Below are 41,723 nucleotides of genomic sequence, written 5' to 3'. Positions count from 1 at the left end.
GAGGCGTTGAACCACCTGATCCCATCCCGAACTCAGAAGTGAAAAGCGCCATCGCCGATGGTAGTGTGGGGGATCCCATGTGAGAGTAGGTCGTCGTCAAGCTTTAAACACGAGAAGCCCTGATAGCTTATGCTGTCAGGGCTTTTTTCGTTTTGTACCCTTCACACCCCTCACTGTAATACTCAATAAGCGCCATAGAAATACGCTACAAAAAAGCCCCGAGTGCTGTAGCAGTCTACATAGTAGGTTGGGGCTTTTTTTGTACTTTTATCTTTTGAGTTATACAGTGTAATTTCTGGAAAGAAGTATTTTTTTGAGGATTCTACTTTAGGCACAATTTTTGATATTGAAAACGTGGTTCTATTACGATCTTAAATCAAAAAGGGAAAATTTTATGGCTTGGTATTACTTGTTCATTGCTGGTGTTCTTGAATGTATGTGGGCAATTGGTTTGAAGTATAGCAACGGATTTACAAAATTATGGCCTTCAGTGTTTAGTGTTACCCTCATTGTTGTCAGTCTTTTCTTGTTGTCTTTGTCGATGAAAACCATTCCTGTTGGTATGGCCTATGCGATATGGACAGGGATAGGGGCTACGTCTCTTGTTATAATTGGAATGGTTTTTATGGGAGAGCCGGCAGGCTTAGCTCGAATAGTATGTTTGTTGATGATCATCGCTGGCATTGTTGGACTACAGCTTATGGGTGAAAGCTAAAATACCCTTTTAAGGTTTAAAGTATGAGAGGTCACTCATATGAAGACCTCTCAGAAGTCTCCCTCTCTCATATTATAAATGCCCTCTAATTGAGCTTTTTGCCAAAATCTTGGCTGATTTTTGTACTAATAGTGCACAAGTGCTCTATCAGTCTTTAATGTATCTATTAAATAGTCATATTTTTTCTCAAAAGTATCGATTTATCATTGGCTTAACCTTTAAGAAATTAAAATTCTTTTTAAGAATGGGCTTGGCAAGCATTTTGCTTTCTTTAAAAGAAATTAATATTCCTTATGGTGTTTTTAATGAATCTTTATGTAAAGAGCCATTTGGAAGCCCTATAAAGAATGTTTTGGTCAAACCATAAATGAAGGTTAATACTTGAGGGAGTAGAGCATGGCAACATCTTGGCGTTATTCAGCACTGGCTGAAAGGCACAGACAATTAGGTTCTAAACTAGAGGATTGGAATGGTTTAGCCACCCCTTGGACTTACAGTAATGACGTTTCTAAATCTTATGAAGCGATTAGAACGAAAGCTGGTCTCATGGATGTCTCCGGTCTCAAAAAAGTACATTACGTTGGTCCTCACGCGGAAAGCTTGCTTGATTACGCAATGACACGAGACATATCAAAACTGTATCCAGGTAAATCTGTATATGCCTCAATGCTGAATGAAAGTGGCAAGTTTGTTGACGACTGTATTGTTTACAGAACAGGCCCTAACGCTTTTATGGTTGTTCACGGTGCCGGCATTGGTCATGAAATGCTGGTGCGCTCAGCGCAGGGTCGTCAAGTTGCTGTGTTATTTGATGATGATTTGCATGATATTTCATTGCAAGGCCCAGAAGCAGTCAAGTTTTTATCTGAACACGTTGAGGGTATTGAAAACCTCCCCTATTTTCATCACATACAGAGCCGTTTATTTGGTTGCCCTGTGATGATTTCTCGCACCGGCTATACAGGAGAGCGAGGCTATGAAATTTTTTGTAAAGCTGCAGATGTTGGCTTGCTTTGGGACACCATTTTAGAGAAGGGAGCGCCTTTTGGTATTATTCCTTGTGCTTTTCTAGCGCTAGATATGCTTCGAGTTGAGAGTTCTTTATTGTTCTTTCCTGATGATAATTCGGAAACCTTTGCTTTTGAAAACGATCCTGCAGGAGATACTCTGTGGGAACTTGGTCTTGACTTCACGGTATCAAAAGATAAAACAGAGTTTCGTGGTGCACCAGATCATTTTCGATTAAAAGGAAAGGAGCGTTTTAAAATATTTGGTGTGCTTTTGGAAGGCAATATCGCGTCAAAGTCGGGCGATACACTTTGGTCAGACGGTAAAGAAATTGGAGTGGTTACCTGTGGTATGTACTCAACGTTGACCGGTAAGTCGATGGCTATTGCTAGAGTAATGGTAGATTTCGCTCAACATGGTAAAGCGGTAGAGATAAAAGGGAGTCTTGAGGTATCTGCTGTAACCCACAATTTGCCATTTGATGATCCAGAGAAGAAAAAACGTACGGTTAAAGGCTGGTAATAAGAAGCCACTAGACTTTAAGTTTAGTGGCTCTCTTTGTTTTTAAGGCATCTACGTTATTTTACTCATCATAAAGTTATGAGAAGGGGAGTCATAATGGAACCTGATGTGTCGTCAAGAGTGGTTAGTCGTCCTATATATGATCAAGTGAAATCGGTTGTTCCGCTTTCGGATAATAACCTCTTTATTTGTGAGGGCAGCGTATCGGAACAGCAACAATCTATGTACCTACATAGTGAGTGTCCAAAAAAAAGCTTGGTATGTATCATTTCTGATCATCAAAATATTCAGACTGAAAGTGCAGCCGATAGTTTAGTAAAGTGCCAAAAAATGGGGGGGTTCATTGATAGTCTACCTCAGAAACTGTCTTTTATGACTTTGTCAAGTCGAGCATACCTTGAAGGAAGCGAAGGTTTTTTGTGGCGTATTTATCGCGTTCTTTTAGAGCTGGGAATGGATCCTCAACAAATTATCATGCAGCCTCCAGTCACAAACAATCGCGACATTTTTTGTCCTCACTGTTTTACGATTACTGAAGGAGTCAACAAGACAGTCTCAGAGTGTCGTCAGTGTGAGCGTCTACTGTATGTGAGCGATCACTTTTCAAAACGACATGGTGCTTACTTTAGCTATCAGGTGAATGCAGAAGATCCTAATGATATCCCTGAAATAAAGGAGTTAAGGAGATGAGCAGTAGTCAATTAAAAGTTAAGGTTGCTGAGATACATCGAGTAGCACCGACCATCCGAGAATTTACTTTTATAGGAATGGGTTGCGCTTTACCTCACTTTTCACCGGGTTCTCACACTATGGTTGTGATGGAAGGAGCAGGCAAAACCTACCGAAATGCTTATTCATTGCTGAGTGATGCTGCGAATGCCCATGAGTATAAAATAGCTGTTCGTCTCCAAGATGATTCCCGTGGAGGTTCAGTTTTCATGCATGAGCAAGTGAAAGAGGGTGATGAATTATATATTACACCGCCTTTAAATTTGTTTGCACCGCATTGGAAAGCAAAAAAACACCTACTTTTAGCCGGTGGTGTTGGAATTACTCCCTTCATGTCTTATTTACCTGAGTTTTTACGCCAAGGAGTGGATGTTGAGTTGCATTATTTATTTCGTGGTAAGCAAACAGGTGCCTATCAAGAAGAACTTCGACACCTACTTGGTGATAAATTGACCACTTACGATGCAGATAAGTCTCAACGTTGTGTATTGATTGAGCTATTAAAGCAGCAACCTCTAGGAACGCATATTTATATCTGCGGGCCTGATAAATTGGTAGAGGGGGTTGAGCAGGCAGCGAAAGAACTTGGTATTCCTAAGTCAGTTATTCACTCTGAAGCTTTTGCATCCCCAAAACCCGGTACACCGTTTCAAGTTGAGGTTAAATCAAGTGGGCAACTAGTGTCTGTGAGTGAGCAAGATACGATGTTGGAAGCGTTGGAAACGGCAGGGATTGCTGTACCAAGTTTATGTCGTGCCGGAGTCTGTGGGCAATGTCTTTGTATGGTGGAGGGCGGTGACATAGAGCATCGTGATAACTACTTGTCTGAAAAAGAGAAGTCATCAGGCAAGGTAATTATGCCTTGTGTATCTCGTATCACCAATGAACGAATTGTCATCGACCTTTAGGAGTAACCATGTCATGCGAGTAGCACCTAAGCCAGTGCAGAGTTTTCGAAATGATTTTACGTATACAAATAGTAGTGAAGCGATAAAACGTTTCCCTTTTCCCTTTGTAGAAGACGAATACCGTTACAGTGTCAATATTGAATCACACACTCCAAAAGGGGGGGAAGGATCAGTTTATGAGCATTTCCTTGATATAGATGAGCATTACTTATCTGAAATGGCAGAAAGAGCCATTGTACTAGAAGAGACGCCCGCTCGTTGTTTGTCTATGGAACACATGACTCTTGCGGGGTGGGATTTTCTAGAAAGAATGATGGTGTCTTTATCAGAAGATTACCCAAGTTACTTTGTTTTGCAAAGAAGTGATAATGAGTGGTGCTGGGAAAATAAATTACTGAATATTACTGATACTTTCACTTTTGGTGATGATAGTACGTTGCCTATGCCGCCTCTCGATTATATAGGGCGCCAAGTTCAAGGAGACTTTGCACTTTTAGATCAACGAGATAATGATTTATTTATGGATGCCGGCATGATTACTTGCCCAGCTGATTGGTCGTTAGCATTTGATGCTGGAATGAGTTTTAGTGAATGGCATGGTCCCGTTCCTTTAGCTCATAATGCAGGTATTTTTGAGCGAGCATTAAAGTATCTAACCGCTATTCCAGTGGGTAGCCCAGCGCGTCGATTAAATTGGACGTTAACGATTAATGCTCGTATGGACACTTCACCGGAAACATACCCAAGTTGGGGACATGAACGAACCAGTGTTACAGCAGAGAATGTAGCACAGAAGGTCTATTTACGAGTGGAGTTACAAGTAATGGATCGTATGCCACGTAGTAATGCTCTTTTGTTTAGTATTCGAACATACCTTATTAGCTTAGAAGATATTTCTACGAATATTGAATGGGCTAAACGTATGCATAGAGCCATGAAAACCTTACCTAAACCACTTATTGACTACAAAGGATTAACTCGCTTCCATCCTCTTGTTGTTGACTATTTGTCTCAATTTGATAAATAGTTTTTTAAAAATCACATCATGCTATCTTTTGAAACCGTCTTTTTAGGCGGTTTTTTTCGACAATATTACCTCATTAAAAAGCACACAATTTGATCAGTTTTTCAAATGCAGTCAAGCTTTTTGTCCATAATCGATCATCAAATAATAAATTCTTCCTTATTTTACGATTATAGTAGGTGTATTAATTTTAACATATTGAAAGATATGAGTTTTATTTAGTTGGCATAAAAAATGCTTTTCTTGATGGGAAATAAAAATTACTAAAGTGAATTTTTATTTAATGCATCACAATGATAGCGAAATAGAAAAGCAACACAAAACCCTATAAACAATTGCTTAAGAGGTATGTGTAATGGAACCAACAGCTCCAACGATCGAACAGTTGCAGTCTCTGATTGAGATGACAACGACAATTAATATGGAAGTCTTTTATTGGTGGTGTACCGCTTTTATGGTCATTATCCATGTTGGCTTTTTAGCTTATGAGATGGGCGCATCGCGTCTAAAAAATACATTGGCGTCTGGTGTTAAGAATATATTAGCCTTTGCTTTTATTATTCCAACGTTCTTTTTCTTTGGGTGGTGGATTTATTTGGCCATGTACAATGGTTTTACACCAGATTTTGAGGCAGGAGCAGGAGGTTTGCCTTGGGCGACCTCAATGGGGCCGAATTTATCAGACAGTGCCAGTGGTATTTTCTGGGGAGCGTTTGTGCTCTTTGCTGCGACCACAGCGTCCGTGTTTTCGGGTGCCGTTATCGAGCGTATTCGCATGAGCTCTTTTTTGATTCTGGCAATCATTTTAGGTTCTGCCGTTTGGATTTTGGCTGCATCATGGGGATGGCATCCTGATGGCTGGTTAACGACTCAGTGGGGTTTCCATGACTTTGGTGCAGCAGGTTGTGTCCATATGGTAGCAGGGTTCTTCGCGCTGGGTGTGACGATTAACTTGGGTGCTCGTCTTGGCCGATTTGCGGAAGATGGTACTCCAGTTGACATCAAAGGTCATAATATGCCGATGACGGTGATTGGTCTAATGCTGATTATTGTTGGCTTTTTTGGCTTCCTTGGCGGCTGTATGATTTATATGGGAAGTGGTCAATGGACGACTATTTTCGGGACGCCAGTCACACTGTCTGCAGTGAGTTTTAACACCTTGATGGCCGCTTCCGGTGGTATTATCGGCGCTTACTTTATTACCCGTCAGCCATTTTGGATGATGTCGGGCGCATTGGTAGGGGTTGTTTCTTGTGCACCGGGCCTAGACTTATACTATCCCCCACTTGCCTTTTTAATTGGTATGTTTGCCAGCATGGTTGCACCATTGACCGATAGATTCTTAACCAAACGATTTAAGCTAGATGATGCTGTTGGTGCGTTTGCTGTCCATGGTATGGGTGGCTTCATTGGTATTGTGGCATTAGGTGTGTTTAGTGGTTTTCCAAATATAGCAGAAGGTACACCAAATATTTCTTTCTCAGGTCAGTTAATGAGTGCCGTCGTGATGGCTTTATTAGGCTTTATCCCAGGGTACGGCTTGTCTTTTGTCATGGCAAAAATGGGTGTGTTGCGTGTGCCACCTAAAGCAGAGGTAGCTGGTCTTGATTTAGTAGAAGTACCATTAGAGGCATATCCAGAATCTAATCCATCGTCTAAAAGTCATACACCAACACCTATTTCTGCACCTGTAGAGCCGATTGCCACAGCGACTGTTTAATTAATTAAAAAACAACAAGGAGAAATACTATGAATGCGAGTCCAATTACTTCATGGGAAGGTGCTACAGCTTACTTTACGTTTGCGAATAATCCAACTATGATGTCTATTATATTAACGTTATCAGTGCTTGTGACTGTCGGAATTATAGTTGCTAGTGTAGTACATGAAAACAAGACATATATTGATTATCAATAAATACTTGTAATATCAAAAGGCCGCAATATTTGCGGCCTTTTTTTTACTCTATTCAGTGATAATAAAGGAGTATTGCTGGAAGTAGATGTAATGATTTTTATGATGTGAGGTGTACTTACAATACGGCTTAAATCTTTATTGGGTGAGTAGTAAAGAATGTTTACATCTTCATGTAATGCTTATAAAGCAAGCTACAGGTTTATTTTTGATATATAAAATATAATTTTATTATTAAGATATAAGAAGATAATTACACTGTGTAGTGATTGAATTTTTATCATGAAATAAAAAATGGCCAATATATGGCCATTTTTTAATTAGCAGGTTTAACTATGAATTTGATAGATAAGATTCTAACGAATCATCTAATGCATCAATCCAAGGTGTATGATGTGGTGGAGACATAGTTCCTGTCATTAATGAACGATAGGAGTAATTACGAAAGTTCATAATGTCTTGCTTCTTATGGTTTTTCCATTCAAGAAATGTCTTATTAACACCCTTAATATCAAAAGTGGGGTAATCTGTTGCCTCAATTAGTTCAAGAATATAATCGCCTTGAAAGGTAAACATCTCTTCATTTGTTTCAAGTGTTAATTCTTTTTCACGCCAAGCCAGACTGTTGTCGGTCATTTCCTGTTTTGTTTCTGGTAGAGCGATTTTCCCCATAATGATGTCACGAACATACCAAGCTTGAGCATCAAACATATTAAATGTGTACCACTGGTCTTGCATGCCAAGGTAGAAAAGTTGTGTGTTATTTTCCCAAACAACGCCTTTATATAGATCCAATGGCCATAGGCGATTGTCTGCTTTGAGGCGTAAAGACTCTTCTAGGAAAGGGAAATGATGCAAATAGCCGGTACAGAGAATGATGGCATCAACTTTTTTAGATGTGCCATCAATAAAGTAGGCGGTATCACCATCAACCTTGGTAAGTAACGGCTTTTCTTCCCAGTTTTCAGGCCACTTGTAACCCATTGGGGCAGAACGATAACACGATGTAATAGAGCGAGCGCCATATTTGTAGCATTGAGAACCGATGTCTTCTGCAGAGTAGCTACTGCCTACGATCAGTAAATCCTTATCTTTAAATTCAAGCGCATCACGGAAATCGTGAGCATGTAGAATGCGTCCACCAAAGGTTTCAAAACCTTCAAAAGAAGGGACTCTTGGTGTAGAGAAATGGCCTGATGCAACAATGACTTGATCAAAAACTTCAGAGTAAACCACATCTTTATTATGGTCATGTACTGTGACAGTAAACTGCTTGCTTGTTTCATCAAACGTGATGTTTTGTACTGCTGTTTGGAAGCGGATGTATTTGCGAACCCCCGCTTTTTCTACTCGCCCCTTGATGTAATCCCACAAGACCTCTCTTGGTGGGTAGGAAGCGATGGCCTTACCAAAATGCTCCTCAAAACTGTAATCTGCAAACTCTAGACATTCTTTAGGTCCGTTTGACCAAAGATAGCGGTACATACTACTGTGAACAGGCTCACCATTTTCATCTAATCCTGTACGCCACGTATAATTCCACTGCCCACCCCAGTCATTTTGTTTTTCGAAACATACTAGTTCAGGGATTACGTCACCTTTTGATTCAGCTGATTGAAAGGCTCGTAATTGAGCGAGACCACTTGGACCTGCGCCAATAATGGCAATGCGTTGTGTCATGCTTTTCTCCGTACTATAAGTTAGTTGCGACTTGATTCTCTTTTTTCATGAATAACATAAGGATAACAATAATTTAAGAACTCTTAAACACCCACGAAAGAATACACAAAAAGAGGTAGTATGAAGGGTTGAGAAAATACGGTAAAAATGATGATAGGTAAAAGTGATCTTTGAGGATTTTTTCCTCTTTACAATGTTTGTACAATGACCCCTTCAATACTTAATATTTCTCCTGTTGTTGAGTAAATACCCTGTCCTTTTTCAATCACATTTAAGTAGTGGCCTTTCCTGTTTTTTAGCCGATAATGCAATTCAAAACGACGATATTCTCGCAAGGAAGACTGGACATTCTGCCAGACTATTTCGGCGTCTTCAGGGTGAATTAAATCCCCAAAACTAAGTTGTGGTTGGTTGATAAGTTGGTTTGGTTGATAGCCAATTAAATCCTCACATCCTTCGCTGATGTACTCCATAGACCAGCTGTGATTGTTTCTGCCGCGATACAATATGGCGGGCATTCGCTCAACCAAGCAAGTGAGGTTTCGGTGCTTTGCGTTGCTGATATTCTCTTCTTGTATGCGTTGAGTGACGTCTCGAATTGTGACGGTAATAAAAGACGTATTGTGCGAGTGAATCTCTTGAATACGAACTTCTCCCCATTTTATGTCCATACCTGGTATCAGCAGTCTTATCAAAAGTTCAATGTATTCCCCATGTTGGTGGGTAAGTCTGACTGCTCTTTGCCACTTCTGATGATCATCAGGGTGTAAATAATGAATAAAATAATCTGATGATGTATTTTTTGAATGGCTGGACAAACGCTGCCAGCGTCGGTTGGCGTACATAACGCAGAGAGAGTGATCGAGTATAACCACCGCATCAGACAGCTGATCCAGTACCTGACGGTATGGTGCGTGTACGTTAGGCGTTTGATTCACAACCAGCAGCTTGCTTATTTGCCTTAACAGTTTATTCCAAAGGGAAGTCAGCATTTGCATGAGCCCAAGCCGCTAAGGCAAGTCGTGAACTAAGATTAAGTTTGCGTAACAAATTTTTGACATACACTTTGACAGTACCGTCACTGATGCCTAATTCCCTAGCAATCAACTTATTGCTCATACCGTAGGTAATAAGTTTTAAGGTCTGTCGCTCCCTTTCTGTCAGATTCAGTGTGCTTGTTGAAGAATTATTCATGACGGCGGTGTTTTTCTCAGACACTGTTTTTTCAATAGTGGTTTGTTCATTCGTGGGTTGATAGGGTGTGCTCATAAGAGTGTCAATGTCTTTTGACATATGCCTTGCCAGTCGCGTAACACCTGTTGGACTAAGTGCAATATTACCCTCAATGACGCTGTGTAATTTGCTGATAATATCATTAGGATCGGAGTCTTTGAGTAGATAACCATCGGCTCCGCCAGCGATGGCACTGAAAAACTCCGAACTATCATCTGAAGCGGTAATGATGACGACTTTTAATGGATCTTTTTTTGTATTATTTGAATCGTTATCAGTTTTTATTGCCTTGAGTAATGCCAAACCAGAGAGCTTCGGCATGTGCAAATCAATCAAGACAAGATCGATTGGTAACAGGTTAGTATGCTGTAGAAATTCATGACCATCATCAAAGTCTGCAGTGACCTGAAAGTCAGGGTGCTCGTTGAGTAAATCCACAACCCCACGACGAAAAAGCGGGTGATCATCAACAACAATGACGTTTATGAGTTTAGTCGCTGTCATGATTTGTTCCCCGTAATCGTTAACTTGACCTGTGTACCGCCTTCTTTGCGAGGTAAAACAGAGAGTGTCGCTGGAATCTTATTGGCGCGCTCTTCCATGATACGTAGACCAAAGTGACCTTGTTTCGAAGGTGTTGCCTGAAGGCCAATGCCATTGTCTTCAACAAGGATGGTGATTTCTTGCTGGGTGGTCGCTAAGATTTTTAATCTAGCATGAGTGGCTTGGGAGTGGCGTATCAGGTTGCTGAGTGCTTCTCTTACAATATATAGAACTTGAATGTCATCTGTTGTCGTTGTTGTACGGCTAACGCGGTTATCTACCTCAAAGACAATACTAGAGCGTTGTTCTGACTCTTCGATGGCTTGCAACAGGGCATCAATTAGGGTGCCCGGCGGCAAGTCCAATCGGGACATCGATATCAGGTCTCTGGACTGGCGGTACGCTAATTTTACCTGTGTGGCAATGTCTTCACTCATGTCTCTCGTTTTTTGGTCATGACATAACTCGGCTAATTGACAGGATTTAAGCCGGAGATACCCTAAGGTTTGAGCGAGCGTGTCATGCAGTTCATTGGCATGGCTAGAATGGGCTGATGCTGTTGCTCTGTGCAACTGAGCCTGATGTTGACGCCAAACGGTCCAACCTTGTGACAGTGAGCGGATCAATGGCTGTAAGCTCGATCTAATGTGTTTTTTATCAGAAACGGCTTGCTCAAAGGTTAACATTAGCCAAACCGCTGACAGAGCGTTATGACTTTCTTCGGTTGATGCCATTTCTTGTTGTGTGTGCCGTGAAATGACGATGGGTGGTACGCAAGCTGAAGCGATAATTTTGCGGAAATACACACGACCATCTGCTGATAAAGTTCCTTGATCACTGGTTGTACTGGGTATTTTTGTTTGCGTCGCCAACTGGTAATGCAGTTGCTGTAATAAATCTGGAGAAGGTGTGAGTTGGTTGGCGTGCAATAAACGCATAGAAGCAGTTGTGCTACTTGGCGACACGATATACAAATCGGCATTAAGCGTTTCTTTTGTGACGATTTGCCATTGTGTTAAAGCCTGCCTAAGAGTCTCATCAATATCGATTGTCACCGCCATATCCATAATCAATGATGCAACATCAAACTCTATGGCTGCCGGATGGCATGTCTTCTGTTTAGTGAAAAGACTAGGAATTCTGTATAACCACGTGGAAAAAGAGTTTGCCATAAATATATATAACCATCTGGCTTATAAAAATAGCTTAAGAAAAAATACAAGCTCAACGCTCATTGTGCTGGTTGAGTTAAGGTGCATTCATCAAGCTTACTAACATCATGCTAGGTGAATAATTTAAAGCAGGTAGTGTGCCAATTCGCTCTTTATTCAAGGCATTTTGGCGGGTTACTCCCTAAGACATACTCCTTTCTGACAATTGTACAAAAAAGCACTGTAGGTAAAATTTTTTCACTGTGAGGAACCTATGTGGTCGTTGCTTTGGCCGTGGTCAATCGCACCAATGGTGTCCTTTTACTGAATGTACTGCACTTGAATTGTCCAATATTTGGGTTCATCAGCCAGTACTCTTTAGCGTACATATTGTTTGGAGTGGCACTATGAATAAGCAACAGGATTCGCTTCTTGAGTCAAAAAACAGCCATCAGTTTTACCGTGTATCAGGGCAAGATGCGTTGCGATTAAGAATACGAAAAGGCGACTATGTCGACATAAGCTCCTTTGATGGCCAGCAAGGCTGCGAACTTTTGGCATTAACAGAAGGGGGCATTATGGAGGGCTTTGGCGGCCTCAGCCCAACGCGAGCGCAGAATACCTTGGCGCAACTCGCAATAAAAAGCGTCAGTGCTAAAGCATTATGGCAAAAACTCGCTGAGTGGGAGGTGACGACAGCTCATCTTGACAAGGCTTTTTGCTTTGAAGCCGACAATTTGCCAAGACTTTCTTTTGATCAAGACGTTACCTTAATTGTTTTATGTACCGGAGAAGACATGACCGTTGATGCACAACAGCCGGTCACAGAGTTACAAGTTTGCCACTCGGTGCTATGCGGTGCATGGAGTGACTTACCTGCGCCACTGACGGTAGTGGATCGAGAGTTTAGAATTCCTCATTCCAGTGCGACCCGTTACCAAGTAAAAGCGGGTGAATGGATACAAGTCATGGATGTGGAAGGCAAGCAATGTTCCGATTTTATTGCATTTGATCAGGAAGCGTTGGAACAAGGTAAAGAAATCATGTTGGATGAAGTTGGAACACGCAGTGCCATGAGTCGAAGCATGCCAACGCCTGGTTTGTATTCAAAATTCTGTGATCCTTATCAGCAAACAATGCTTGAGTTGGTGCAGGATACCGTGGGCCATCATGATAGTTTTTTATACGCTTGTAACGCTAAAGTCTATGAAGACAGTGGCTATTTTGACCATGCCAATTGCACCGACAATATAAACCAAGCACTGCAAGGAACAGGCGTTGCTCCACGCTTTGGCTGGCCAGCCATTAATTTCTTTTTCAATACAGAAGCCAGCGACTGCGGTGATATTGGCTTTGCTGAGCCTTTTTCAAGAGCGGGCGACTACGTATTGTTACGAGCAACCCGAGACCTTCTTTGTGTTTCCACATCCTGCTCAGACGATGTCGATGCGGCTAATGGTTGGCGCCCAACGGATATACACATACGTATTTACAGTGCTGAGTGCGATTTTCCCCGTTCCATAGGATACCGACTGACCCCAGAGGAGTTACCTCGTATGACCAAACAAACTGGCTTTCACCCTCGCACAGCATTACTAACCAAAAAATTCATTGAATATCGTGGTTATTGGGTAGCGTCCGAGTATCAAAATTGGGGAGCAAAAGCCGAGTATTTAGCGTGTCGTGAGCGCGTTGCTATGATTGATTTGTCACCTTTACGAAAGTTAGAAATTATTGGTCCTGATGCAGAAGATTTCCTTCAGCTTGCTCTAACCCGTAATGTTCGACGAGTTGCTGTGGGTGAAATTGTCTATTCGGCAATGTGCCATGAAACAGGCGGTATGATCGACGATGGCACCTTATTTCGTTTAGGTGAACAAGCTTTTCGTTGGATTTGTGGCGATTCTTATAGCGCTATCTGGTTACGAGAATTGGCTCAAAAAACGGGGTTAAACGTGACGGTTCGAGAATCGACGGATCAAATTCACAACCTTGCTGTACAAGGTCCACGTAGCCGAGAATTGTTAGAAAAGCTTATTTGGACCTCTGAACATCAACCTGATTTTGTCGATCTGAAATGGTTTCACTTTCTCGTTGGGCGACTTGGTGGACCAACAGGGCTGCCATTAATGGTGTCTAGAACAGGTTACACAGGGGAGTTGGGGTTTGAGGTATGGTGTCACCCGGATCATGCCCCCAGTATTTGGGACGCTATTTGGCAAGCGGGGGCAGCGTTTGACATCGCCCCATTAGGGTTTGATGCATTGGACATGCTGAGAATAGAGGCAGGACTGATTTTTGCTGATCATGAATTTTGCCCGGAAACCAATCCATTTGAAGCGGGCATTGGTTTTACAACCCCTTTAAAAACACAAGAAGAGGATTTTATCGGCCGGAGTGCGATTGAGCAGCAAACACCTGCTAGTCGCAAACGCCTTATTGGTCTGTGCATTGAAGGCAACGATAGAGTACATCATGGCGATTCTGTTTTTAATGGACGCTTTCCCGTCGGTGTTGTTACCAGCGCCATGATATCGCCTTTATTAAAAGGACAGATTGCTATGTGTAGGTTGGCTCCTAACTTTGCCGAGGTGGGTACAAAGTTGGAGATAGGTCAGTTGGATGGACATAAAAAGCGTATTAAAGCCACGGTCACCAGCTTACCTTTTTACGATCCAGAGCGAACCAAGGTAAGAAGTTAACGCATCCTGCAGTGGCGCTGTATTTTTACTATGGCGCTTTTGGAAGTATTTGTGCCTCTTTCCCCAGCCATCTGTGCAGTCGCATGATGGCGTCTTCGTGACGTCGGCTCTCTTTAAACGCAAGATAGAAATTCACTTTGGTTTTAAAGGCGCTGTTTGGAAACTTAAAAAGGGGAGATTCCTCATTTTTTTCACTCATCATGTAGTCATTAACCAAGGCAATACCTAGAGAGTGTTTTGCTGCTTCGTAGGCCAACATGAGATGACTAAAGCGATGAAACTGGACCTGTGAAGGCATGGCAAGACCCAGGTTATCAAACCAGTTGCGCCAATCTTCTGTGTGCCGTTCATAAATACTGTATGACGTAATCAATGGGAACTGTGCCAATAGCTCAGGACGGTCTGTGAGTAACCGTGTCAGGTCATATTCGGTGTTAACCCCAAGTTTTGCCTTAATCGTTTCTAAATATCGAGCGCTGCATACTGGGAAGAGTTCTTCTCGATAAAAATGCTCGAACACAAAACCTCTTTTTTCCCTTTCAGTTGTAATGAAAAAGTCAGCCGTTCGGTCTGATAAATCCGGTTTACCGTGAGTCATTTCAATACTGAGTTCCAAATCAGGGTGTAAATACTGCAATTCTGGTAAGCGTGGAATCAGCCAATACACCGCAAAAGAGCTGTATACCGCCAGTCGAATTTGTGTTTTTTGCAAGCCTTTCATGCGATTTGTCGCTTCTTCTATCTGAGAGAGCGAATGACTGATGCTGTCCAAATACTGTCGTCCTTCTCGGGTCAACTCAAGTCGACGGCCTTGGCGTTGAAATAAACTCTCACCTAAGTGATTTTCTAAGATACGAATCTGGTGAGAGACAGCACTTTGGCTGACGTTTAACTCATTGGCTGCCAAAGAGAAACTGTTCAGTCGCGCAACGGCTTCAAAAACAGGTAAAGCTTTTAGGGGAGGGAGCATCACTAACTATCCAAATAACTAATACTAAAATTAAATATATCATTTTATCTAATAAAAAGAACGGATTAGACTACGACAAAATGAACACACAAATAGGAGTAATACAATGTCAGGTCGTACCGTCAGCAGTGCTATTTTAGTACTGGTATTAGGCAGCTTTTTTGCCACACTGTGCGATGTTTTTATCAAAATGGCAGGTCCAGACGTCGCGGTTTTTCAGCTCACCTTTTTTCGTGTGGTGTTTATGTGCAGTATCTTGTGCCCCATTGCGATGGTGAAATATCAGCGTATGGATAAAAACACAGCTTTGATTGGTATGAAGTTGCACTTCATTCGAGGCAATCTATGGGTGTTGGCCGGTGTGCTATTGACGATATCTCTGGCTTCTTTGCCGTTGGCGACTGCCAATGCGGTGTTTTATACAGCGCCTATTTTTATTATGTTGCTCGGTGCTTTTTTCTATAAAGAGCGTTTAAGTATTCACGCAATTTCAGCCTCTTTACTGGGCTTTTTGGGTATCTTGATCATTCTAAGGCCGACAGAAATCACATCCGGTATGATCAGTGCTGTGCTTTTTGCTGTGGTATTGGCAGCAAACAGTTTATTGATAAAAAAAATCCCGCAAGAGCAAAGTATGCTCTACGGTTTGTGTATTACCCAGTTGTTTGCACTGCCATCGGCCGGTGCATTAGCATGGTGGGAAGGCGCTGCATTTGATCCAGATCTGCTGATTTTTGCTGCGTTATCATCCGTGTGCTCCATTTCATACAGTTTGGCTTGTTTGGTAGGGTACCGTTATATTGCGTCTAGCCAAGTGACCAGCGCAGAATATTCTGGATTAATTTTTGCCTTTTTAATTGGTTGGTGGTGGTTTGGAGAAACGCCAGACTTCGGTGTATTCATTGGTTCTTTGTTCGTTATTCTACCGCTCTTGCATTTAAGTCATCGAGACATTCGACGTTTGCGCAAGGAGCAATCTATGTCCAATGCGCGTGCCAATTTAAGTGCAGGGTAAGTGAGAAACGCAAAGTTGTCGGATCATTTGCTCTTTCATTTGGGTCAAATCAGACTGATCCAAATAAATACCATCAATAAACAGGCGAGCCAGTCCATGTAGGCTTGCCCATGTGGTTTGGCCAATCCTCAGTGGTGTGTTATCACTGGGGAGAACGCTGTCTTTTTGTAACACTTCTACCCAATCTATCCAGCATTTAAAAGTGTGTTTGGACGCTACTTTTAGAGACGCATTCGGCTTGCCTGTTTTCCACAAAGTTCGGCCATACATAAGGTCGTAAGTTTCTTTATGCTGAATGGCATCGTCTAAATATTGATGAACATAAGCGGCGAAAAGCTGAACGCTCGCACCCTCTTTCTGGGTTCGTAGTGCTAACAATCGTTGAGCCTGCTGTTGGAATCCCTTTTCTGCCAAAGCACATAATAGGGCATTTTTGTCTTTGAAATGATGATAAGGCGCTGTTCGAGAGACGCCAACGGTATCGGCTAGCTTGCGCATACTTAACCCCTCTACCCCCTGTTCTTCGATAATTTGAGAAGCGGCATTGAGTAAGGAGGCGGTTAAATCGCCATGGTGGTAATTTTTCTTTGATGTATTCATCCTACGATTAGAGCGGCTAATCTTGACAATGTCAAAATGAAAACCTATCTTGACACTGTCAACATATCAAAACCGATCCAATATCATAAAAATAATAAAGCGAGTCCTACTATGAACCAGTTTGCTTACCCACATCTTTTTCAGCCGCTCGACTTAGGCTTCACACAGTTAAAAAACCGCATCATCATGGGCTCTATGCATTTAGGGTTAGAAGAAGTAAAGGGCGGCTTTGAGCGTATGGCCGTTTTTTATGCTGAGCGAGCCAGGGGAGGAGTGGGCCTGATTGTGACGGGAGGGATCGGTCCTAATCCCGAAGGGGGAGTCTACGCTGGTGCCGCCTTGATGGTTAGCCAACACGATGTGGATAACCATCAATTGGTCACTCGGGCAGTGCACGCCGAAGGTGGAAAAATCTGTATGCAAATTCTGCACACAGGTCGATATGCTTACAACCCAAAACTGGTTGCCCCTTCCTCTTTAAAAGCGCCGATTAACCCCTTTTCTCCCCATGAATTGACTGAAGATGACATTCATCAGCAAATAGAGGATTTTGTTCAAGCCGCTGTTTTGGCGCAGCAAGCAGGTTACGACGGTGTCGAGGTAATGGGATCGGAAGGCTACTTAATTAACCAATTTGTTACATCACGAACCAACCAACGTGAGGACGAATGGGGCGGAGAATATCAACAGCGTATACGTTTTCCTCTAGAGGTCGTGCGCCGTATTCGTGAAGCGGTTGGCGAGTCTTTTATCCTTATTTACCGTCTATCGATGCTCGATTTGGTTGAGCAAGGCAGTGACCTAGACGAAGTTGTTGAGCTTGGATTAGGCATTGAAAAAGCGGGGGCAACGCTAATTAACACCGGAATCGGTTGGCACGAAGCGCGTGTACCCACCATAGCAACCAAAGTACCGAGGGCCGCGTTTACTTGGGTAACAGCGAAGTTGCGTACGCTACTGAATGTGCCACTCATCACCTCGAACCGTATTAATATGCCAGAGGTAGCCGAATCGGTGTTGGCGAGAGGGGATGCCGATTTGGTCTCCATGGCGCGTCCTTTTCTTGCTGATCCAGAATTTGTTCTAAAAGCGGAGCAAAATCGTGCGGATGAAATTAATACCTGTATTGCCTGCAACCAAGCCTGTTTGGACCATGTGTTCGACCAAAAAATGACGTCTTGTTTGGTCAACCCTAGAGCCTGTCATGAAACAGAGATGATCATGACGCCGACTCAGACACCAAAGCGGATTGGTGTCGTCGGTGCGGGTCCCGCTGGATTGGCCTTTGCAACCACGGCGGCTCAACGTGGTCATGATGTGACCTTATTCGATGCGGCCGACGAAATCGGTGGACAATTTAATATTGCTAAGCGTATTCCTGGAAAAGGCGAGTTTTATGAGACATTGCGCTATTTTACTCGCCAACTTGAACTTACTGGCGTCAATGTGTGTTTAAAGACCTCCGTGGATTCTGCATTACTGGCGAACTTGGCATTTGATGAGGTAGTAATCGCCACAGGAATTATGCCAAGGCCATTGGACATCGAAGGCATAGACCACCCTAAAGTGCTGAGTTATTTGCAAGTAATGAATGGCCATTCCGTAGGGCAGCGAGTGGCCGTGATTGGAGCCGGTGGCATTGGCTTTGATGTGTCAGAATTTCTTGTTCACCCTTCGTCTGATAAAGATCTATCGATTACAGATTTTATGGCTCAGTGGGGCGTGGATATGTCTTTTACGGCCAGAGGTGGTGTTGAGGGTGTTACGCCACAGTTTGCGCCTGCTGAACGCGATATTTATCTTTTACAACGCAAAAAGAAAAAAGTGGGTGCGACGTTAGGCAAAACCACAGGCTGGATTCACCGAACAGAGTTGCAGAAAAAAGGCGTCACCATGTTGTCAGAATGTGACTATCAAAAAATCGATGATCAAGGTCTGCATTTGTTAGTCGCGGGTGAAGCACGCTGTTTAGACGTAGACAACGTGGTGATTTGTGCAGGGCAGTTGCCAAACAAAACCTTGGGAGAAAGTTTGGAAAGTGATCTGATTCATTATATTGGAGGAGCAGATGTAGCGTCTGAGTTGGATGCTAAGCGCGCCATTAAGCAGGGAACTTTATTGGCGATGACCATTTGATGTCAGTTATCGCCATGGTTAGCTGAGCAAGCCATCACACAGATTATTGTGATGGCTTATCATTAGGTTCGCCGGTTTTTAACAAAGCCAGTAAATCCTCACGTTGGATACTGCCTTTGAGAGCAAGATCCAGTTGATATTGGTATTCATTGTTCCAGTCAGTTGTTCTAGGCACAACATTGGATAAATCTTTCATGGAAGATTTCATGACTTTTAAATAGGCCTGAATATTTCGCTCTTGATCAATTAAAATATTTTTCAGCGCTGTTGCACTGCTATGCCGCAAATACAGTGTCAGAACGTCGTCTTGTGCTTCTAAAGCATTGATTTTTAACTGTTGAGCCTCTATCAACGCTTCCATATCGGTTAACAGTGTCTCTTGTTCAGTCACCTTCTCTTCAAGTGGTGATGCCTCTGAGCCAGGTTGTAGTAGAAAAAATGTCACGCCAGAAGAGGCGCCAACGCTGAAAGCAAAGCATAGAAAAAATGCAATGGGCAGCATGAAAGACCGTTTCTTCTTAACCGTCTCTTGTTCTGTTGTTTCTTCTGGTGCCGTTTTGGGTGCCATCTTATTTCCCCTTATATCCTCAAAGTAGGCGACTGCATCTAATACGATGACAAATTGTGTCCTTATTTTGTGGGAAAGAACAAGTGATTTTATGTGTCTGACGTGTTTTTCAGCCTCTGAGTGGCTCCTCTACAATAAAATGGGATTCTTAATGGATGGTGCGTTTGGTGGTTTTGTTTTGCGGTAGAGCAAAGTAAAATACGCTACCCATTGGCATGGCACTCAGTAAAGAGGTAATAACCTACTAAATTACTCAGGTAAATACTTGATCAAAACAGTAGGTTTTTGTACTATTTATCCTAATAGAACAATCTAAATGGATAGCTTATGCGCCTGACAACAAAAGGTCGTTACGCGGTAACCGCCATGCTTGATTTGGCATTGCATTCAGATCAAGGGCCTGTGTCTTTGTCTGATATTTCAAGCAGACAAGGAATTTCTTTATCTTATCTTGAACAATTATTCTCTAAGCTGCGTAAGAAATCACTGGTAAACAGTGTGAGAGGTCCAGGAGGAGGTTATCGTCTTAATCGCGCGAATGAAGATATTTATGTCGCGCAGATTGTCGATGCTGTCAATGAATCGGTTGACGCAACCGGCTGTAGAGGGCGGAGTGATTGTCAAAGCGGCGACACTTGCCTTACCCATCATTTATGGTGTGATTTAAGCGATCAAATTCACGATTTTTTAAATCAAATTAGTCTAGATCAGTTAGTGCGGCGCAACGATGTACGTCAGGTCGCACAGCGACAGCAGTTCCAAAGCAAACAACGTTGTCTTGAAAGTGATAAAATTACCGCAGCGATTGTTGATTAAGTAAAGAATTAATTAAGTTGAACCTGATGCGCTGTAGTCAGTGCATTTGTTCCTATAACAAGTGAGTTTTTATATGACTGAGCAGATAGATAAGGCGCTGGCACGGGAATACGAAGCGGGCTTTGTGTCTGATGTGGAATCAGAAACGTTTGAGCCTGGTTTAAATGAAGATGTTATTCGACGTATTTCGGTAATGAAAGGCGAGCCAGAATGGATGCTTGAGTGGCGTTTGAGTGCATTTCGCGAGTGGCTCGAAATGGAGGAGCCTGAGTGGGCGCTGGTGGATTATCCAAAAGTGGATTTTCAGGCCATTTCTTATTACTCCGCACCGAAAAGTATGAAAGACAAGCCCAAGTCGTTAGACGAGGTGGATCCTGAGTTACTGCGGACATACGAAAAACTCGGTATTCCACTTATTGAGCAACAAATGCTGGCGGGTATTGCCGTTGATGCTGTTTTTGACTCTGTCTCTGTGGTGACGACGTTTCGTGAAAAGTTAGAAGAAGCGGGCGTTATTTTCTGTCCTATTTCTGAAGCGGTTCACAAGTATCCTGATCTGGTTAAAAAATATCTTGGCAGCGTCGTGCCTAAGAAAGACAACTATTACGCCGCACTAAACTGTGCGGTGTTTACGGATGGTTCATTTGTGTATATTCCAAAAGGCACCCGTTGCCCGATGGAGTTGTCGACTTATTTTCGTATTAACGAGCAGAATACCGGTCAGTTTGAACGCACTCTGATCGTAGCGGATGAAGGAAGTCACGTCAGTTATTTGGAAGGCTGTACTGCTCCTCAGCGAGATGAAAACCAGTTGCATGCTGCTGTCGTTGAATTGGTTGCTATGGATAATGCAGAGATCAAATATTCCACTGTGCAGAACTGGTATCCAGGCGATGAAAATGGCAAAGGTGGTATTTACAACTTTGTTACTAAGCGTGGTATTTGCCACACCAGTGCAAAGATCTCCTGGACACAGGTAGAAACAGGGTCTTCTGTTACTTGGAAATACCCAAGCTGTGTATTAAAAGGCGATAACAGTGTTGGAGAGTTTTACTCGGTTGCTCTAACACGTGGTCGTCAACAAGCCGATACCGGTACCAAAATGATTCACCTTGGTAAAAACACCAAGTCGACCATCATTACCAAGGGTATCTCGGCGGGTCGCAGTAACAACAGTTACCGTGGCTTGGTACGAATGAACCCTGGTGCACAAGGTGCGCGAAATTTCACACAATGTGATTCACTGCTGATTGGCGACCAATGTGGTGCCCATACTTTTCCTTACGTAGAAAGTCGTAACCCTTCTGCTATTATCGAGCACGAAGCAACGACGTCGAAAGTCAGCGATGAGCAGATGTATCTTTGCCGTCAACGTGGTCTTGATCCTGAAAAAGCCGTATCGATGATAGTGAACGGTTTCTGTAAAGAAGTATTTAAAGAATTACCCATGGAATTTGCCGTTGAAGCGGGCAAATTACTAGAAATAAGCCTTGAAGGCTCTGTAGGTTAAGGAATTATTGAACATGTCGAATACCCAAAGTTTGTTGACGATCGAAGAGTTGTACGCCAGCGTAGAAGAAAAGCAAATCATCAAGGGGTTAAATTTAGACGTTAAGCCAGGTGAAGTGCACGCCATTATGGGTCCAAACGGAGCCGGTAAAAGTACATTAGGTTATGTACTGTCTGGTCGAGACGGTTACAGTGTTGAAAGCGGCAGTGCTGTATTAGACGGACAAGATCTGCTTGAAATGGAGACGGAAGATCGTGCTCGCGCGGGACTTTTCTTGGCGTTTCAATACCCAGTGGAAATTCCAGGTGTGAGTAACTTAGAGTTCCTAAAAGCGTCCGTTGATGCTCAGCGCGAAGCGCGCGGTGAAGAAGCGATTACTTCCGCGGAATTTTTGAAAGAAGCAAAAGCGGCCTGTAAGCAAGTAAACTTGCCTGTTTCTTTTCTAAAGCGCGGTGTGAATGAGGGCTTTTCTGGCGGCGAGAAAAAGCGTAACGAGCTGATGCAGATGCTATTGCTAAAACCTAAGCTGTGTATTTTGGATGAAACGGATTCCGGTCTTGACATCGACGCCTTGCAAGTTGTAGCGGAAGGGGTGAATAGCCAGCGTTCTGCAGACCGTAGTTTTATTGTTGTCACGCATTACCAACGTCTTTTAGATTACATTAAGCCAGATTTTGTTCATGTATTGTCGGATGGCAAAATTGTGAAAAGTGGTGATGCATCCTTGGCCTTGGAGTTAGAAGCTCAAGGTTACGCGTGGTTACAAAAAGAGCCAGCTGAAGACGAGCTAGAGGGGTAAGGCATGAGTGTATGGTTAGAAAATGCCATCGCTCGAGGGCAGGGCGCGGACGATTGGTTAGCGCCAAAACGTACTCAAGCTCTTGAACTTTTGGCAAAAACGGCGTGGCCAACCCGAAAAACAGAAGCATGGCGTTATACTCCGCTTCGCTCTGTTGAGCGTTCACCTGCGAAAGCCTCTACTGTTGCGGCGAATCTACTGCCCACATCAGTAGCGGATTTGTCAGCCATTGAGTTGGTTTTTGTGAATGGTCGATTTGATACAACACAGTTAACAGATGATTTGCCTGAAGGTCTTTCAATTACATTGGGTAAAAACCTTTCATCAGGGCAGCAAGGTGAAGCGCTTGCGAACATTTCAACCATTAAGCCTGAGCGTCATTTATTCGGTTTAATTAACGATGTTTTATCGCAAGACGTTTTGCTGGTTTCCGTGGCGGAAGGTGTCCATATTACTCAGCCTATCCGCATCAGTTCTTTGTCAAGTCAAGGGGTCGAATCTCATACACGAGTGTTTGTTAATTTGGCGCCTAACTCTCGTTTGACGGTTATCGAAGATACGCATGCACAAGGCGACAGCTTAACCACAGCCTTTGTTGAGTATCAAATTGCATCGAATGCTTACCTTGAACATTATCGGTTCGCATTACAGACAGGCAATAATGTGTCGATCGGTGGCAGTCACTTTAACCTTCTTGATCACGCCAAAATGCACAGTACGCTGGTGGGATTTGGCAGTGACTTGACTCGTATTGATACCGATATTATTCATGCAGGTAAGTTTGCCGACGCCAAATTGAATGCGATGTACTTGCTGGACGGTAAAGAGTTATTTGACTTACACGCCACAGTGGAGCACGCCATGCCGAATGGTACGACGGAAGAAAATGTGCGTGGTATTGTTGCAGACCGTTCTCGTTCTGTTTTCAATGGTCGTATTCATATTCATCCCGATGCTCAAAAAACATTAGCGGAGTTAAACAACCGCAACCTCTTATTGTCTGATCGAGCAGAAATTAACACTAAGCCAGAGCTAGAGATTTATGCAGATGATGTGAAATGTGCTCATGGCGCAACCGTCGCTCAAATTGATAAGCAAGCTTTGTACTACCTACAAACACGCGGTGTAAGCCGAGCAAGAGCGCAGGTAATGCTGAACTTCGGTTTTATCAATGAGCTAATTGATTTAATGCCAAATGCAGCGTTAGCGGAGTGGGTTCGTCCTATGATTCGTGAGCGATTCTTGCAGATGGAAGTGAACTAAGGCGAATATTGATGAGTTTTGATGTAACTGCAATCCGTGATCAGTTCCCAATATTAAAGCGTGAGATTGACGGCAAACCTCTGGTTTATTTAGATAATGCCGCCACAACGCAAAAACCGCAATGTGTAATTGATGCCTTGGTTGAATATTACACAACAAGCAACTCTAATGTGCATCGTGGTGCTCACCGTTTAGCTGATGAAGCAACGCGTTGCTTTGAAGCGGCACGTGATACCGTGAAAGAATTCATTAACGCGCCAAAACGTGAAGAAGTGATTTGGACAACAGGGACAACGGAAAGCATCAATATTGTTGCCCATGGGCTGGAGACGCTTCTTTCGCCAGGGGATGAGATTATTGCCACTGGTATGGATCACCATGCAAATCTAGTGACTTGGCAGCAAGCTTGTAAGGCATCGGGTGCTGTTTTAAAAACGGTTCCGGTGACCGATGATGGTGAGCTCGATCAAGTGGCCTATGAAGCATTGCTTAATGAAAAAACTAAGTTCGTCGCTTTTCCTCAGGTATCTAATGCGCTGGGAACGATTAATCCCGTCAAAGCCATGACGAAAAAAGCGAAAGAGTTCGGCGCATTGGTATTGGTTGATGGAGCACAAGGTGCGGCTCATGGTTGGGCTGATGTGCAAGAGATTGGCTGTGATTTTTACGTCTTCTCTGGACATAAGTTATATGGTCCCATGGGGATTGGTGTGTTGTGGGGGAGAGAGTCCGTTCTTGAAGACTGGCCTGTATGGCGTACGGGCGGCGAGATGATTTCCACCGTGACTCTGCAGGAGTCTACTTGGAACGTATTGCCTTATCGTTTTGAAGCAGGCACGCCAAACGTGGCAGACGCTATTGCCTTGGGTGAAGCCATTCGATGGTTCAGTTCGTTAGACCATGATTCAGTGGTCGCGCATGAAAAAGCATTGCTAGATCACGCGACGAAATTGGCCAAAGAATTCGATGGTTTGACCATAGTGGGGAATGCCAAAGAAAAAATTGGTGTGTTGAGCTTTGTACTTGATCAAGGCCATCCGGCCGATATTGGTTTTTTGTTGGATCGCCAAGGTATTGCTGTACGAACGGGCGATCATTGTGCGCAACCCCTTATGGCACGCTTTAATGTGCCGGGAACCGCGCGAGCATCGTTTGCCATTTATAACACATTAGAAGAAGTTGACGCCCTGTTTGTTGCGCTAAAAAAAGTGCGCAGTATGTTGGCGTAGGAGAGTGTAATGTCAGTAGCGACTTTTGATCCTGTTTCCAGTGTGTCGTTAACCAATGCGGCACAAAAATATTTTGCTTCTAAGTTGGTGAAGCAGCCAAGCAAAATGATCCGATTAAGTACAAAAGAAAGTGGCTGTACTGGTTTTGCCTATGTGTTAGACATTGTCGACAGCGCTTCGGAAGAAGATACCGTTTTGACTTTCGGTGAGGTGAGTTTGGCGGTCGACGCCAAGTCCGCAGCCATGCTCAAAGGTACCGAAATTGACTTGGTACGCGAAGGCGTTAACGAAGTTGTGAAATTTAGAAACCCCAATGTTGTGGCTGAATGTGGCTGTGGCGAAAGCTTTAGTGTGAGTTAAGTCATGCAGAAAATGGTAGTAACAAACCGTGCTTGTCCGGCACGACGTGTACCGAGCGGTGAGCCGACGAGTATTCCAGAAGGTCAATTTATCACTATCAACCAAAGTTTGGGTGGAAACTACACCGTTACTTGGCAAGGTAATATGTTGCGTATCGACGGCACGGATGCAGAGGCGATAGGCCAAGAGCCTGAAGTGCTAGGATTTGACGACGACGGCTCGGGTAAGGTGAACGAAGAGCAAGTCTGGCAAGCACTTGACAGTATTTATGACCCTGAAATTCCAATCAGTTTGGTTTCGCTTGGTTTGATATATAAGGTGTCTTTAGATCATGCTGCAAACAGTGTCTCCATTGATATGACGCTGACAGCCCCTGGCTGTGGAATGGGGCCAGTCCTTGTGGGCGATGTAAAGTATCGTGTCGCTAAAGTGCCCAATGTCGCCAGTGTTTCTGTCGACTTGGTGTTTGATCCGCCTTGGTCAAGAGAAATGATGAGCGAAGAAGCGCAATTAGAAGCAGGGCTTTTCTTTTAAAGTCTTTGCCTGATGACTTCGGACATCCATCAAAATTACGTATAATAATAAACGGCCTTAGTAGTTTACTAAGTGCCGTTTTTGTTTGATTAGGCTCAACACAAAGAGGTTCTCATGGCATTACCCAGTACAGAGGATATAGTCGATGACCTGTCGTTTTTTGACGATTGGGAAGACAAATACAAATACATTATTGATTTAGGTAAGTCTTTACCTGAGTTCGATGAAGCATGGCGTACGCAAGAGCGCTTGGTTAAGGGCTGTCAAAGCAGTGTCTGGATTCAACCAAGCAGTGATCAAGATGCCGTAAAGGGTGAAGTGCTTCTCTTTTCAGTAGACAGCGACGCGATTATTGTTCGTGGTTTATTGGGGCTGGTTCTAGCGGCTTTGAATGAAAAAACGCCACAAGAAATCATCGATTTTGATGTTACCGCGTATTTTGAAGCACTAGACCTTGAAAGACATTTAAGCCCGACTCGAGGCAATGGTCTGCGTTCTATTGTGGGTCGAATAAAAGGCATTGCTCAAGCGGCTGTATAAGACTTTATAAGCCGTCTGTTGGTTTGTGTTTGTGTAACCTGCCTTTGTTAACTGTGTATTGACGACGATGTTTTGGAGTGCGTTAAATGAATACCCCTGTGTACCTTGATAATTCCGCGACAACCCCTGTCGACCCTCGCGTTGCTGAAAAAATGATGGCTTGTCTGACGCAAGACGGGAATTTTGGTAATCCCGCTTCTCGCTCACATCTTTATGGCTGGCGTGCTGAAGAAGCGGTTGAGGAGGCAAGGTTGCAGGTTGCAAATCTAATTAAAGCAGATTGCCGAGAAATCGTTTGGACATCAGGGGCGACCGAAGCAAATAATTTAGCACTTAAAGGTGTGGCTCATGCTTATCGTCAAAAGGGCAGACATATTATTACTTCGATGATCGAGCACAAAGCGGTTCTTGACCCATGCAAGCAGCTTGAGAAGGACGGTTTTGAAGTCACGTATTTACAGCCTGATTGTCATGGTGTGATTTCACCGAATCAAGTGAAAGAAGCCTTACGCGACGACACTATTTTGGTGTCATTGATGCACGGTAATAATGAATTAGGCGTGTTAACAGACATTGCAGCGATTGGTGACATTACGCGCGCTCACGGTGTCTTTTTGCATGTTGATGCCGCTCAAACCACTGGAAAAGTAGAGATTGATGTTAACGCGATGAATGTTGATCTAATGTCTTTGACTGCTCATAAGACGTACGGTCCAAAAGGTGTTGGTGCCCTGTATGTTCGACGTGCGCCAAAAGTGAAGCTGGACGCGCAAATTCACGGCGGTGGACATGAGCGTGGTATGCGCTCAGGAACATTGGCAACACACCAAATTGTCGGTATGGGGGAAGCCTTTTCTTTAGCCGGTCAAGAGATGGTGAAAGATTGCACTCGAATTAGCGCATTGCGAGAGCGTCTATGGTCGTCTTTAAGTGAATTGCCAGGTGTTCATCTAAACGGCGATGCGCAACAGCGAGTAGCGGGTGTGATCAATGTGGGTTTTGCGAATGTCGATGGTGAAGTGTTGCTTATGTCACTCAGCGATGTTGCTGTATCCTCAGGCTCTGCTTGTACATCGGCGAGTTTAGAGCCTTCGTACGTGTTACGAGCAATTGGTTTGTCTAATGAACTGGCGCACAGTTCACTTCGCCTTTCTGTTGGTCGATTTACCACGGAAGAGGAAGTCGATTTTGCCGCACAAACCATTAAAAACGCCATCAATCAGCTAAGATCCATGGGTTGAGGTCAATAATTGACTTTTTTACCTCATGGAGAGCAAATATTGTTGGTTTGATCATACAACTTTAATAAATAGCCGAGTATAATACGCGCGCAAAACTTTTATCACCTAGGTCGTGCTAACACGATCTTTTATCTTTATTTTGGAGTTATACCATGGCGTTAGAACGCACTCTATCTATCATCAAGCCAGATGCTGTTGCAAAAAACGTAATCGGCGAAATCTACACTCGTTTTGAACGTGCTGGTTTTAAAATCGTTGAAGCGAAAATGATTCAACTAGACGACGAATTGGCGGGCGGTTTCTACGCTGAGCACAAAGAGCGTCCTTTCTACAAAGATTTGGTTGCTTTCATGACGTCTGGTCCTGTTGTTGTTTCTGTTCTTGAAGGTGAAGGCGCTGTTCTTCGTCACCGTGAACTAATGGGTGCAACAAACCCTAAAGAAGCAACTGCAGGTACTTTGCGCGCTGATTACGCAACGTCTATCGATGCGAACGCTGTACACGGTTCTGATTCTGTTGAATCTGCAACTCGCGAAATCGCTTACTTCTTCGGTAAGTAATTGACAGCTAGGACCTTTATGTCCGAACTGATTTGTAAAAGCGGGCGTTAGCCCGCTTTTTTACAGAGGCTTCTGAAAAGACCTTCCTTTTCAGAGGCTTTTTTCGTTTACACTTAATGCTATACACAGCAAGCGACATTGAATTATGACTGACATCAAAAAAGTAAACCTGCTAGGTTTATCCCCTGAAAAACTGATTGAGTTTTTTGAATCTATTGGCGAAAAGAAGTTTCGTGCTACTCAGGTGATCAAATGGATTCACCAAAAAGGTGCCGAAAGCTTTGATGAAATGACGGATGTCAGTAAAGCGCTGCGTGCTAAATTAGAGCAAATTTGTGAAATTCGTGCGCCTGAAGTGGTGTCACAAAATATCTCTGCAGATGGAACGCGTAAGTGGATTATTCGTACAGAAGGCGGTAAAAACGATTGCGTTGAAACTGTGTTGATCCCAGATGGGGATCGAGCCACTCTGTGTGTTTCCTCTCAAGTGGGCTGTTCGTTGGACTGCAGTTTTTGTTCAACTGGTAAGCAAGGTTTTAACCGTAATTTAACACCTGCAGAAATCATCGGGCAGGTTGCCATTGCGATTAAATCTTTTGGTCCTATGGACCCCAATGGCCCACGCCGTGTGACCAACGTGGTGATGATGGGAATGGGGGAGCCTCTGATGAACTTTGAGCCTGTCGTTGATGCTATGATTCTGATGATGCACGACCATGCTTATGGCCTATCTAAACGTCGAGTCACCTTGAGCACCTCGGGTGTGGTACCGAAAATTTACGAATTAGTGAAACGTACGGATGTCTCCTTGGCGGTATCCTTGCATGCGCCAAATGATGCATTGCGTAATGAACTGGTGCCGATTAACAAAAAGTACCCTATTGCAGAGCTGATGGAAGCGTGTCAGTTTTATTTAGCTAACCTTCCTGATAAGCGCCACATCACCATTGAGTACACCTTGATGTCAGGTGTCAATGACAATGAAGAGCAAGCTCACGAATTGGCCGAGTTACTGAAAACACTGGAATGCAAAATTAACCTGATTCCGTTTAATCCTTTTCCACATTCAGGCTATGAAAAGCCTTCTAATAATCGTACTCGTCGTTTTCAGAAGATATTGGCGGATGCCGGTTACACGGTGACAGTAAGAACCACTCGTGGCGACGATATTGATGCGGCCTGCGGTCAGTTAGTCGGAGATTTTCAGGATCGAACCCGTCGCAGTCAGAAATACATTGAATTACGAGAAGTCAAAAGTTAACGTTTAAAGCCTTACTGTTTTGCATGACAAGGATGTCTGTATGCGACTTCAATGGATGAGTGTTTTACTATTGTGTTCTCTATTTTTCTCAGCGTGTGCTTACAAGGAGGTTGAGTCAACCTCTCCTTCAGTGAACACAGCAAAGCGCTTGTCTGCTGCGCAAGCGCACATTCTTCTTGGTCAATGGGCATTAGCCAAAGCGCAGCTTGATCGTATCCCATCTGAAGAGCAAAGTTTGCCTTATGTCCGGTTAATAAGCCTTTATTGGTTAAGTGTGCCGCACCAAGATGAAGCTGCATTAGTGTATACTGATGCACTGCAGCGTTATCCGCATGACGGCTTTTTATGGAATAACTATGGTGTTTTGTTGGGGACGCAACAGCGTTGGCATGAGGCCTGTGATGCTTTTCAAAAAGCCGCTGAAAGAAGTGTTAAACAGCGCCAATCGGTGCAAATTAATCTCTCAAGATGTGCCTTGCGTCAGGATCGCGTAAACTTAGCTGAAAACCATCTCCAGCAAGCAAAAGAAATTGCGGATTTACCGCTGATTGGTTTGATGACAGAGCTCAATCTTGTTTTAATACAGGGCGATAGTCGCAAAGCTCGCATCATTTTTAACAACATCCAGGCTGACAAAGAATTTGCCCGAGGAACGGCGCATTTTGATGAGTACAACTGTCTGTCGTGGCACTTAACCGCACACGAGACTGACCCTACACTGTATTTGTCTGCGAGCAATTTTACATGCCTGAACGGCTCAAGGTATTGACATGACAACTGAATCAAATACGGATTCCTCTTTTAATACGCTTTATGTGGATACGTTAGACATTGGTGAAACCCTTAAACAAGGGCGATTAGAACAACATTTAGACGAAAACGACATTGCCAAAGCACTGAAAATACCACTTGATCAAGTTCGTGCGCTTGAATCCAACCATTTTTCTTATTTCCGCTCAATGACCTTTGCTCGAGGCTTTATAAAGAGTTACTGCCGCGTGTTAGGCATAGAAAGCGCTGACTTATTGGCTACATTTGACGCTGCCCGTAAAGGGACGGAATCCACCATTCAACCCGTTGATAAAGTGAATAAACAGACCCACATTGGTGACCCTATTGTTATTGTGATCTCGGTCGTCATTGTTGCCGTCCTAGTGTTTTTAGTATTCTGGTGGCCTTTTCAGTCATCGAGCGCAGACGTATCCGAACTAGAACCGAACACGGCGAACGATATCACTGAAACGATTCAAGAAGGCGACGCTGATTTGAGCCTGTTGACAGAAGCTGACCGTTTTGATGAGAGCAATGATTCAACGTTAGGAAATGATGGCTCTGATCAAGCGTCTAACACAGTGGAAGTAGACCCTTCGAATGCAACAGAACGCAATAGTGACGAGGCGGTTGTCACAGGACTGTCGGCAGAGACCATGGCGATCTTGGAAGAGGCGGGCGTTAACCCAAGCGATGTCATTCGTGCAACAGCGAACGTGCCAGAGCCTGAACCAGAAACGCCTCAAACTCCAATGTATTCTGATGATATCATGGTGACTTTTAGCGATGATTGCTGGACAGAAGTCCGTGATGGCAGTGGTCGAATTTTATTTTCAGGTGTGAAAACGGCTGGCGATGATTTAACACTAACAGGCAAAGCACCTTATCGAGTGGTGCTTGGTTATGCGGATGGTGTGACATCGTTTAAATACAAAGGTGAAGAATTCGACTTTTCTTCTTTTACTCGCAAAGGATTAGCTCGATTTGAGCTCAAGTAGAGACTCTTATGCATTTTGAATCCCCTATTAAACGCCGTCATTCCCGCCAAATTATGGTGGGAGATGTTCCTGTTGGTGGTGGCGCGCCAATCAGTATTCAAAGTATGACAAATACTGAGACTTGTGACGTTGACGCGACTGTTGAACAAATTCGTGCAATTGCGAATGCCGGTGCAGATATCGTACGTGTTTCAATTCCCTCTATGGACGCAGCTGAGGCATTTAAGCGCATTCGCGAGTCCGTGTCGGTGCCTTTGGTCGCAGATATTCATTTTGACTACAAAATTGCGTTAAAGGTCGCTGAATATGGCGTCGACTGTTTGCGTATTAATCCAGGCAACATTGGCAATAAAGACCGAATTCGAGCCGTTGTGGACTGCGCCCGTGATAAGAACATTCCTATTCGTATCGGCGTAAATGCGGGTTCTTTGGAAAAAGACTTACAGAAAAAATACGGTGAGCCGACGGCCGATGCGCTAGTGGAGTCCGCTTTTCGTCAAATTCAATATTTTGACGAGCTGGATTTTCATGAATACAAGCTTAGCTTAAAAGCGTCTGATATCTTTATGACCGTAGACGCCTATCGTAAAATTGCCAGTCAAATAGACAACCCGTTGCATTTGGGAATCACAGAGGCTGGTGGTTTGCGTTCTGGTACGGTCAAATCGTCCATCGGCCTTGGTTTGTTATTAATGGATGGCATTGGTGATACATTGCGAGTGTCTTTAGCGGCTGATCCTGTACAGGAAGTGAAGGTCGGTTGGGATATGATTCGCAGTTTGAAACTGCGTAATCGAGGCATTAACTTTATTGCCTGTCCGAGCTGTTCACGTCAAAATTTTGATGTGATAAAAACCATGAATCAGTTGGAAGAACGACTGGAAGACATCGTTGTCCCGATGGATGTGGCTGTTATTGGTTGTGTGGTGAATGGGCCCGGTGAAGCGAAAGAAGCGGATATTGGTCTTGCTGGCGGGTCACCCAATAACTTGATTTACCAAGATGGTAAGCCGAATAGCAAAACCAAAAACGATACCTTGGTTGACGATTTAGAAAAAATGATTCGAGAGAAGGCACTCCTAAAAGAACAGGAACTCGCCAATATTATTGTAAAAAGTTAAGGATCCATTGTGGCACGTAAAATTCAAGCGATCAGGGGAATGAATGACATTCTACCCGATCAATCTTCTGTTTGGTTGTACCTTGAGAAAACGGTAGCAGAAGTCGTTAAGTCTTATGGATACCAACAGATTCGTTTTCCTATTGTTGAAAACACCGATCTGTTCAAACGTGGTGTAGGCGAAACAACGGATATCGTCGAAAAAGAAATGTATACCTTTAGCGATCGTAATGGCGAATCGTTGACTTTACGACCAGAAGGGACCGCAAGCTGCGTGCGTGCAGCAGACCAAGCCGGTTTACTGTTTAATCAAACACAACGCCTGTGGTACACAGGCCCCATGTTTCGTTATGAGCGCCCACAAAAAGGTCGCTATCGTCAGTTTCATCAAATTGGTGTTGAGTCGTTTGGTATGGCAACAGCCGATATCGATGCAGAACTGATTATTTTGTCTGCACGATTGTGGAAGAAGCTAGGGTTGCTTGATCAGGTTGAATTACAACTGAATACCATAGGGCTGGCCTCGGAGCGTGAAGCCTACAAAGCGGCATTAGTGGAGTATCTGACGGAGTTTAAAGACGTGTTAGACGAAGACAGTCAGCGACGTCTAAGCACTAACCCCTTGAGAATCCTGGACTCTAAAGAGGCCGCAACACAAGCTGTGTTAAAAGATGCGCCTAACTTAGAAGATTTCATTGGCGATGAGTCGCAAGCACATTTTGAGCGTCTTCAAGCTATTTTGACGGCGAATGGTGTCAGTTTTGTCATTAATTCTCGTCTTGTCCGTGGCTTAGATTACTACGGTAAGACGGTATTTGAATGGGTGACCACACACCTTGGTGCTCAGGCAACCGTGTGTGCGGGCGGTCGTTATGATGGTTTGGTTGAGCAACTTGGCGGTAAAGCGACCCCTGCTGTAGGTTTTGCAATGGGAATCGAGCGCTTGGTTTTATTGCTTGAGACGCTCGATCTAATTCCTGATGAAGCAAAATTTGCTACGGATGTGTTCATTATGAGCATGGGTGACGAGGCTGAGTTGTCGTCATTTGTGTTGGCAGAGACATTACGACAAGAAGCACCGGATTTGGTGGTATTGCGTCACTGTGGTGGTGGAAACTTCAAAAATCAAATGAAAAAAGCCGATAAATCAGCGGCACGCTTCACGGTCATTTTAGGGCAAGATGAAGTGGCTGGTGGTGTTTGCCAAGTTAAAAATATGTCAACGGGTGTGCAAGAGACGCTACCTCTAAACGATGTCGCGGGTTTTATCGGTCGTCATACTCTTTAATAAATAAAACTGCATGCCGCTTGCTTTGCATTACTCTCTTCGCGAGAAGTAAATGTGCTAACGAGCCAAGCGGCACTTGGGATGAGGAAGTAACGTGTCTGAATTAAAGACAGAAGAAGAACAAATTGAAGCGTTTAAATCTTGGTGGAAAAAGAACGGTACAGCGTTAGTACTGGCCGTTGCCTTGGGGCTAGGCGGTTACTTCGGTTTTCAGGCATGGCAAACAAGTCAAGCAAACCACACCAGCGAAGCGTCAGCACTTTATCAAAATCTGATTCAAGCGGCAGCGGATTTAACTGATGAGGACAACCAAAATACGGTGACTTTTATTGCCAATCAGCTTTCTGATGAATATGGCGATACAGGTTATGCCATGTTTGGTCAGCTCTTTTTGGCTCGAGTAAACGCTGAGCAAGGGCAGTATGATGAAGCGATCACCGCTTTGGAAGGCGCGATCACTAAAACAGATGATGCAACGTTTGTTGCCATTGCACATTTACGAATAGCACGCTTGTTATTACAAAAAGCGGAGTATGACGATGCGATGTCTCGCGCTGAACAAATCACTGCTGCTGAGTTTACCACCCAGAAACAAGAATTAATTGGCGATATTTTACTGTCTCAGAATGACCGAGAAGGTGCCCGTATTGCCTACGAGAAAGCAAATGCGGCATTAGCGGCTGGTGTAAACCACCCTTTGCTTGATATTAAACTAAAAGATTTAACAAAAGGTTAATAATGAGTAAGCCTCTTTTTTCTGTTGTGTTATTAGCCGCCTTGGCGATACAAGGTTGTTCAAATGCACGTCCTGACTTACCTAAGTTGCCATCGATCGAAAGTAAGGTTGATCTGAAAAAATCATGGCGAACCGGTGTGGACGGCGACTTTGGTGAAACAAGCGAACGTTTTAATCTTGTTGCAGAAGAGGGGGCTTTGTTTCTCGTGACTGACGAAGGCACGCTTTACGCGCTGAGTCAGGATAAGGGAAAAGAAATGGATTCGTTTGAAACAGGCTTAAGAGCCAGTTCCGGTGTCACTCGACAGGGCGACACTCTGTACTTTGGTACATACGATGCACAGCTAGTAGCCGTTTCTATGGCAGATAAATCTGTTTTATGGGAAGCCTCTTTGAGTTCCGAGGTATTATCAGAGGCCACTTATGCTGCAGGTAAGTTAGCGGTTCAAACGGCGGATGGTTGGCTGAATGTGTTGGATGCGGCGACAGGCGAGATCTTGTGGCGTGCAAAAGAAGATTTGCCTTCTCTAACAGTACGTGGTACAAGCGCACCCATCATTGCTCAGGGTAAAGTCATGGCTGGGTTTGCAAATGGCAAACTCAAGGCTTACGCACTACAAGACGGTGCGTCTTTATGGTCTTATGATGTTGGTAAACCAGAGGGACGCTACGAAATAGAGCGTTTAAGCGATATTGATGGTCGCCTCGTCGTTGCTGATAATATTGTCTATGCGGTTGCTTACAATGGTACCTTGGCGGCGCTTAATATCGACAGTGGTCGCCCTTTATGGCAGCGTAGTATCGCCAGCTCAGTGGGTGTGGCCGTTGAAGGTGATGTGTTAGTAGCGGTTGACATGGAAAGCCGTGTTTTGGCGTTGAATGCGAAAAATGGGACTGAGATTTGGGAAAATACCGACTTGGTCGATCGTGATTTGATCACGCCTACTTTTTTCCGAGATTATGTGGCTGTGATGGATCGTGCAGGCTATGTGCATTTGTTGGATACAATAAATGGTAGCATTGCTGAACACAGAGTAGCGGACAATAAAGATGTCCCACCTGGAAGCCGAATGGTGACCAACAATGAGCAATTGTTTATTCTTACGCCTGACGCAAATGTGACGGCATTACGCTATTAAAACTTACTTTGGTTTTGTTGTAGCGATTTTTTAAAGGGGCTGCCTTCTCTTTTTTAGAGAAGGTGGCCGCTTTCGTATATTTATAGGTAAAAAAATGATTCCAGTTATTGCATTGGTAGGTAGACCCAATGTTGGCAAATCAACGCTCTTCAATCAGTTGACGAGATCCCGTGATGCCCTAGTTGCCGATTTCCCAGGCCTGACGCGTGACCGAAAATACGGTGACGGTAAACTGGGTGAACATGAGTTTATTGTGATTGATACGGGCGGTATCAGTGGTGATGAACAAGGCATTGATGAAAAAATGGCGCGTCAATCTTTGTTAGCAATTGAAGAGGCCGATGCGGTTCTGTTCTTAGTGGACGGCCGCCACGGTCTTAACCCAGCCGACCAAATGATTGCAAACCACTTGCGTCGTTCGAATAAGCCAATTTCTCTTGTTGTGAACAAAACAGACGGCATCAATGAAGACATTGCCTTAGCGGATTTTTATTCGCTCGGCTTTGGTGAACTGCACCCGATCGCAGCTTCCCACGGTAAAGGCGTGCATATTCTCATTGATAAAGTCATGTTGCCTTTTGCTGAACAAGTCGAAGAGGCTAAGAGTCAGATCAACCTTGAGTCGCGTGGTATTCGTATTGGTGTGGTGGGTCGTCCTAATGTGGGCAAATCTACCTTAGTGAATCGAATGCTGGGTGAAGACCGAGTGATTGTCTACGATATGCCTGGTACGACACGAGACAGCGTGTATATTCCTTATGTGCGCCACGATAAAGAATATACTTTGATCGATACGGCAGGGGTTCGTCGTCGTAAGCATGTAAAAGAAGCGGTTGAGAAATTCTCGATTGTCAAAACCTTACAGGCTATCCAAGACGCCAATGTGGTTATTGTGGTCATTGACTCACATGAGGACTTAGTCGAACAAGACCTTCATATGATTGGTTACGTGTTAGACGCCGGTCGTGGGGTGATTATTGCGATTAACAAATGGGATGGTCTGCAAAAAGATGAACGCGAACACATCAAAAAAGAAGTGGAACGTCGTTTAGGCTTTGTTCCTTATGCAAAGGTGCATTATATTTCGGCGTTGCATGGCACGGGTGTGGGGGATTTGTATGACACTATTGAAAGTACCTACGAATCTTGTTACGCGAAATGGTCCACCAATCGCCTAACTCGTATTCTGGAAGACTCTGTGTCTGAGCATCAGCCTCCTATGGTGAATAGCCGTCGAATTAAACTGCGTTATGCTCACCAAGGTGGATCAAACCCACCTCGTATTGTGGTGCATGGTAACCAAACCAACGCATTGCCGGGCAGTTATAAACGTTACCTCGAGAATAAGTTCCGTACTGTGTTAAATATCACAGGTACGCCTATTATTTTTGAATTCAAGTCGTCGGAAAACCCATTTGCTCCTAAAAAATAGCGGCGTACGGCGGTTACTTTTTAATACTTATTAATAAATCCCCGTGTATCGTTGTAGAGCGAATACACGGGGATTTTTTTGTCTTTTTTACAGGAGTGTGAGCGAAATCACTTCCTAATACAGGCGTTATTGACTATTCTCGCGCCAAGAACATTCTCGTTTTTATTCACCTAATTTTTCTTTTTTTGTTCAAAGGACATCTATGAAAATCGCAATTCTTTCTCGTAATCCTCGACTTTATTCAACGCGTCGGTTGGTTGAGGCGGGTGAAAAGCTTGGCCATGAAATGGATGTCATCGATACCATGCACTGTTATATGGACATTACCAGTAGTAATCCTTCGGTTCGTTATAATGGTAAACCTTTGCCAAAATACGACGCCGTTATCCCACGCGTTGGGGCGTCGGTCACCTTTTATGGCACCGCCGTGGTGAGACAATTTGAAATGATGGGAACCTACAGTATCAATGAGTCGGTCGCCATCAGTCGCTCTCGGGATAAATTACGTTCTTTGCAATTAATGTCTCGCAAAGGGTTGGGTCTGCCCAAGACGGGTTTTGCCCATCACCCTGATAAAATCGGTGATCTGCTTAAAAACGTCGGTGGTGCGCCGGTTGTCATTAAGTTATTAGAAGGTACGCAAGGTATTGGTGTGGTGTTAGCTGAGTCCAATAAAACAGCGGAGTCTATTATCGAAGCCTTTATGGGCCTAAAAGCCAATATTTTGGTGCAAGAATACATCAAAGAAGCAGGTGGTGCCGATATCCGTTGTTTGGTCGTGGGAGGGAAGGTGATTGCGGCAATGAAACGACAGGGGGCTGAAGGTGAGTTTCGTTCAAATCTTCACCGTGGCGGTACAGCATCATTGATCCGGTTATCCCCCGAAGAGCGCCGAACCGCTGTTGAGGCGGCTAAGGTAATGGGATTGAACATGTGTGGTGTGGATATTCTACGCTCTAACAATGGTCCTTTAATCATGGAAGTGAATTCCTCTCCTGGATTAGAAGGCATTGAAACAGCGACGGGCAAAGACGTGGCGGAAATGATTATTCAGCACATTGAAAAAAGCGCATTAGTGAGCAGCACAAAAACCAAAGGTAAAGGCTAATGAGCGACGATGTTTTAACAATTGGTACAGTGGCGATTTCCTCGGGGGAAACGGTGCGTATAAAGTTACCCATGGTAAAACTTTATACTGATACCAACATGTCGATGCCGGTTTTTGTAAAGCGTGGGAAGCGTCCTGGGCCCACGCTGTTTATCAGTGCGGCGGTACATGGCGATGAGTTAAATGGTATCGAGATCATTAGTCGCATTATTCAGAGCAAGTACCTTGATAGTATTAAGGGAACACTGATTGCCGTACCAATTGTAAATGGCTATGGCGTGTTAAATCAAAGCCGTTATTTGCCGGACCGTCGAGATCTTAACCGCTCCTTTCCAGGGTCGAAAAGAGGCTCTTTAGCTGGGCGCGTTGCTGATCGTTTTTTAAGTGAAATTGTGTCTAAAGCGGATTATGGTATTGATCTGCATACTGGCAGTTTGCATCGAACGAACCTTCCTCAGGTAAGAGCAAATTTAGACGATGCAGAGACCTTATCGATTGCCAAAGCTTTTGGTGTACCGGTATTGATGAACTCAAACTTGCGGGATGGATCTTTGCGAGAGTGTGCAAACGATGTGGGTGCCAAGGTCATTTTATACGAGGCAGGTGAGGCGTTACGCTTTGATGAATTGTCCATACGAGCGGGAGTGAAGGGGATTGTTGGTGTGATGAGGCATTTGGGCATGTTGCCAAAGTCTCGTAGCAAAAAATCGTTATCAGAACCCAGAATTGCGCGTAGTAGCGGCTGGGTACGTGCCACCGACAGTGGTTTTACAACGCATATAAAAGAACTGGGTGATCTGGTTGAAGCGGGGGATGTGTTAGCTGAAATCAAAGACCCATATGGGGATATTTTGGATAAGGTTCTGTGCAAAAACGGCGGCATTATTATTGGTAAACAAAATATTCCTCTTGTCCAAGAAGGAGACGCTATGTATCACATCGCGCATTTTGTGTCTCCCGATGAGGTGGCTGGTCATGTGGAAAGCATGCAAGATGAACTGATGGATCGTGACGCCTCGTTAAACCTAATTGATTACAAATCTTCTTAGTGTTGCTAACATGAAGAGAACGTCTCGATGCCGTCGAGACGTTTTATTTTTTTGCTTCTTATATACCTATTTGCTTTTTCTAAGCATTGACCCTTCTTCAAACCGACGTCTTCTTCAAAACCAGCTTCTCTCAGATGCGTATGTCTTCATGTTTAAAGATACGTTTGTCTAACGATACGCTTTTATCAAATGTTCTTGATCCTTGTTATTTTTTCTTGACCTTAGACCTATATCCAAGGTTTATATTGGTTTCAATACACGGATTGAGGGATAAAAATGTATCGCATAGGAGAGCTTGCCAAAGCGTTTGAGATCAAAAGCGACACGTTAAGATTTTATGAAAAGCAAGGTTTGCTGGCGCCTTCCAGCCGCTCAAGCTCCGGCTACAGAATGTATACAGAGCAAGACAAACAAACCTTATCATTTATTTTAAGAGCGAAAGCTGTTGGATTCAGTTTAGCCGATATTAAATCGCTTTTATCTATTGAGGTCGACAAAGCCAATAGTGTCTGTGCGGATGTAAAAGCCTTGGTGAATGCAAAGCTGACTGACATTGAAGTGAAGATGGCCGAGTTAACACGTTTTCATATTTCTCTACAGCGACTTGCGGATGCCTGTTGTGGCAGTGCTAAAAGTGCTGAGCATTGTACGGTGTTGGAGGCATTAGAATCTGATGTCGATCAAGTGAGACATGAACATCATCATTAAGGTAGGCTTGTATGATTTTTTTAGATAATTTCATGGCACTCTTTTTAGAATCGGCGCCATGGTTATTATTGGGTCTGGTGATGGCTGGGTTGCTAAAAGTCTTTGTGCCTATGAGCTGGATGAATCAGCAATTAGGAGGGCATGGGCTCAAGTCGACGGTGAAAGCCGCGCTTTTTGGTGCGCCTTTACCGTTATGTTCTTGTGGTGTGATTCCTGCGGCGATTGGTTTACGTCGTGCCGGTGCATCCAAAGCAGCCACCACGTCATTCTTGGTTTCTACACCAGAAACGGGTGTTGACTCTATTTCTGTTTCTTATGTGTTGCTTGGGCCTTTTATGGCCATTGTACGTCCTATTGCTGCCATGAGTAGTGCGATTTTAGCGGGGTTGCTTGTTGGTAAAGAAGAAAAGCAAGTGGTAAGCGGGTCAGAAAATACGTCAATAGAAGGTTGCTGTAGTCAGTCAGTTGCACCTGTTACGTCTGGTTCGTCATGTTGCTCAAGCCGTACATCCAAGCCGTCAGAAGGTGTTTTGAAAAAGACACAAGCAGGTCTGGTTTATGCTGCTACAGAGATGCTGGACGATACGGCGGTCTGGTTAGTGACAGGACTGGTTTTTGCTGCCTTGATACAAACTTACGTTCCTGACGGCTTTCTTGCTTCTTGGGGAAATGGTTTATTAGCCATGTTGGTCATGATGATGATTTCTGTGCCTATGTATATTTGTGCCACAGCCTCTACACCCGTCGCAGCGGGCTTGTTGTTAGCGGGTGTGGCGCCTGGTGCTGTGCTGGTATTTATGCTGGCCGGCCCAGCAACAAACATTGCGACTCTGGGCGTGGTGGCGAAAGAGTTAGGCAAGCGCGCATTAGTCGGCTATCTAGGTGGAGTATTAGGCGGCGCACTGATATTTGGTTATTTAGTTGATATAGCGGTCATGCATTTCAATATTGCGATTGTTCCTCAAATAGGACCTGAGCATGAATTAACCCCTGTTTGGCTTACCGTATCAACAGGGGCATTATTAGGGTTGCTTATGGTTATTTCTATTACAAAAAAAATAACAGTAAGGATGATGAAAGCGCCTAAATGTTGCTCATAGGAGGAGGGGAATGCTTGTATATTATTAGGGAACATGCGAATAAATCCTGCTCATGAGATAATTCACTTTTAACCTTCGAGTATTCCCATGTCACATCAACTTACCTTTGCCGACAGTGAATTCAACAATAAACGCCGTAAAACGCGTAAAGAATTTTTTCTTACTCGAATGAATGAGTTGATGCCGTGGGGCCAGCTTGAAGCCGTGATTGAGCCTTTTTACCCCAAAGCTGGAAAAGGAAGAAGACCGTACCCGCTGTCTACGATGTTTCGCATTCACTGTATGCAACATTGGTACAACATGAGTGATCCTGCCATGGAGGATGCGCTTTATGAAATCACGTCGATGCGCCTTTTTGCTGGGTTGTCGCTGGACATCGCTATCCCTGACCACACTACTATTATGAATTTTAGGCACTTGCTGGAAAAACATAAGCTCTCCCGTCAACTTTTTAAAGAGGTCAATAAATGGCTGTCCAGCGCAGGGATTTACTTAAAAGAAGGCACGATTGTCGACGCCACCATCATTGAAGCCGCCAGTTCAACCAAGAATAAAGCGAAAGCACGCGATCCCGAGATGCACCAAACCCAAAAGGGAAAGCAATGGTTTTTTGGTCGTGCGACCTGAAAGTTGCAAGTATTTCTGTTTCGCAGGGTATGTCTACCTGACGAAACCGGTTGTTTCACCAACCGTTTCCTACTCGGACGTGCGGAGCTGGTAACAGCACCGTGCGAAGCTTCGGG

General features: G+C 43.9%; 40 protein-coding genes, 1 rRNA gene and 1 pseudogene. 35 read left to right on the top strand and 7 right to left on the bottom strand.

Annotated elements, in window-relative coordinates; all coding sequences use genetic code 11:
* From rrf to LG368_RS13080, 9 genes are all read left to right on the top strand, one after another.
* A 5S ribosomal RNA gene (gene rrf, locus LG368_RS13120) occupies positions 1-102 on the top strand; the annotation flags it as partial.
* A 292-nt stretch (positions 103-394) separates the two neighbouring features.
* Positions 395-715, top strand: coding sequence for a DMT family transporter (locus LG368_RS13115; protein ID WP_226755183.1), 321 nt, complete (start codon positions 395-397; stop codon positions 713-715).
* A 139-nt stretch (positions 716-854) separates the two neighbouring features.
* The gene (locus LG368_RS13110; protein WP_226755182.1) at positions 855-1,082 is read left to right on the top strand and encodes a hypothetical protein; all 228 of its coding nucleotides are present in this window, start codon (positions 855-857) and stop codon (positions 1,080-1,082) included.
* Positions 1,083-1,111: 29 nt separating this feature from the next.
* The gene (locus tag LG368_RS13105; protein WP_226755181.1) at positions 1,112-2,245 is read left to right on the top strand and encodes an aminomethyl transferase family protein; all 1,134 of its coding nucleotides are present in this window, start codon (positions 1,112-1,114) and stop codon (positions 2,243-2,245) included.
* Positions 2,246-2,341: 96 nt separating this feature from the next.
* Positions 2,342-2,935, top strand: coding sequence for a dimethylamine monooxygenase subunit DmmA family protein (locus LG368_RS13100; protein ID WP_226755180.1), 594 nt, complete (start codon positions 2,342-2,344; stop codon positions 2,933-2,935).
* A complete protein-coding gene (locus tag LG368_RS13095; RefSeq protein ID WP_226755179.1) occupies positions 2,932-3,882 on the top strand; it encodes a PDR/VanB family oxidoreductase in 951 nt (316 codons plus the stop codon). Before LG368_RS13100 ends, LG368_RS13095 begins: the two co-directional genes overlap by 4 nt.
* Positions 3,883-3,895: 13 nt before the next feature.
* Positions 3,896-4,909, top strand: a complete 1,014-nt coding sequence (locus LG368_RS13090) for a heme-dependent oxidative N-demethylase family protein (RefSeq protein WP_226755178.1) — start codon at positions 3,896-3,898, stop codon at positions 4,907-4,909.
* Positions 4,910-5,261: 352 nt separating this feature from the next.
* Entirely contained in the window at positions 5,262-6,626 is a 1,365-nt protein-coding gene (locus tag LG368_RS13085) for an ammonium transporter (RefSeq protein WP_226755177.1), read from the top strand.
* A gap of 29 nt (positions 6,627-6,655) precedes the next feature.
* Positions 6,656-6,823 carry a hypothetical protein gene (locus tag LG368_RS13080; protein WP_226755176.1) on the top strand — a complete coding sequence of 56 codons (168 nt, stop codon included), beginning with the start codon at positions 6,656-6,658 and terminating at the stop codon, positions 6,821-6,823.
* Positions 6,824-7,153: 330 nt separating this feature from the next.
* Here the strand turns inward: LG368_RS13080 and LG368_RS13075 are convergent, their stop codons facing one another.
* The 4 genes from LG368_RS13075 to LG368_RS13060 form a co-directional block, all read right to left on the bottom strand.
* On the bottom strand, positions 7,154-8,500 hold the full coding sequence (locus LG368_RS13075) for an NAD(P)-binding domain-containing protein (protein ID WP_226755175.1): 1,347 nt from the start codon (positions 8,498-8,500) through the stop codon (positions 7,154-7,156).
* Positions 8,501-8,688: 188 nt separating this feature from the next.
* On the bottom strand, positions 8,689-9,492 hold the full coding sequence (locus tag LG368_RS13070) for a PAS domain-containing protein (protein WP_226755174.1): 804 nt from the start codon (positions 9,490-9,492) through the stop codon (positions 8,689-8,691).
* Positions 9,470-10,237 (bottom strand): response regulator, encoded by a 768-nt coding sequence (locus LG368_RS13065; protein ID WP_226755173.1) that lies wholly within the window; start codon positions 10,235-10,237, stop codon positions 9,470-9,472. The genes LG368_RS13070 and LG368_RS13065 overlap by 23 nt, the downstream gene beginning before the upstream one ends.
* A complete protein-coding gene (locus tag LG368_RS13060; RefSeq protein WP_226755172.1) occupies positions 10,234-11,448 on the bottom strand; it encodes an ATP-binding protein in 1,215 nt (404 codons plus the stop codon). The genes LG368_RS13065 and LG368_RS13060 overlap by 4 nt, the downstream gene beginning before the upstream one ends.
* 386 nt (positions 11,449-11,834) lie before the next feature.
* Here LG368_RS13060 and LG368_RS13055 point away from each other — a divergent pair, with 386 nt between their 5' ends.
* Positions 11,835-14,129: a DUF1989 domain-containing protein gene (locus LG368_RS13055; RefSeq protein ID WP_226755171.1), complete on the top strand. Its 2,295-nt coding sequence runs from the start codon at positions 11,835-11,837 to the stop codon at positions 14,127-14,129.
* A 28-nt stretch (positions 14,130-14,157) separates the two neighbouring features.
* On the opposite strand, the gene LG368_RS13050 is transcribed toward LG368_RS13055, so the two are convergent.
* Positions 14,158-15,099, bottom strand: coding sequence for a LysR substrate-binding domain-containing protein (locus tag LG368_RS13050; RefSeq protein ID WP_226755170.1), 942 nt, complete (start codon positions 15,097-15,099; stop codon positions 14,158-14,160).
* Between the two features lie 106 nt (positions 15,100-15,205).
* Here LG368_RS13050 and LG368_RS13045 point away from each other — a divergent pair, with 106 nt between their 5' ends.
* Complete coding sequence (locus LG368_RS13045) at positions 15,206-16,114, top strand: DMT family transporter (RefSeq protein ID WP_226755169.1); 909 nt, start codon at positions 15,206-15,208, stop codon at positions 16,112-16,114.
* Here LG368_RS13045 and LG368_RS13040 read toward each other — a convergent pair.
* Positions 16,100-16,714: a TetR/AcrR family transcriptional regulator gene (locus LG368_RS13040; protein WP_226755168.1), complete on the bottom strand. Its 615-nt coding sequence runs from the start codon at positions 16,712-16,714 to the stop codon at positions 16,100-16,102. The genes LG368_RS13045 and LG368_RS13040 overlap by 15 nt on opposite strands.
* A gap of 111 nt (positions 16,715-16,825) precedes the next feature.
* Here LG368_RS13040 and LG368_RS13035 point away from each other — a divergent pair, with 111 nt between their 5' ends.
* Positions 16,826-18,850: an NADPH-dependent 2,4-dienoyl-CoA reductase gene (locus tag LG368_RS13035; protein WP_226755167.1), complete on the top strand. Its 2,025-nt coding sequence runs from the start codon at positions 16,826-16,828 to the stop codon at positions 18,848-18,850.
* 43 nt (positions 18,851-18,893) lie between these two features.
* On the opposite strand, the gene LG368_RS13030 is transcribed toward LG368_RS13035, so the two are convergent.
* Positions 18,894-19,418: a hypothetical protein gene (locus LG368_RS13030; protein ID WP_226755166.1), complete on the bottom strand. Its 525-nt coding sequence runs from the start codon at positions 19,416-19,418 to the stop codon at positions 18,894-18,896.
* Between the two features lie 327 nt (positions 19,419-19,745).
* On the opposite strand from LG368_RS13030, the gene iscR reads away from it, so the two are divergent.
* The 23 genes and pseudogenes from iscR to LG368_RS12915 form a co-directional block, all read left to right on the top strand.
* Positions 19,746-20,234 carry a Fe-S cluster assembly transcriptional regulator IscR gene (iscR, locus tag LG368_RS13025; RefSeq protein WP_226755165.1) on the top strand — a complete coding sequence of 163 codons (489 nt, stop codon included), beginning with the start codon at positions 19,746-19,748 and terminating at the stop codon, positions 20,232-20,234.
* A 73-nt stretch (positions 20,235-20,307) separates the two neighbouring features.
* Entirely contained in the window at positions 20,308-21,744 is a 1,437-nt protein-coding gene (sufB, locus tag LG368_RS13020) for a Fe-S cluster assembly protein SufB (RefSeq protein ID WP_226755164.1), read from the top strand.
* A 13-nt stretch (positions 21,745-21,757) separates the two neighbouring features.
* Positions 21,758-22,543: a Fe-S cluster assembly ATPase SufC gene (gene sufC, locus LG368_RS13015; RefSeq protein WP_226755163.1), complete on the top strand. Its 786-nt coding sequence runs from the start codon at positions 21,758-21,760 to the stop codon at positions 22,541-22,543.
* A gap of 3 nt (positions 22,544-22,546) precedes the next feature.
* The gene (gene sufD / locus LG368_RS13010) at positions 22,547-23,806 is read left to right on the top strand and encodes a Fe-S cluster assembly protein SufD (protein WP_226755162.1); all 1,260 of its coding nucleotides are present in this window, start codon (positions 22,547-22,549) and stop codon (positions 23,804-23,806) included.
* Between the two features lie 11 nt (positions 23,807-23,817).
* Positions 23,818-25,035, top strand: a complete 1,218-nt coding sequence (locus LG368_RS13005) for an aminotransferase class V-fold PLP-dependent enzyme (RefSeq protein ID WP_226755161.1) — start codon at positions 23,818-23,820, stop codon at positions 25,033-25,035.
* A 9-nt stretch (positions 25,036-25,044) separates the two neighbouring features.
* Complete coding sequence (locus tag LG368_RS13000; RefSeq protein WP_226755160.1) at positions 25,045-25,395, top strand: HesB/IscA family protein; 351 nt, start codon at positions 25,045-25,047, stop codon at positions 25,393-25,395.
* Between the two features lie 3 nt (positions 25,396-25,398).
* Positions 25,399-25,929 carry a putative Fe-S cluster assembly protein SufT gene (gene sufT / locus LG368_RS12995; protein WP_226755159.1) on the top strand — a complete coding sequence of 177 codons (531 nt, stop codon included), beginning with the start codon at positions 25,399-25,401 and terminating at the stop codon, positions 25,927-25,929.
* Positions 25,930-26,043: 114 nt separating this feature from the next.
* Positions 26,044-26,469: a SufE family protein gene (locus LG368_RS12990; RefSeq protein ID WP_226755158.1), complete on the top strand. Its 426-nt coding sequence runs from the start codon at positions 26,044-26,046 to the stop codon at positions 26,467-26,469.
* 86 nt (positions 26,470-26,555) lie between these two features.
* Positions 26,556-27,710, top strand: a complete 1,155-nt coding sequence (locus LG368_RS12985) for an IscS subfamily cysteine desulfurase (protein ID WP_226755157.1) — start codon at positions 26,556-26,558, stop codon at positions 27,708-27,710.
* Between the two features lie 152 nt (positions 27,711-27,862).
* On the top strand, positions 27,863-28,270 hold the full coding sequence (gene ndk, locus LG368_RS12980; RefSeq protein WP_024022239.1) for a nucleoside-diphosphate kinase: 408 nt from the start codon (positions 27,863-27,865) through the stop codon (positions 28,268-28,270).
* 145 nt (positions 28,271-28,415) lie between these two features.
* Positions 28,416-29,531 carry a dual-specificity RNA methyltransferase RlmN gene (rlmN, locus tag LG368_RS12975; protein ID WP_226755156.1) on the top strand — a complete coding sequence of 372 codons (1,116 nt, stop codon included), beginning with the start codon at positions 28,416-28,418 and terminating at the stop codon, positions 29,529-29,531.
* A 40-nt stretch (positions 29,532-29,571) separates the two neighbouring features.
* Positions 29,572-30,300, top strand: a complete 729-nt coding sequence (locus LG368_RS12970; protein WP_226755155.1) for a hypothetical protein — start codon at positions 29,572-29,574, stop codon at positions 30,298-30,300.
* 1 nt (position 30,301) lies between these two features.
* Positions 30,302-31,300 (top strand): RodZ domain-containing protein, encoded by a 999-nt coding sequence (locus LG368_RS12965; RefSeq protein ID WP_226755154.1) that lies wholly within the window; start codon positions 30,302-30,304, stop codon positions 31,298-31,300.
* A gap of 8 nt (positions 31,301-31,308) precedes the next feature.
* Complete coding sequence (ispG, locus tag LG368_RS12960; RefSeq protein WP_226755153.1) at positions 31,309-32,421, top strand: flavodoxin-dependent (E)-4-hydroxy-3-methylbut-2-enyl-diphosphate synthase; 1,113 nt, start codon at positions 31,309-31,311, stop codon at positions 32,419-32,421.
* A gap of 9 nt (positions 32,422-32,430) precedes the next feature.
* Positions 32,431-33,708, top strand: coding sequence for a histidine--tRNA ligase (gene hisS / locus LG368_RS12955; RefSeq protein ID WP_226755152.1), 1,278 nt, complete (start codon positions 32,431-32,433; stop codon positions 33,706-33,708).
* A gap of 94 nt (positions 33,709-33,802) precedes the next feature.
* A complete protein-coding gene (locus LG368_RS12950) occupies positions 33,803-34,444 on the top strand; it encodes a YfgM family protein (protein WP_226755151.1) in 642 nt (213 codons plus the stop codon).
* Positions 34,445-34,446: 2 nt separating this feature from the next.
* The gene (gene bamB / locus LG368_RS12945) at positions 34,447-35,583 is read left to right on the top strand and encodes an outer membrane protein assembly factor BamB (RefSeq protein WP_226755150.1); all 1,137 of its coding nucleotides are present in this window, start codon (positions 34,447-34,449) and stop codon (positions 35,581-35,583) included.
* Positions 35,584-35,677: 94 nt separating this feature from the next.
* Positions 35,678-37,015, top strand: a complete 1,338-nt coding sequence (der, locus tag LG368_RS12940; protein WP_226755149.1) for a ribosome biogenesis GTPase Der — start codon at positions 35,678-35,680, stop codon at positions 37,013-37,015.
* A 202-nt stretch (positions 37,016-37,217) separates the two neighbouring features.
* Positions 37,218-38,123 carry a 30S ribosomal protein S6--L-glutamate ligase gene (gene rimK, locus LG368_RS12935; protein WP_226755148.1) on the top strand — a complete coding sequence of 302 codons (906 nt, stop codon included), beginning with the start codon at positions 37,218-37,220 and terminating at the stop codon, positions 38,121-38,123.
* The gene (locus tag LG368_RS12930) at positions 38,123-39,172 is read left to right on the top strand and encodes a succinylglutamate desuccinylase/aspartoacylase family protein (RefSeq protein WP_226755147.1); all 1,050 of its coding nucleotides are present in this window, start codon (positions 38,123-38,125) and stop codon (positions 39,170-39,172) included. The genes rimK and LG368_RS12930 overlap by 1 nt, the downstream gene beginning before the upstream one ends.
* 276 nt (positions 39,173-39,448) lie before the next feature.
* Positions 39,449-39,880 carry a Zn(2+)-responsive transcriptional regulator gene (gene zntR / locus LG368_RS12925; protein WP_226755146.1) on the top strand — a complete coding sequence of 144 codons (432 nt, stop codon included), beginning with the start codon at positions 39,449-39,451 and terminating at the stop codon, positions 39,878-39,880.
* Between the two features lie 11 nt (positions 39,881-39,891).
* On the top strand, positions 39,892-40,980 hold the full coding sequence (locus LG368_RS12920; RefSeq protein WP_226755145.1) for an SO_0444 family Cu/Zn efflux transporter: 1,089 nt from the start codon (positions 39,892-39,894) through the stop codon (positions 40,978-40,980).
* Between the two features lie 87 nt (positions 40,981-41,067).
* Positions 41,068-41,595, top strand: a pseudogene (locus LG368_RS12915) (IS5 family transposase); the annotation flags it as partial.
* Positions 41,596-41,723 lie beyond the last annotated feature (128 nt).

Source organism: Marinomonas algarum (assembly GCF_020532605.1).
In the GTDB taxonomy this organism is placed as follows: domain Bacteria; phylum Pseudomonadota; class Gammaproteobacteria; order Pseudomonadales; family Marinomonadaceae; genus Marinomonas; species Marinomonas algarum.
Note: the sequence above shows the minus strand (reverse complement) of the source record. Positions and strands in the feature narration are given on the sequence as shown.

Bases quoted from the DNA above. Each gene is read 5' to 3' on its own strand.
- LG368_RS13115 (WP_226755183.1), top strand. From the start codon at position 395: ATGGCTTGGTATTACTTGTTCATTGCTGGTGTTCTTGAATGTATGTGG.
- LG368_RS13105 (WP_226755181.1), top strand. From the start codon at position 1,112: ATGGCAACATCTTGGCGTTATTCAGCACTGGCTGAAAGGCACAGACAA.
- LG368_RS13100 (WP_226755180.1), top strand. From the start codon at position 2,342: ATGGAACCTGATGTGTCGTCAAGAGTGGTTAGTCGTCCTATATATGAT.
- LG368_RS13095 (WP_226755179.1), top strand. From the start codon at position 2,932: ATGAGCAGTAGTCAATTAAAAGTTAAGGTTGCTGAGATACATCGAGTA.
- LG368_RS13090 (WP_226755178.1), top strand. From the start codon at position 3,896: ATGCGAGTAGCACCTAAGCCAGTGCAGAGTTTTCGAAATGATTTTACG.
- LG368_RS13085 (WP_226755177.1), top strand. From the start codon at position 5,262: ATGGAACCAACAGCTCCAACGATCGAACAGTTGCAGTCTCTGATTGAG.
- LG368_RS13080 (WP_226755176.1), top strand. From the start codon at position 6,656: ATGAATGCGAGTCCAATTACTTCATGGGAAGGTGCTACAGCTTACTTT.
- LG368_RS13075 (WP_226755175.1), bottom strand. From the start codon at position 8,500: ATGACACAACGCATTGCCATTATTGGCGCAGGTCCAAGTGGTCTCGCT.
- LG368_RS13070 (WP_226755174.1), bottom strand. From the start codon at position 9,492: ATGCTGACTTCCCTTTGGAATAAACTGTTAAGGCAAATAAGCAAGCTG.
- LG368_RS13065 (WP_226755173.1), bottom strand. From the start codon at position 10,237: ATGACAGCGACTAAACTCATAAACGTCATTGTTGTTGATGATCACCCG.
- LG368_RS13060 (WP_226755172.1), bottom strand. From the start codon at position 11,448: ATGGCAAACTCTTTTTCCACGTGGTTATACAGAATTCCTAGTCTTTTC.
- LG368_RS13055 (WP_226755171.1), top strand. From the start codon at position 11,835: ATGAATAAGCAACAGGATTCGCTTCTTGAGTCAAAAAACAGCCATCAG.
- LG368_RS13050 (WP_226755170.1), bottom strand. From the start codon at position 15,099: ATGCTCCCTCCCCTAAAAGCTTTACCTGTTTTTGAAGCCGTTGCGCGA.
- LG368_RS13045 (WP_226755169.1), top strand. From the start codon at position 15,206: ATGTCAGGTCGTACCGTCAGCAGTGCTATTTTAGTACTGGTATTAGGC.
- LG368_RS13040 (WP_226755168.1), bottom strand. From the start codon at position 16,714: ATGAATACATCAAAGAAAAATTACCACCATGGCGATTTAACCGCCTCC.
- LG368_RS13035 (WP_226755167.1), top strand. From the start codon at position 16,826: ATGAACCAGTTTGCTTACCCACATCTTTTTCAGCCGCTCGACTTAGGC.
- LG368_RS13030 (WP_226755166.1), bottom strand. From the start codon at position 19,418: ATGGCACCCAAAACGGCACCAGAAGAAACAACAGAACAAGAGACGGTT.
- iscR (WP_226755165.1), top strand. From the start codon at position 19,746: ATGCGCCTGACAACAAAAGGTCGTTACGCGGTAACCGCCATGCTTGAT.
- sufB (WP_226755164.1), top strand. From the start codon at position 20,308: ATGACTGAGCAGATAGATAAGGCGCTGGCACGGGAATACGAAGCGGGC.
- sufC (WP_226755163.1), top strand. From the start codon at position 21,758: ATGTCGAATACCCAAAGTTTGTTGACGATCGAAGAGTTGTACGCCAGC.
- sufD (WP_226755162.1), top strand. From the start codon at position 22,547: ATGAGTGTATGGTTAGAAAATGCCATCGCTCGAGGGCAGGGCGCGGAC.
- LG368_RS13005 (WP_226755161.1), top strand. From the start codon at position 23,818: ATGAGTTTTGATGTAACTGCAATCCGTGATCAGTTCCCAATATTAAAG.
- LG368_RS13000 (WP_226755160.1), top strand. From the start codon at position 25,045: ATGTCAGTAGCGACTTTTGATCCTGTTTCCAGTGTGTCGTTAACCAAT.
- sufT (WP_226755159.1), top strand. From the start codon at position 25,399: ATGCAGAAAATGGTAGTAACAAACCGTGCTTGTCCGGCACGACGTGTA.
- LG368_RS12990 (WP_226755158.1), top strand. From the start codon at position 26,044: ATGGCATTACCCAGTACAGAGGATATAGTCGATGACCTGTCGTTTTTT.
- LG368_RS12985 (WP_226755157.1), top strand. From the start codon at position 26,556: ATGAATACCCCTGTGTACCTTGATAATTCCGCGACAACCCCTGTCGAC.
- ndk (WP_024022239.1), top strand. From the start codon at position 27,863: ATGGCGTTAGAACGCACTCTATCTATCATCAAGCCAGATGCTGTTGCA.
- rlmN (WP_226755156.1), top strand. From the start codon at position 28,416: ATGACTGACATCAAAAAAGTAAACCTGCTAGGTTTATCCCCTGAAAAA.
- LG368_RS12970 (WP_226755155.1), top strand. From the start codon at position 29,572: ATGCGACTTCAATGGATGAGTGTTTTACTATTGTGTTCTCTATTTTTC.
- LG368_RS12965 (WP_226755154.1), top strand. From the start codon at position 30,302: ATGACAACTGAATCAAATACGGATTCCTCTTTTAATACGCTTTATGTG.
- ispG (WP_226755153.1), top strand. From the start codon at position 31,309: ATGCATTTTGAATCCCCTATTAAACGCCGTCATTCCCGCCAAATTATG.
- bamB (WP_226755150.1), top strand. From the start codon at position 34,447: ATGAGTAAGCCTCTTTTTTCTGTTGTGTTATTAGCCGCCTTGGCGATA.
- der (WP_226755149.1), top strand. From the start codon at position 35,678: ATGATTCCAGTTATTGCATTGGTAGGTAGACCCAATGTTGGCAAATCA.
- rimK (WP_226755148.1), top strand. From the start codon at position 37,218: ATGAAAATCGCAATTCTTTCTCGTAATCCTCGACTTTATTCAACGCGT.
- LG368_RS12930 (WP_226755147.1), top strand. From the start codon at position 38,123: ATGAGCGACGATGTTTTAACAATTGGTACAGTGGCGATTTCCTCGGGG.
- zntR (WP_226755146.1), top strand. From the start codon at position 39,449: ATGTATCGCATAGGAGAGCTTGCCAAAGCGTTTGAGATCAAAAGCGAC.
- LG368_RS12920 (WP_226755145.1), top strand. From the start codon at position 39,892: ATGATTTTTTTAGATAATTTCATGGCACTCTTTTTAGAATCGGCGCCA.